Annotated in this window: 58 protein-coding genes and 1 pseudogene (2 of these 59 only partly in view); 27 read left to right on the forward strand and 32 right to left on the reverse strand. The window is 56.8% G+C overall.

Annotation, left to right across the window (positions count from 1 at the left end; translation table 11 throughout):
* On the forward strand, positions 1–234 hold the 3' end of the coding sequence (locus tag ACDO57_RS08620; protein ID WP_014883483.1) for a metal-dependent hydrolase. 357 nt of this gene lie to the left of the window's left edge; the window shows 234 of its 591 coding nt (coding positions 358–591); its start codon lies off the left edge, out of view; the stop codon is at positions 232–234.
* A gap of 127 nt (positions 235–361) precedes the next feature.
* On the forward strand, positions 362–1,753 hold the full coding sequence (locus tag ACDO57_RS08625) for an L-cystine transporter (RefSeq protein ID WP_024909437.1): 1,392 nt from the start codon (positions 362–364) through the stop codon (positions 1,751–1,753).
* A gap of 48 nt (positions 1,754–1,801) precedes the next feature.
* Here the strand turns inward: ACDO57_RS08625 and cedA are convergent, their stop codons facing one another.
* Positions 1,802–2,089, reverse strand: coding sequence for a cell division activator CedA (cedA, locus tag ACDO57_RS08630; RefSeq protein WP_370884122.1), 288 nt, complete (start codon positions 2,087–2,089; stop codon positions 1,802–1,804).
* A gap of 156 nt (positions 2,090–2,245) precedes the next feature.
* On the opposite strand from cedA, the gene katE reads away from it, so the two are divergent.
* Positions 2,246–4,495, forward strand: coding sequence for a catalase HPII (gene katE, locus ACDO57_RS08635; protein ID WP_370883845.1), 2,250 nt, complete (start codon positions 2,246–2,248; stop codon positions 4,493–4,495).
* Positions 4,496–4,583: 88 nt separating this feature from the next.
* Here the strand turns inward: katE and chbG are convergent, their stop codons facing one another.
* From chbG to osmE, 7 genes and pseudogenes are all read right to left on the reverse strand, one after another.
* Positions 4,584–5,333 (reverse strand): chitin disaccharide deacetylase, encoded by a 750-nt coding sequence (gene chbG, locus ACDO57_RS08640; protein WP_032650937.1) that lies wholly within the window; start codon positions 5,331–5,333, stop codon positions 4,584–4,586.
* An 11-nt stretch (positions 5,334–5,344) separates the two neighbouring features.
* Entirely contained in the window at positions 5,345–6,700 is a 1,356-nt protein-coding gene (locus ACDO57_RS08645) for a 6-phospho-beta-glucosidase (protein WP_024909441.1), read from the reverse strand.
* Between the two features lie 109 nt (positions 6,701–6,809).
* Positions 6,810–7,646, reverse strand: a pseudogene (gene chbR / locus ACDO57_RS08650) (transcriptional regulator ChbR); the annotation flags it as partial.
* Positions 7,647–7,657: 11 nt separating this feature from the next.
* Positions 7,658–8,005: a PTS N,N'-diacetylchitobiose transporter subunit IIA gene (gene chbA / locus ACDO57_RS08655; RefSeq protein ID WP_024909443.1), complete on the reverse strand. Its 348-nt coding sequence runs from the start codon at positions 8,003–8,005 to the stop codon at positions 7,658–7,660.
* A gap of 47 nt (positions 8,006–8,052) precedes the next feature.
* Entirely contained in the window at positions 8,053–9,411 is a 1,359-nt protein-coding gene (gene chbC / locus ACDO57_RS08660; RefSeq protein ID WP_028017210.1) for a PTS N,N'-diacetylchitobiose transporter subunit IIC, read from the reverse strand.
* A 79-nt stretch (positions 9,412–9,490) separates the two neighbouring features.
* Complete coding sequence (gene chbB, locus ACDO57_RS08665; RefSeq protein ID WP_008500676.1) at positions 9,491–9,808, reverse strand: PTS N,N'-diacetylchitobiose transporter subunit IIB; 318 nt, start codon at positions 9,806–9,808, stop codon at positions 9,491–9,493.
* 281 nt (positions 9,809–10,089) lie between these two features.
* Positions 10,090–10,434, reverse strand: coding sequence for an osmotically-inducible lipoprotein OsmE (osmE, locus tag ACDO57_RS08670; RefSeq protein WP_010430142.1), 345 nt, complete (start codon positions 10,432–10,434; stop codon positions 10,090–10,092).
* 232 nt (positions 10,435–10,666) lie between these two features.
* Between osmE and nadE the strand changes: the two genes are divergently transcribed.
* Together nadE and cho are read left to right on the forward strand one after the other, a co-directional pair.
* Positions 10,667–11,494, forward strand: a complete 828-nt coding sequence (nadE, locus tag ACDO57_RS08675; protein WP_023335358.1) for an ammonia-dependent NAD(+) synthetase — start codon at positions 10,667–10,669, stop codon at positions 11,492–11,494.
* 181 nt (positions 11,495–11,675) lie between these two features.
* Positions 11,676–12,554, forward strand: coding sequence for an excinuclease Cho (gene cho / locus ACDO57_RS08680; RefSeq protein ID WP_248164122.1), 879 nt, complete (start codon positions 11,676–11,678; stop codon positions 12,552–12,554).
* Here the strand turns inward: cho and ves are convergent.
* The 7 genes from ves to ACDO57_RS08715 form a co-directional block, all read right to left on the reverse strand.
* Positions 12,532–13,089 (reverse strand): environmental stress-induced protein Ves, encoded by a 558-nt coding sequence (gene ves, locus ACDO57_RS08685; RefSeq protein WP_021241069.1) that lies wholly within the window; start codon positions 13,087–13,089, stop codon positions 12,532–12,534. The two genes, cho and ves, sit on opposite strands and share 23 nt — an antisense overlap.
* A 297-nt stretch (positions 13,090–13,386) precedes the next feature.
* Entirely contained in the window at positions 13,387–13,881 is a 495-nt protein-coding gene (gene spy / locus ACDO57_RS08690) for an ATP-independent periplasmic protein-refolding chaperone Spy (RefSeq protein WP_024908549.1), read from the reverse strand.
* Positions 13,882–14,219: 338 nt separating this feature from the next.
* Positions 14,220–15,185, reverse strand: coding sequence for a succinylglutamate desuccinylase (astE, locus tag ACDO57_RS08695; protein WP_157188981.1), 966 nt, complete (start codon positions 15,183–15,185; stop codon positions 14,220–14,222).
* Between the two features lie 10 nt (positions 15,186–15,195).
* On the reverse strand, positions 15,196–16,521 hold the full coding sequence (gene astB / locus ACDO57_RS08700; protein WP_370883846.1) for an N-succinylarginine dihydrolase: 1,326 nt from the start codon (positions 16,519–16,521) through the stop codon (positions 15,196–15,198).
* Positions 16,508–17,995: a succinylglutamate-semialdehyde dehydrogenase gene (gene astD, locus ACDO57_RS08705; RefSeq protein WP_370883847.1), complete on the reverse strand. Its 1,488-nt coding sequence runs from the start codon at positions 17,993–17,995 to the stop codon at positions 16,508–16,510. Before astD ends, astB begins: the two co-directional genes overlap by 14 nt.
* Positions 17,992–19,026: an arginine N-succinyltransferase gene (astA, locus tag ACDO57_RS08710; RefSeq protein WP_370883848.1), complete on the reverse strand. Its 1,035-nt coding sequence runs from the start codon at positions 19,024–19,026 to the stop codon at positions 17,992–17,994. The genes astD and astA overlap by 4 nt, the downstream gene beginning before the upstream one ends.
* Positions 19,023–20,243: an aspartate aminotransferase family protein gene (locus ACDO57_RS08715; protein WP_048991592.1), complete on the reverse strand. Its 1,221-nt coding sequence runs from the start codon at positions 20,241–20,243 to the stop codon at positions 19,023–19,025. The genes astA and ACDO57_RS08715 overlap by 4 nt, the downstream gene beginning before the upstream one ends.
* 433 nt (positions 20,244–20,676) lie before the next feature.
* Here ACDO57_RS08715 and xthA point away from each other — a divergent pair, with 433 nt between their 5' ends.
* The 6 genes from xthA (at position 20,677) to ACDO57_RS08745 (ending at position 26,852) form a co-directional block, all read left to right on the forward strand.
* On the forward strand, positions 20,677–21,483 hold the full coding sequence (gene xthA / locus ACDO57_RS08720) for an exodeoxyribonuclease III (RefSeq protein ID WP_032645347.1): 807 nt from the start codon (positions 20,677–20,679) through the stop codon (positions 21,481–21,483).
* A gap of 6 nt (positions 21,484–21,489) precedes the next feature.
* Entirely contained in the window at positions 21,490–22,173 is a 684-nt protein-coding gene (locus ACDO57_RS08725) for a TVP38/TMEM64 family protein (protein WP_370883849.1), read from the forward strand.
* A gap of 15 nt (positions 22,174–22,188) precedes the next feature.
* Positions 22,189–23,349 carry an ABC transporter substrate-binding protein gene (locus ACDO57_RS08730; protein WP_370884123.1) on the forward strand — a complete coding sequence of 387 codons (1,161 nt, stop codon included), beginning with the start codon at positions 22,189–22,191 and terminating at the stop codon, positions 23,347–23,349.
* Entirely contained in the window at positions 23,322–24,851 is a 1,530-nt protein-coding gene (locus tag ACDO57_RS08735) for a thiamine ABC transporter permease (RefSeq protein ID WP_370883850.1), read from the forward strand. Before ACDO57_RS08730 ends, ACDO57_RS08735 begins: the two co-directional genes overlap by 28 nt.
* Complete coding sequence (locus ACDO57_RS08740; protein ID WP_032650925.1) at positions 24,851–25,471, forward strand: ATP-binding cassette domain-containing protein; 621 nt, start codon at positions 24,851–24,853, stop codon at positions 25,469–25,471. Before ACDO57_RS08735 ends, ACDO57_RS08740 begins: the two co-directional genes overlap by 1 nt.
* 73 nt (positions 25,472–25,544) lie before the next feature.
* Complete coding sequence (locus ACDO57_RS08745; protein ID WP_370883851.1) at positions 25,545–26,852, forward strand: sulfurtransferase; 1,308 nt, start codon at positions 25,545–25,547, stop codon at positions 26,850–26,852.
* On the opposite strand, the gene ACDO57_RS08750 is transcribed toward ACDO57_RS08745, so the two are convergent.
* On the reverse strand, positions 26,849–27,466 hold the full coding sequence (locus ACDO57_RS08750) for a CDP-alcohol phosphatidyltransferase family protein (protein ID WP_370883852.1): 618 nt from the start codon (positions 27,464–27,466) through the stop codon (positions 26,849–26,851). The two genes, ACDO57_RS08745 and ACDO57_RS08750, sit on opposite strands and share 4 nt — an antisense overlap.
* Complete coding sequence (locus ACDO57_RS08755) at positions 27,459–28,028, reverse strand: carboxymuconolactone decarboxylase family protein (protein WP_370883853.1); 570 nt, start codon at positions 28,026–28,028, stop codon at positions 27,459–27,461. Before ACDO57_RS08755 ends, ACDO57_RS08750 begins: the two co-directional genes overlap by 8 nt.
* Positions 28,029–28,103: 75 nt before the next feature.
* Between ACDO57_RS08755 and ACDO57_RS08760 the strand changes: the two genes are divergently transcribed.
* Positions 28,104–28,523, forward strand: coding sequence for a pyrimidine (deoxy)nucleoside triphosphate diphosphatase (locus ACDO57_RS08760; protein WP_024908563.1), 420 nt, complete (start codon positions 28,104–28,106; stop codon positions 28,521–28,523).
* Here ACDO57_RS08760 and ACDO57_RS08765 read toward each other — a convergent pair.
* Positions 28,480–28,758, reverse strand: coding sequence for a YnjH family protein (locus tag ACDO57_RS08765; protein WP_024908564.1), 279 nt, complete (start codon positions 28,756–28,758; stop codon positions 28,480–28,482). The two genes, ACDO57_RS08760 and ACDO57_RS08765, sit on opposite strands and share 44 nt — an antisense overlap.
* Before the next feature lie 228 nt (positions 28,759–28,986).
* Between ACDO57_RS08765 and gdhA the strand changes: the two genes are divergently transcribed.
* On the forward strand, positions 28,987–30,330 hold the full coding sequence (gene gdhA / locus ACDO57_RS08770; RefSeq protein WP_208763778.1) for an NADP-specific glutamate dehydrogenase: 1,344 nt from the start codon (positions 28,987–28,989) through the stop codon (positions 30,328–30,330).
* 71 nt (positions 30,331–30,401) lie between these two features.
* Here the strand turns inward: gdhA and ACDO57_RS08775 are convergent, their stop codons facing one another.
* From ACDO57_RS08775 to ACDO57_RS08785, 3 genes are all read right to left on the reverse strand, one after another.
* Positions 30,402–32,309, reverse strand: a complete 1,908-nt coding sequence (locus ACDO57_RS08775) for a DNA topoisomerase III (protein WP_024908566.1) — start codon at positions 32,307–32,309, stop codon at positions 30,402–30,404.
* 4 nt (positions 32,310–32,313) lie between these two features.
* Positions 32,314–33,357, reverse strand: coding sequence for a selenide, water dikinase SelD (selD, locus tag ACDO57_RS08780; RefSeq protein WP_370883854.1), 1,044 nt, complete (start codon positions 33,355–33,357; stop codon positions 32,314–32,316).
* Positions 33,358–33,473: 116 nt separating this feature from the next.
* The gene (locus ACDO57_RS08785) at positions 33,474–34,025 is read right to left on the reverse strand and encodes an NAD(P)H nitroreductase (protein ID WP_024908568.1); all 552 of its coding nucleotides are present in this window, start codon (positions 34,023–34,025) and stop codon (positions 33,474–33,476) included.
* Between the two features lie 167 nt (positions 34,026–34,192).
* Here ACDO57_RS08785 and sppA point away from each other — a divergent pair, with 167 nt between their 5' ends.
* The 4 genes from sppA (at position 34,193) to ACDO57_RS08805 (ending at position 39,254) form a co-directional block, all read left to right on the forward strand.
* The gene (gene sppA / locus ACDO57_RS08790) at positions 34,193–36,049 is read left to right on the forward strand and encodes a signal peptide peptidase SppA (protein WP_024908569.1); all 1,857 of its coding nucleotides are present in this window, start codon (positions 34,193–34,195) and stop codon (positions 36,047–36,049) included.
* Positions 36,050–36,111: 62 nt separating this feature from the next.
* Positions 36,112–37,128: an asparaginase gene (ansA, locus tag ACDO57_RS08795; RefSeq protein ID WP_008500705.1), complete on the forward strand. Its 1,017-nt coding sequence runs from the start codon at positions 36,112–36,114 to the stop codon at positions 37,126–37,128.
* A 9-nt stretch (positions 37,129–37,137) separates the two neighbouring features.
* Positions 37,138–37,779 (forward strand): bifunctional nicotinamidase/pyrazinamidase, encoded by a 642-nt coding sequence (pncA, locus tag ACDO57_RS08800; protein WP_148769061.1) that lies wholly within the window; start codon positions 37,138–37,140, stop codon positions 37,777–37,779.
* A gap of 218 nt (positions 37,780–37,997) precedes the next feature.
* On the forward strand, positions 37,998–39,254 hold the full coding sequence (locus ACDO57_RS08805; protein ID WP_370883855.1) for a glycoside hydrolase family 18 protein: 1,257 nt from the start codon (positions 37,998–38,000) through the stop codon (positions 39,252–39,254).
* 60 nt (positions 39,255–39,314) lie between these two features.
* Here ACDO57_RS08805 and ACDO57_RS08810 read toward each other — a convergent pair whose 3' ends face one another.
* Together ACDO57_RS08810 and msrB are read right to left on the reverse strand one after the other, a co-directional pair.
* Positions 39,315–39,578 (reverse strand): YeaC family protein, encoded by a 264-nt coding sequence (locus tag ACDO57_RS08810; protein ID WP_370884124.1) that lies wholly within the window; start codon positions 39,576–39,578, stop codon positions 39,315–39,317.
* A gap of 56 nt (positions 39,579–39,634) precedes the next feature.
* On the reverse strand, positions 39,635–40,048 hold the full coding sequence (gene msrB / locus ACDO57_RS08815; protein ID WP_024908573.1) for a peptide-methionine (R)-S-oxide reductase MsrB: 414 nt from the start codon (positions 40,046–40,048) through the stop codon (positions 39,635–39,637).
* Between the two features lie 340 nt (positions 40,049–40,388).
* On the opposite strand from msrB, the gene gapA reads away from it, so the two are divergent.
* Together gapA and ACDO57_RS08825 are read left to right on the forward strand one after the other, a co-directional pair.
* The gene (gene gapA, locus ACDO57_RS08820) at positions 40,389–41,384 is read left to right on the forward strand and encodes a glyceraldehyde-3-phosphate dehydrogenase (RefSeq protein ID WP_014831506.1); all 996 of its coding nucleotides are present in this window, start codon (positions 40,389–40,391) and stop codon (positions 41,382–41,384) included.
* Between the two features lie 72 nt (positions 41,385–41,456).
* Entirely contained in the window at positions 41,457–42,341 is an 885-nt protein-coding gene (locus ACDO57_RS08825; RefSeq protein ID WP_024908574.1) for a D-hexose-6-phosphate mutarotase, read from the forward strand.
* A 78-nt stretch (positions 42,342–42,419) separates the two neighbouring features.
* On the opposite strand, the gene ACDO57_RS08830 is transcribed toward ACDO57_RS08825, so the two are convergent.
* Positions 42,420–43,166, reverse strand: a complete 747-nt coding sequence (locus ACDO57_RS08830; protein ID WP_370883856.1) for a MipA/OmpV family protein — start codon at positions 43,164–43,166, stop codon at positions 42,420–42,422.
* Positions 43,167–43,596: 430 nt separating this feature from the next.
* Between ACDO57_RS08830 and yeaG the strand changes: the two genes are divergently transcribed.
* The 3 genes from yeaG to ACDO57_RS08845 all read left to right on the forward strand — a co-directional run bounded on the left by yeaG (position 43,597) and on the right by ACDO57_RS08845 (position 47,488).
* Positions 43,597–45,531 carry a protein kinase YeaG gene (gene yeaG, locus ACDO57_RS08835; RefSeq protein WP_008500713.1) on the forward strand — a complete coding sequence of 645 codons (1,935 nt, stop codon included), beginning with the start codon at positions 43,597–43,599 and terminating at the stop codon, positions 45,529–45,531.
* Between the two features lie 74 nt (positions 45,532–45,605).
* Positions 45,606–46,889: a YeaH/YhbH family protein gene (locus ACDO57_RS08840; protein WP_148769065.1), complete on the forward strand. Its 1,284-nt coding sequence runs from the start codon at positions 45,606–45,608 to the stop codon at positions 46,887–46,889.
* A 98-nt stretch (positions 46,890–46,987) separates the two neighbouring features.
* A complete protein-coding gene (locus ACDO57_RS08845) occupies positions 46,988–47,488 on the forward strand; it encodes a YbaK/prolyl-tRNA synthetase associated domain-containing protein (protein ID WP_047651996.1) in 501 nt (166 codons plus the stop codon).
* 20 nt (positions 47,489–47,508) lie between these two features.
* Here the strand turns inward: ACDO57_RS08845 and yoaI are convergent, their stop codons facing one another.
* Positions 47,509–47,613 carry a small membrane protein YoaI gene (yoaI, locus tag ACDO57_RS08850; protein WP_010430055.1) on the reverse strand — a complete coding sequence of 35 codons (105 nt, stop codon included), beginning with the start codon at positions 47,611–47,613 and terminating at the stop codon, positions 47,509–47,511.
* Positions 47,614–47,758: 145 nt separating this feature from the next.
* On the opposite strand from yoaI, the gene ACDO57_RS08855 reads away from it, so the two are divergent.
* Entirely contained in the window at positions 47,759–48,205 is a 447-nt protein-coding gene (locus ACDO57_RS08855) for a DUF441 domain-containing protein (RefSeq protein ID WP_024908579.1), read from the forward strand.
* On the opposite strand, the gene ACDO57_RS08860 is transcribed toward ACDO57_RS08855, so the two are convergent.
* Entirely contained in the window at positions 48,189–48,980 is a 792-nt protein-coding gene (locus tag ACDO57_RS08860; RefSeq protein WP_048990780.1) for a helix-turn-helix domain-containing protein, read from the reverse strand. The two genes, ACDO57_RS08855 and ACDO57_RS08860, sit on opposite strands and share 17 nt — an antisense overlap.
* A 99-nt stretch (positions 48,981–49,079) precedes the next feature.
* On the opposite strand from ACDO57_RS08860, the gene ACDO57_RS08865 reads away from it, so the two are divergent.
* Positions 49,080–50,267 (forward strand): CynX/NimT family MFS transporter, encoded by a 1,188-nt coding sequence (locus ACDO57_RS08865; RefSeq protein ID WP_024908581.1) that lies wholly within the window; start codon positions 49,080–49,082, stop codon positions 50,265–50,267.
* A gap of 31 nt (positions 50,268–50,298) precedes the next feature.
* Here ACDO57_RS08865 and ACDO57_RS08870 read toward each other — a convergent pair whose 3' ends face one another.
* Positions 50,299–51,006, reverse strand: a complete 708-nt coding sequence (locus ACDO57_RS08870; RefSeq protein WP_061715518.1) for a CTP synthase — start codon at positions 51,004–51,006, stop codon at positions 50,299–50,301.
* A 101-nt stretch (positions 51,007–51,107) separates the two neighbouring features.
* On the opposite strand from ACDO57_RS08870, the gene ACDO57_RS08875 reads away from it, so the two are divergent.
* On the forward strand, positions 51,108–51,452 hold the full coding sequence (locus ACDO57_RS08875; RefSeq protein ID WP_032650899.1) for a DUF488 domain-containing protein: 345 nt from the start codon (positions 51,108–51,110) through the stop codon (positions 51,450–51,452).
* Here the strand turns inward: ACDO57_RS08875 and ACDO57_RS08880 are convergent, their stop codons facing one another.
* Together ACDO57_RS08880 and ACDO57_RS08885 are read right to left on the reverse strand one after the other, a co-directional pair.
* Entirely contained in the window at positions 51,453–51,758 is a 306-nt protein-coding gene (locus ACDO57_RS08880) for a periplasmic protein (protein ID WP_032650897.1), read from the reverse strand.
* A gap of 80 nt (positions 51,759–51,838) precedes the next feature.
* Positions 51,839–52,093 carry a DUF333 domain-containing protein gene (locus tag ACDO57_RS08885; protein WP_024908585.1) on the reverse strand — a complete coding sequence of 85 codons (255 nt, stop codon included), beginning with the start codon at positions 52,091–52,093 and terminating at the stop codon, positions 51,839–51,841.
* Positions 52,094–52,402: 309 nt separating this feature from the next.
* Here ACDO57_RS08885 and ACDO57_RS08890 point away from each other — a divergent pair, with 309 nt between their 5' ends.
* Together ACDO57_RS08890 and ACDO57_RS08895 are read left to right on the forward strand one after the other, a co-directional pair.
* Entirely contained in the window at positions 52,403–53,431 is a 1,029-nt protein-coding gene (locus tag ACDO57_RS08890) for a sensor domain-containing diguanylate cyclase (RefSeq protein ID WP_370884125.1), read from the forward strand.
* 45 nt (positions 53,432–53,476) lie between these two features.
* The gene (locus ACDO57_RS08895; protein ID WP_014883431.1) at positions 53,477–53,575 is read left to right on the forward strand and encodes a YoaK family small membrane protein; all 99 of its coding nucleotides are present in this window, start codon (positions 53,477–53,479) and stop codon (positions 53,573–53,575) included.
* A gap of 129 nt (positions 53,576–53,704) precedes the next feature.
* Here the strand turns inward: ACDO57_RS08895 and ACDO57_RS08900 are convergent, their stop codons facing one another.
* The 3 genes from ACDO57_RS08900 to ACDO57_RS08910 all read right to left on the reverse strand — a co-directional run.
* Complete coding sequence (locus ACDO57_RS08900; RefSeq protein WP_008500746.1) at positions 53,705–53,953, reverse strand: GlsB/YeaQ/YmgE family stress response membrane protein; 249 nt, start codon at positions 53,951–53,953, stop codon at positions 53,705–53,707.
* Positions 53,954–54,066: 113 nt separating this feature from the next.
* Complete coding sequence (locus ACDO57_RS08905) at positions 54,067–55,551, reverse strand: diguanylate cyclase (RefSeq protein ID WP_370883857.1); 1,485 nt, start codon at positions 55,549–55,551, stop codon at positions 54,067–54,069.
* A 113-nt stretch (positions 55,552–55,664) separates the two neighbouring features.
* Positions 55,665–55,796 carry the end of an EAL domain-containing protein gene (locus ACDO57_RS08910; protein WP_081112049.1) on the reverse strand. 1,389 nt of this gene lie beyond the right edge of the window, so the window shows 132 of its 1,521 coding nt (coding positions 1,390–1,521); the start codon falls outside the window, past its right edge; the stop codon is at positions 55,665–55,667.

A 55,796-nucleotide genomic window follows, 5' to 3' on the forward strand; every position in this document is an offset into this window, starting at 1 on the left:
ACGCCTGCGGGCGTGCCGCTGCTATGGCCCTGCCGCTGGCGTTTCCGTTTTCCCATCCTCGCACCGCAGAAAGGTAACCAGCTTGAGCGGGTATTGTGCATGGCGCTGTTTGCTTACGCCGTCTGGATGCCGCAAACCTTGCCCGAAAACAGTGCAGTTCGCTGGTCATCCCAGATGATTAATTCGCTGCAATTTCAGTTTAATCGCTTTATTCATCACCAGATTGAACAGTAAACCGACAAAATTATCCCATTTGTCATAACCCATTCCATTTGGATATAAGCGCTACATCACACTTCTGCTAACCTTCCGCCAACAGGATTGGTAAAAACCGACCCAATAATAAATCAGGAGAACGGGGATGAATTTTCCACTCATCGCGAACGTCGTTGTGTTCGTTATATTGCTATTGCTTCTCGCACAGGCGCGCCACAAACAGTGGAGCCTGGCGAAAAAGGTGCTGGTTGGTCTGGCCATGGGTGTCGTATTTGGTCTGGCATTACAGGCAATTTATGGCTCCGATAATCCAGTTCTGAAAGATTCCATTCAGTGGTTCAACATTGTCGGTAACGGCTACGTCCAGCTGCTGCAGATGATCGTTATGCCGCTGGTGTTCGCCTCTATTCTGAGCGCCGTCGCCCGCCTGCATAACGCCACTCAGCTAGGAAAAATCAGTTTCCTGACCATTGGTACGCTGCTGTTCACCACGCTGATTGCCGCGCTGGTGGGTGTGCTGGTCACCAACCTGTTTGGCCTGACCGCAGAAGGTCTGGTTCAGGGTACCGCTGAAACGGCACGTCTTACCGCAATTCAGACCAACTATGTGGGTAAAGTAGCTGACCTGACCGTGCCGCAGATGGTGCTCTCCTTCATTCCGAAGAACCCGTTTGCTGACCTGACCGGTGCGAGCCCAACCTCGATCATCAGCGTGGTTATTTTCGCCGCGTTCCTGGGCGTCGCGGCGCTGAAGCTGCTGAAAGACGACGCGCCAAAAGGCGAACGCGTGCTGACCGCGATTGACACCCTGCAAAGCTGGGTGATGAAGCTGGTTCGTCTGGTTATGCAGCTCACCCCTTACGGCGTGCTGGCGCTGATGACCAAAGTGGTTGCCGGCTCTAACCTGCAGGACATCATTAAGCTGGGCAGCTTCGTTGTCGCCTCTTATCTGGGCCTGGGCATTATGTTCGTTGTGCACGGCATCCTGCTGGGCGTGAACGGCGTCAGCCCGCTGAAATACTTCCGTAAAGTCTGGCCGGTACTGACCTTTGCCTTCACCAGCCGTTCCAGCGCCGCGTCTATTCCGCTGAACGTTGAAGCGCAAACCCGTCGTCTGGGCGTGCCTGAATCCATCGCCAGCTTCTCTGCCTCCTTTGGTGCCACCATTGGTCAGAACGGCTGTGCGGGTCTGTACCCGGCGATGCTGGCCGTAATGGTCGCGCCGACAGTGGGTATCAACCCGCTGGATCCGGTATGGATCGCCACGCTGGTCGGGATTGTTACCGTAAGCTCCGCAGGCGTTGCGGGCGTTGGCGGTGGCGCAACCTTCGCCGCACTGATTGTGCTGCCTGCGCTGGGTCTGCCCGTAACGCTGGTCGCCCTGCTGATCTCCGTTGAGCCGCTGATCGACATGGGTCGTACCGCGCTGAACGTGAGCGGCTCCATGACCGCCGGTACGCTGACCAGCCAGTGGCTGAAGCAGACCGACAAAGCGATTCTGGAAAGTGAAGACGACGCCGAGCTGGCGCACCGTTAATCACGGTAGAAATAAAAAAACCGCCATCAGGCGGTTTTTTTATGGCTGTTATTCTTCAACCTCTTCATCCTGGCGGATCTGCATCGCCCACCGCTGTGCGGACTCCGGCACCGTAAACGTGGGAGAGCGACGGAAATGTTCGCCGATCAGCACAAAGGCCACGTATTTCCCCCGCAGCAGCCAGACATCACGAAAGCCCTCCACTTTCAGGGCATGGTCAGGCGGCGCGGGCTCAACGCGGGGCACATAGCTAATAACCTGGCGGTTTTGTTGACGAAGAGGTTTCATAAGCGACGGATTCACTAAAGCAAAATTCTTGAAGCAGGAAAATTCTATGATAGCCGATCCTGCTGCCTTCCGTCGCGCTCCGAGTGGGTGAGATGGCTCCTTTCGCTAATCACGGCATGTGAAAACTCTTAGTTCGCGAACCATGTCGCGACATTGTTCTATCCTTAATAGGGTTTTTAGCAATGGATAAAGGAGAAGCGTGCAATGTCGAACAAAGATAAAACACATCAATCACCGATTCATGGCACTGAAGAATCTCAACCGGGTATGGACTCTCTCGCCCCTGCAGACGGCTCTCACCGCCCCTCCCCTGGCCCCTCAGCACCGGGCGAACAGCCTACCGCACCGGGAAGCATGAAATCGCCGGACACGGGAAACGAGAAGCTGAAATCTCTTGAGCCACACCGTAAAGGCGGCGAGGGTTTTGCGCTCACCACCAATCAGGGCGTGCGTATTGCTGACGATCAGAACTCCCTTCGCGCAGGCGTGCGCGGCCCAACCCTGCTGGAAGACTTTATCCTGCGGGAAAAAATCACCCATTTTGACCACGAGCGGATACCAGAACGCATCGTCCACGCGCGCGGTTCCGCTGCGAACGGCTACTTTCAGCCCTACAAGAGCCTGAAAGCGATCACCAAAGCGGATTTCCTCTCCGACCCGGATAAAATTACCCCGGTGTTTGTGCGTTTCTCCACCGTGCAGGGCGGCGCGGGGTCGGCAGATACCGTCCGGGATATCCGCGGCTTTGCCACCAAGTTTTATACCGAAGAGGGTATTTTCGATCTGGTCGGCAATAACACCCCGGTGTTTTTCATTCAGGACGCGCATAAATTTCCTGACTTTGTCCATGCGGTAAAACCGGAGCCCCACTGGGCCATACCGCAGGGACAAAGTGCGCACGACACCTTCTGGGACTATGTTTCCCTGCAGCCTGAAACCTTACACAACGTGATGTGGGCGATGTCAGACCGCGGCATTCCGCGCAGCTATCGCACCATGGAGGGGTTTGGCATCCACACCTTCCGTCTGATCAACGCCGAGGGGAAAGCCACGTTTGTCCGCTTCCACTGGAAGCCTGTCGCGGGTAAAGCCTCGCTGGTGTGGGACGAGGCGCAGAAGCTGACCGGGCGCGATCCGGACTTCCATCGCCGCGAGCTGTGGGAATCCATTGAAGCGGGCGACTTCCCGGAATACGAACTGGGCCTGCAGCTCATACCGGAAGAGGACGAATTTAAGTTCGATTTCGACCTTCTGGACCCGACGAAGCTGATCCCGGAAGAGCTGGTGCCGGTGCAGCTGGTGGGTAAAATGGTGCTCAACCGCAACCCGGATAATTTCTTTGCCGAAAACGAGCAGGCCGCGTTCCACCCGGGGCATATCGTGCCGGGGCTGGACTTCACCAACGATCCGCTCCTGCAGGGACGCCTGTTCTCCTATACCGATACGCAGATTAGCCGACTCGGCGGGCCGAACTTCCACGAAATTCCGATTAACCGCCCAACCTGCCCGTATCACAACTTCCAGCGCGACGGGATGCACCGTCAGGATATTGATACCAACCCGGCAAACTATGAGCCGAACTCCATTAACGATAACTGGCCGCGTGAAACGCCTCCCGGACCGAAACGCGGTGGATTCGAATCGTATCAGGAGCGTATCGATGGCAATAAAATTCGCGAGCGCAGCCCCTCGTTCGGTGAGTATTACGCCCACCCTCGCCTGTTCTGGAACAGCCAGACGCCGATTGAGCAACAGCACATCATCGGCGGCTTCAGCTTTGAGCTGAGTAAAGTGGTGCGCACCTACATTCGCGAGCGAGTGGTCGATCAGCTGGCGCATATTGATATTCAGCTTGCCCAGAGCGTCGCGGATAACCTGGGCATTACGCTGACCGACGAGCAGCGCAACCTTGCTCCGCCGAAAGAGGTTAACGGCGTGAAGAAAGATCCGTCGCTGAGCCTGTATGCCGTGCCGGGCGGCTCGATTAAAGGCCGCGTGGTCGCCATTCTGCTGAACGACAAAACCCGCGCCAGCGACGTGCTGGGGATTATGCAGGCGCTGAAGACTCAGGGCGTGCATGCCAAACTGCTCTATTCCCGCATGGGTGAAGTGACGGCTGACGATGGCTCTGTGCTGCCGGTGGCCGCAACCTTTGCCGGGGCGCCATCGCTGACCGTCGATGCGGTGATCGTGCCGTGCGGGGATATTGCCAGCCTGCTGACCAACGGCGACGCCGTCTATTATCTGCTGGAAGCCTATAAGCACCTGAAGCCGATCGCGCTGTCCGGCGACGCGCGACAGTTCAAGGCGCAGCTGAAGGTGGCCGATCAGGGTGAGGACGGGATTGTCGAGGGAGATAACGTTGACGATGCCTTTATGACGAAGCTGTCTGATTTGCTCGCCGCGCACCGCGTCTGGTCGCGCAGCAGCAAGATCGATCAGATCCCGGCGTAAAAAAAGCCGGGTGGCGCTTGCGCTTACCCGGCCTACATTCGATTGGTTTTGTAGGCCCGGTAAGGCGAAGCTGCCACCGGGCTTTATCTCAAAGATCCCCAAACGTCCCCAACCGATACCCGCGCTCGGCAATCGCATACTTCAGCGACGCCGACGTCAGCACGTCCAGCTCCGCCAGGCGCGGCCAGCAGTAGGCGCTTTTCCGCACGGTGTTATCGACAAAAGCCGGATGCGCCATCACTTCTACCGACTTTTCCCCCCGCGCGGCGGAATCGTCCAGCACCTTCAGGAACAGCGCTTCGTCGATCTCGTCGCCGTAAAATGCGCTGCTGAACCCCTCAGTGGTTGTCACGTCGCAGTCGGGCACGCCGCGCGCCTCCCTATCCACGCGCATCGCCACGCCTTTGCGCTGGGCAAACCCGGCGACAATCGGGAAAATCGCCGGGATCATATGCACGTGGTGATGGCTGTCGATATGCGTCGGCGCCTGACCAAACACATCAACGAAGCGGTTGAACTGACAGTCCAGCTCGCGGGCAATCTCTTCGAGCGGCAGAGCATCCTGCTCCGCCAGTTCCCAAATCCACTTTCCAAGCTGGCCGTCGCGCGTCAGGCCCGGCATTGGCGAAAGCGGCATCCCGAGCGTCAGCACAAAATGCATGCCGACGCCCAGCGCCGGCACCTCGCGGCTCAGCTGCGCCGCGTGTTCAACCGCCTCACCATTCACCAGTGCCGTGGTAGAGGTCACAACCCCCCGGCGACAGGCTTCAATAATGCCGTAGTTCTGACCTTTCGAGAGACCAAAATCATCAGCATTAACGATCAGCAGGTTTTCCATTGTGCGTCCTCTTAGTGGTGTTTGAACTTCAGCTTCTCGATCGTGGCGGCAAAATTCGGCAACCATTTTTCATGCGCCAGGATCATCTCGCTGGCCAGCTGTTCCGCATCGCGGTCTGAATGCACCAGCGGGCTGAGGTTCAGCGCCAGCAGCACGTCATTGAGCTCGCCGCTCAGCGCCGCGTTGCTTGCCGCCACTTCAAAGCCCTTAATGGTGTGGATCAGGCCCATGACCTTGTCATCGAAGTGGGTGATGCGAGGATGCGGTTTAGCGCCCTCGCGCCCCAGGATGCAGGTCATCTCGACGGCCCAGTCCGCCGGGATATTGTCGATATGGCCGTGGTGCGGCACGTTGACATAGTGTTCCGCCTGCTTGTCGTTGTAGATGGCGTTGATCACTTCACACGCCGCATCGGAGTAGTAGGCCCCGCCGCGCTGCTCCAGCTCTTTCGGTTTGACGTTCAGGTTCGGGTCTTTATACAAATCGAACAGCTGCTTCTCGACCTTCTGAACGATCTGCGCGCGCGCGCCGCCCTTATAGTACTCGCCCATTTCGATGGCCAGCATCTCTTTCTGCTTGAAGTAGTAAAGCAGGTACGAGCACGGGAGCAGGTTCAGCGAGCGGATCAGCCCTTCGCTGAACGGCAGGTCAAAGATGTTTTTCACGGATGCCGCCGTCAGGCGACCGGAAGCCACGCCGTCGAGGAGCTCGGCAAAGCGCGATTTTCCGTTCACGATGACATCTTTAATAAACACCATGTGGTTCAGGCCGAACAGATCGATGGAGAGATCGTCGCTGTCGGTCAGCGCCAGCACGTCGCGGATAAACATCTTCATGCCGATCGGAATGTTACAGACGCCGATAAAACGTTTGAAGCCGGTATGACGATAGACCGCTTCAGTGACCATCCCGGCCGGGTTGGTGAAGTTAATCACCCACGCGTTCGGGCAGATCTCCTGCACGTCTTTGACGATGTCGAAAATGACCGGAATGGTACGCAGGCCTTTAAACAGGCCGCCCGCGCCGTTGGTCTCCTGCCCCAGATAGCCGTGGCTCAGCGGAATACGCTCGTCCAGCTCGCGCGCCTTCAGCTGGCCAACGCGCAGCTGGGTGGTCACGAAATCCGCATCTTTCAGCGCCAGACGACGGTCCAGAGTTTTATGCACGGTCAAAGGCACGCCCGCTTTTTCCACCATGCGCTTGCACAGGTCGAAAATAATATTCAGCTTCTCCTGACCTTCCTCAACGTCCACCAGCCATAATTCACTGACCGGTAATTCATGATAACGTTTCAGGAAACCTTCAAGTAATTCCGGGGTATAGCTGCTGCCGCCACCAATGGTTACGACTTTTAATTTCTTCTGCATAATATCTCCCTTAGCGTATCAGGTTAATCGCCTGCAAGGTATAGCGTACTCTTCCCGCTATTTGGGCAAGCCATTAAAGCAATATTTGTGGCGGATAATCCGCCGAAAGTTAATTCATTACCGTTAAATTCCTCCGGTAACTGTTCGGTGTGAATGACGTCAATTTTTTAAAGGTCTTAATAAACAGACTGGGACTGCTGTATCCTGACTCGTACGCAATATCGGTGACAGAATAGTTGGTAATTTCCAGCTGTTTTTTGGCAAAGTTAATGCGGATTTCATTAATAATTTGCACGGGCGTTTTACGATAATAGCGCTGCGTTGCACGGGTCAGATATTCTTGGGATTTACCCGACAGCGACACCATATTTTCCAGCGCATTTTCGCTGAACTGGCCTTTATCGTGCATCAGCTCAACGGTGCCGCGCAGCCATTGCGGAATATCATCCGTCACCTGCTGCTCTTCACGATGATGGCGCAGCCGGTTCATCACGTAGAAGGTCACCGTTTCAATAAACTCATCAAATTCATTGTCGCGGAAGTTAAGCGAAGCGATAACCGTCTCAATCCAGGTCATGAACTCGTTTTTAACCCGATAGACCTGGGAGGCAACGAAGCAGAACGGCACCAGCGGCAGATAGTGCTTCTCGAAGAAACGTCTGCTGACGCCCACGTTCAGAATGCGGGTGGCACCAAATTCGTAAAAGCTCTGGTGATAAGACCCCATCGGCAGGAAGACAAAATCCCCTCGCTCAAGCAGGACGCGCTTACCGTTGATCTCCTGGTAGTAGCGACCGGTCAGAACAATCGTGAACTCGTAGTAGTCATGCTGGTGCAGACCACTGGCGCTCTCCGTTTTGTTGTAGATAACCACATGAAAATTTTTGCCATTAAACAGCTGCTGTTCAAGTGCGGTTTTAATTTCCATCGTGCTGACCTCCTGCTGCTCAGTCTGACTTACTGCATCTTCTCGTGAAGCTCAATGAGCTCCGCCACCAGCTCACGCGCCAGCATCGAGGTCATCAGGTGATCCTGCGCGTGGACCAGCACCAGGCTGACCTTCATCTTCCCTTCGCCCTGATCGCTTTCAATCAGCTTTGTCTGCACCAGGTGCGCTTCATTCAGCGCCGTGCGGGACTGTTCCATCATGGTTTTCGCGGCGGCGAAATCCCCCTGCTTGGCCTGCTTCAGTGCGGCATAGGCCAGGCTGCGGGCCTGTCCGGAGTTGATGATAAGCCCCATCACCACTTCTTCAAGATCGTTCTCGGCGGCTTCGTCTGCGACAATACTATCCAAATCTAACATGTTTAAGCTCCTTGTGGCTGGCGCGGGCTTCCCCGCGCCGGTCAATCTTAGAATTTCAGTGAGAGGGCAATATCCTCTTCGCTCTCTTCTTCATCAATGATGGTGGCGGCTTTGTTGGCAATCGCCACGAACGGCATGTACAGCAGGGTGGCAATCCCGAGGTTGAATATCGCCAGCAGGAAGGCTGCGACGCTGCCGTTGGTGTTGAAGAAGGCGCCCAGACCTGCTGGCATGGTCCACGGTGCAATGTTGGTAATCGGTGGAATGATGCCCATGTAATACGCCGTCAGAGTGATAGCGGCCAGCAGCGGCTGAATCAGGATGAACGGAATGAACATTACCGGGTTCATGATGATTGGCAGACCGAACAGAATCGGTTCGTTAATCTGGAAGATGCCTGATGGCAGCGCCAGCTTCGCGACCTGACGGTAATCAGCACGACGAGAGACAATAAAGACCGCGATGATCAGACCCAAGGTCGCCCCGGTACCGCCCAGGAAGATATAGGAGTCAAGCATCGGCTTCGCCCACACATGGAAGGTTTTACCGGCTGCCAGCGCCGCGTCAACGGAGCCGTACTGCTGGTAAAGCGCAACGTTTTCCAGTGCCCAGGGGGTCATAATCCCGCTGTCCAGCGCGGCCAGTGCCAGTGAACCATGCACGCCAAAGAACCACAGCAGAGAGGTGAAAATCACATACGCCCAACCGACCACGCCCCCCATCGACGCCAGCGGCGTAGAGATAGAGTCCATGATGATCTGGTGGAAGTTTGTGCCCCAGTGGGAGAGCGCCCAGGCGATAATCCCCATGATAGAGAGAATAATGAAGCCCGGAATCAACGCGGAAAATGAACGGGAAACGGAAGCCGGTACGCTATCCGGCAGGCGGATAACCCAGTTGCGACGGATAATAAAGGTGAACATTTCTGCCACCACCAGGCCGATAACAATACCGGAGATAATGTTGGCCCCACCCAGCCAGTTGGCGCCGACGGCATAGGCTTCACCCACGCTGTATGGCGTCACGGTCATGAAAGCGGCGACGGATAATAACCCGGCGGCCAGCGGATCGACTTTACGCTCTTCTGCCAGTGCCATCCCAATAAAGAAAGGCGCCATCAGCGACATAATCCCCAACGTACCGTTATAGACGTTGCCGCCGATGGCTTTAAAACCATTAAGGGTTTCAATAGTGGAAGCGTCTAACCGAATTCCTAATGAATAAAAGAAGGAACCTTCACCAAAGCTCAGAAAAACGTTGTTAATTAAAACGAACATGGCCCCGGCCAGCGTCAGCGGCATTAATTTAATAAAGCCGTTTTTGATGGCATTAACGTGAGGCTGCTTTCCTATTTTAACAGCAAAAGGAAGGAGTACCTTTTCAAGTGAAGCGATGACTTTACTCATAGGAAAATACCCTTAAATGCCGTAACGCATGTTACGGCGTATTGTGTGTGAAATAACTCTTTGACGGGAAAAATAAAAATTAATTAGCAGCTTTTTTAATGGCTGCCACAGCAGCTTTAAGAACACCTAAACCATCAATCTTGCCGTACAGCCCCGAGTCGATCACTTCGACCGGTTTATTCGGTAACAGTCGTTGAATTTCGGGCAACATATAGGCAATTTGCGGCCCCAGTAAAACGACATCGGCTGTCTGGCCTTTTTCGCCCGCCAGCGTCTCTGGAAACGCTTCAATCACCACAGGGACTTCATACTTTTCAGCCTGCGCACGCATCTTTGACACCAGAAGCGAGGTTGACATGCCCGCTGAGCAGAACAGGTAGATATGTTTCTTTTCCATCGTGTTTTCCCTCTTTTATGACTACCTGCCATCGCGCTATCACTCGACTCGCTGTCCCGGCAGACAGGTAGCTTGCGTACTGTTGTTTATCGTTGGAGTGAGTATACGCAATGGTACAGACAGGGGATAATTCTGGATAGACTCAAATTGTCTCTCATTGACCTGGCTTGTTGACTCCCTTCACATTTCGGGCAAATAATTCGCGCAAAGAAATAAGATTTACGTATGCATAAAAAAACCGGCCCCTGGGCCGGTTTGTTAACATCCTCAGGCAAGGAGGGTTACTGCGCCTTAGGTGCCTGCGGATCGGTGTCGTATTCAGCACAGGTCTGATAGCCGGAGTTGATCACATGACCGGTATCATCCAGCGCGACAAAGTAGGTTTCTGCCTTACCATCACGTTGACCCAGGATATAGGTCTGGCAGGTCCCTTTCGCATGAATCATGGTCACTTCAGAAGAAGGTTTACCGGCAATCGCGGCCACCTGCGAACGGGTCATCCCTTTTTTAACGTCTTTTACTACGGGCTGCGTAAACTGATCCTTGGTGCGATCGTAAGCCGTACACCCTGCCAGCATAGTCAGTACCGCCGCTGCGCTAAGAATTCCTGCTACGTTCTTGTTCATATTCCGTCCTCTTGTTTATCAGCGTGTTATCTAAGCATGGGATAAAAAGTACTATTGTTCAACTTTGTGAGTTACGCCAGACGAATTTCGGAAAATTCTAATAAAACAACGATAACCTGCTAAATCGGCGCAAATTAGCGCACTCGAAACTGTGATCCTTGTCGTTTCTCGCCCAAAGGGTTAGTTTTAACAGCTAACACATTCTGTTTATGTACTGCATATGGAGGGCGTGATGGCTCTGCAACAAGAGATTATTCAGGCACTGGGCGCGAAGCCCACGGTAGATGCACATGAAGAGATCCGCCGCAGCGTGGATTTTTTAAAATCGTACTTAAAAAAGAACGCTTTCCTGAAATCCCTGGTGCTGGGCATTAGTGGCGGCCAGGACTCTACCCTGACCGGTAAACTCTGCCAGATGGCGATTTCAGAGCTTCGCGAAGAGACGGGCGATGAGACGCTGCAGTTTATCGCGGTGCGTCTTCCTTATGGCGTGCAGGCGGACGAGCAGGATTGCCAGGATGCCATTACCTTCATTCAGCCTGACCGCGTGCTCACTGTGAATATTAAGGGCTCGGTGCTGGCAAGCGAGCAGGCGCTTCGCGAAGCGGGCATTGAGCTGAGCGATTTTGTTCGCGGCAACGAAAAAGCCCGCGAGCGCATGAAAGCGCAGTACAGCATCGCCGGGATGACCAAAGGCGTCGTCGTCGGCACCGACCATGCGGCAGAAGCGATCACCGGTTTCTTCACCAAATACGGCGACGGCGGCACCGACATTAACCCTATCTTCCGTCTGAACAAGCGTCAGGGTAAGCAGCTGCTTGCCGCGCTGGGCTGTCCTGAGCATCTGTATAAGAAAGCGCCGACAGCGGACCTTGAAGACGATCGCCCTTCCCTGCCGGATGAAGCGGCCCTTGGGGTCACCTATGACAACATTGATGACTATCTGGAAGGCAAAAAGCTGGATGAAGGTACCGCGAAAATCATCGAAGGCTGGTATCTGAAAACCGAGCACAAGCGCCACACGCCAATTACGGTGTTTGACGACTTCTGGAAGAAATAAAAGCAAAACGGTAACCCCAGGTTACCGTTTTTAGTGTTTGCGCCCTCTCCCGTGGGAGAGGGTTGGGGTGAGGGCATCAGACCGCACGTCCTGGCCGGGTAAGGCGTCGCCGCCACCCGGCTCTTTTTTAACCACCACACTCCTGCTACACTGTATACCTGAACAGTATATGGAGCAGTATGTGAGCAGGCGTCAATCCGCCCCGCGTCTTGAGTTTGAAGCGGCGGCTATCTACGAATATCCCGAGCACCTTCGCCCCTGGCTTGAGGCACTGCCTAAACAGCCGGGCGTGTACATCTTTCACGGCGAAAGCGACACCCTGCCGCTCTACATCGGCAAGAGCGTTAACATTCGCAGTCGGGTATTATCCCATCTGCGTACGCCGGACGAAGCCGCCATGCTGCGCCAGTCGCGACGCATTACCTGGTTCCAGACGGCCGGAGAAATGGGCGCGCTGTTGCTGGAGGCGCGGTTGATAAAAGAACAACAGCCGCTGTTCAACAAGCGCCTGCGCCGCAACCGTCAGCTCTGCTCCCTGCAGATCAACGAGGGCAAGCCGCAGGTCGTCTACGCGCGCGACGTCGATTTTTCTCATGCCCCGAATCTCTACGGGCTGTTCGCCAATAAACGAGCCGCACTTCAGGCGCTGCAGACGCTCGCGGACGAGCTCCAGCTTTGCTACAGCCTTTTAGGTCTGGAGGCAACCACCCGCGGACGCGCCTGTTTTCGATCCGCGCTGAAGCGCTGCGCCGGTGCCTGCTGTGGGAAAGAGAGCGTTGAGGCGCACCACGCACGGCTCCTCTCCGGTCTGGGGGCCATCAGCGTGAAGTGCTGGCCCTGGGAAAGCGCCGTTGCGCTCAAAGAGGTGGGCGAGGCAATGACCCAGTATCACATCGTCAACAACTGGCTCTGGCTGGGCGCTGTCGACAACATCAACGACGCGGCAACCCTGCTGCGCACGCCCGCCGGATTTGACCACGATGGCTACAAAATTCTCTGTAAACCGGTCCTGGCCGGTAAGTTTGAGATCATTGAACTCAATGGCCTGGCAGCCATGTGATTTCGCTGAACAATAAGGTACCCTGAGCCTCCAGCAGACGCAGCGTATGGGTCCCCTCCTCCCAGCTGGCGCCCTGATCGGCCGTCAGCAATTTATCACCCAGTTGCCACGCCCCGCTTAACACAAACACCACGCCCCCGCGTGTGCCAAAGGTGGTAAAGGTACGGTCAGCCACGCGCACCTTCGCTCGGCAGCAGTCGCGACGGGTCATGATGTTGAAGTCCATCGCCATCCGCCCATCGGACAGCAGCGCTTTCACCGGCAGGTCGCCGGCAAAGCTATAGGGCTGATGGTGCTTCAGGGTATGGAAGAACGCCTGACCGGCATCCAGGGTCACCTCCCCGCCTTCCAGCAAGGTAATCACCCGATCGACGCCGGGAAACGAGGAGAATTCGCCGTTGCTGGCGATAGTCGCGATACTGGCACGCCAGTGAAAATCCCTCGTCGCGGGAGGGAAGCAGCAAATCTCACGCGTTTCGCCAGCACCATTGCGCCAGAGGCTGACCGGCATCTTACGGATATCAAAGAACTCCATCACCACTCCTGAATGGCACAACCCGTGCCAGGGCAAGGATATCGCTATCGTTGCTGTCTTGATTGTTATCGTTGGGTATTCACAGAAACAGTATCGGCAGCAGAGCGGGCAGGCCTTAGCGCAACGTTAATAAAAATGCTAACGCCATGACTCTACGAACATTCTCTGAAGCGACTACAGGAGGATACCGCGCTGGCGGCGGCAGGCAAGAGGGCAGGAAAGAAAAACCGCCGGTCCTGTCCACAGCGATTGCGCTTTTGTGGACAGGATCCCGGCGGTCTTAAGAGTGTGAACCGATTATTCGGTTGGTGCTGGCATTTTACCTTCCATCGCCGGACGTTCTGTCAGACGCTTCTCAAAATTCGCATTAAATTGTTTTTTCTGTTCCGGGGTCAGAATGTTGTAGATCTTGTTCTGAGTTTCCATGTGAGCCAGCATGCGGGCTTTGTGCTGCGCGGCCATTTTGTCAATCTGCGCTTCGGCTTTCGCCTTGTCGAAGCTGTCGCTGGCGATGATGTCATGCATCGCACGACGCTCTTCAAGCGGAGGACGTTTCATCTGGTCGCGTTCACCTTTTCTGATGTCGCGGATCTGCTGCTTCTGCGCATCCGTCAGGTTGAGATCCTTAAACATCATCATCTCGTTGTGCATACCCGGACCTTTATGATGCATCATCATTTTGCCTTCAGCAGGCGCGGCAGTGGTGGTGGTCGCAGTATCTGCGGCGAACGCCATGCTGGTAGCGCCCAGAGCCAGGGTAGAAGCAACAAACAGTGCAGTAAACTTACGCATAATTTATTTCCTTTCTTTCAGTTATTCTTCGGCGCTATGCCGTGTTGACGAGATTAACTTTACGGGGTTTATCGTCAATTAGTCAGAGCAACGGTAAAACAATGAAAGTGTAAAAAACAAATTTTCGCCAAATGTGGAGGAAATAAGGATAAAGCGTGGAGAGTTGCAACAAAAAATATTCAATGCGATGATTTTAAAGCGATTTAGCAGAATTATAACGGAGTGAAGGTGAATAATAAAGCAATTCACCAGGAATATTCTGCAAAACAAGCGCAAGCGCCTTAATCGTTAAGAAAAGTTTTTTACTTCCCCCTCCCGAATGATGAGAGGGGAAAGGTTCAGGATATTTTTTCCAGCATCAGCCCGGCCCGCAGGCCAAACGCGACGGTGGGGTTAGGGAATAAAACATACTCGGTGGTTTTCTGCACCTCGTAACGCTCCTCGCCATCCTCGGCCAGCAGCGCCCCTTTGCGAAACGGGGTGAAGTTCAGAGTATGCGCGGCCATATGCAGCAGGAAGGCATCGCTGCGGCGCGTGATCTGCTGTACGACCCGGTACCGCTCAACGGGTTGATGCGCGTGCTCGGGAGCCTTTCCTCCCAGCAGCGCCCGAAGGGCGAGATGCGTAGGCGCAAAGCGAGTGAGATCGTTCTGGCCAAACGGCAGCGCTTTCCCCAGCTCCAGCGTACAGGACAACGCACCAAAGTTCTCACAGGTGAAGTGCGTAAAGGTTCCGCCCGGCGACTGGTGAAAGACCAGCGCCTCCAGCCCGGCGTCTCCCAGCCAGCTCAGGAAATCTTCCTCCCACGGCTGATTGCGCTGCGGCAGAACGCCAAAGCGAACATGGTAAGACGCGCGGATGGCCGTATGCAGATCCAGATGCCAGCGCACGGGCCCCGCAGCGGCAAAAAACGCGGTCACCACGTTCTCCAGCCACGCTGCCCGCGCCGTTTCGTCGCCCTGCGGAAACTGCGACCAGCGCCCGCCGAACATGCGGTTAATGTCGCTGACCAGATACCGTTTGTTTTGCGCCAGCGCAGGGGGATTGCCCAGCACCACCAGCACGCGGCACGTCAGGGCAATTTCATTGCGATACAGCGCGCGCAGCAGCAGATCGACAATCTCAACGGGTGCCGTTTCATTCCCGTGAATGCCCGTTGAAAGCAGCAGCGAGAGATCGCTTTTTGCGGTCGGCGTCAGCTCAAGCACCCCGCGCCCCAGCCACCGCCAGCGAAATGAGGGGCCGTCCCCCTCTTTCTGTTCCGGCGTCTCATCGGCCAGGGTCAGCGCCAGTAAATTTTCCATATCCACTCCTTTAGCGCTGGAACGGGTAAACCGATCCCAGCTGCAGGATTGTCGATAACGCGTCCAGCGCCTCGCGTCCTTCACGCAGAAGCTGCGGGTCAACCAGATCCGCCTGCGTTAGCCGATCGCGATAGTAGCGATCGACCCAGTCATTCAGACGGGTAAAGAGCGTATCGTTCATCATGACCGCCGGATTAACCGCCTGCATTTCGTCCTGGGTCAAGACCACGCGCAGACGTAAACAGGCTGGGCCACCGCCGTTAGCCATGCTTTCGCGCAGATCAAACACGCGCAGTTCGTCAATCGGGTTATCGGCCTTCACCAGCTCGGTCAGGTAGCGCCACACGCCCTGATGATCCCGGGACTCCTGCGGCAGGACCAGCATCATGCTGCCGTCATCGCGGCTCAGCAGCTGGCTATTGAACAGATACGTTTCGACCGCATCCTGCACGCTCACCGCCTCCGTTGGCACCTGAATTGGCGTGAAGCCGCGCACGCGCTCATGCAGCGTGGCGAGCAGCTTCTCCTGATGGGCAAACGCCTGCTCGTGGCAGAACAGCACCTGGCGGTTGGAAACGGCAATCACGTCGTTGTGGAACACGCCCTGATCGATCACATGCGGGTTTTGCTGGGCAAAAATCACCTGGGAAGGATTGACCTGGTTCAGGCGGGCAACCGCCTGGCTGGCCGCCAGCGTCTGACGCGCAGGATAACGGGTTGGCGCATCGTGCCCCCCCTCTTCTCGTCCGTAGATAAACAGCTGCAGGCCCGGGTCGCCATAATCGCCCCCCAGGCGGTTATGGTTGGCCGCGCCTTCGTCGCCAAACATCGCCACCTGCGGCAGGGCCTGATGCACCTCAAAATGGGCGTCCTGGCTGAAAATGGCGCGCAGCACGCGCTCGGTGGTTTCCGCTTCGGTGGCGCGGTGGAATTTATTGTTCAGGTTCGCCACCGTCAGATGAACTTTGCCATCCAGCGTATCGGCTGACGGCGCGACGGTCGCGGCGTTGGCCACCCACATCGAAGAGGCCGAGCTTGCCGCCGAGAGGAGGTGTGGCGTCTGCGTACCCGCTTTTTCAACCACCTGCTCATCGGTGCCGCTAAAACCGAGCTGACGTAATACCGCCACGTTCGGACGCTCCTGCGGCGGGATCACCGCCTGCGGGAAACCGGCATCCGCCAGCGCCTTCATTTTTAGCAGCCCCTGCTTCGCCGCCAGCTTCGGGTTCGAGACCTGAAAGCGGTGCTTCGTCGAGGCTTCATTACCAAAAGAGAGACCGGCATAGTGGTGCGTCAGCCCCACCAGCCCGTCAAAGTTAACTTCACGCGCTTTCATGACGATCCCCTCCGGTAAAATCCAGCCCCGGATTAAGCGTCTCCGGCAGCGTCAACGCCGGGGTTTCCAGGCTCGCCATCGGCCACGCGCAGTAATCGGCGGCATACCACGCGCTGGCGCGATGGTTGCCCGACGCGCCCACACCGCCGAACGGCGCGGTGCTCGCGGCCCCGGTCAGCGGTTTATTCCAGTTCACAATCCCGGCGCGTGCTTCCAGCAGCAGTTGTTCAAACTTCTCGCGATGCGCCGAAATCAGCCCGCTCGACAGGCCGTAGCGGGTGTTATTGGCCATCGCAATGGCCGCATCAAAATCGTCGTAGCGCCAGACGCACAGCAGCGGGCCAAAGACCTCTTCATCCGGCACGTTGCTCGCGCCGCTCATCTCAACGATGCCCGGCGTCAGCAGCGAGGTACCCGGCTGAACCTGCTTCGGCTCGAGCAGGGTTTTCGCGCCGCGCGCAACGTGGTCCTGCCAGGCCCTCAGCACGTTCAGCGCGGCCTGTTCGGAAATCAGCCCGCCGATAAACGGCTGCGGATCGGCATTCCACGCGGCAGGCACCAGACGCGCGCTCACTTCTACCAGACGCTTCAGGAAGGCATCCCCCTGCGCGCCGCGCTTGACCAGCAGGCGGCGGGCGCAGGTGCAGCGCTGTCCGGCGGTAATAAAGGCGGACTGAATCGTCAGGTGAACCGCGGCGTCGATATCATCAGGATCTTCCACAATCAGCGGGTTGTTGCCGCCCATCTCCAGCGCCAGAATTTTTTCCGGCTGCCCCGCCAGCTGGCGGTGCAGCTGATAGCCCGTCCCGGCGCTGCCGGTAAACAGCAGGCCGTCGATATCGCTCAGCGCGCTCAGCGCCTGGCCGGTTTCACGTCCGCCCTGCACCAGGTTCAGCACGCCCGGCGGCAGGCCGGCCTGTTCCCACAGCTTAACCACCGCCTCGCCGGTTAATGGCGTGAGCTCGCTCGGTTTGAAAATAACGGTATTGCCCGCCAGCAGCGCGGGCACAATGTGGCCATTCGGCAGATGCCCCGGGAAGTTGTACGGACCAAACACCGCCAGCACGCCGTGCGGACGGTGGCGCAGCGTGGCCGCGCCGTCCGGCATGTCGGTATGCTGTTCGCCGGTACGGGTATGGTACGCCTTGACCGAAATGGCGATTTTATTGATCATCGCCGTCACTTCGGTTGTCGCTTCCCAGCGCGGTTTACTGGTTTCAGACGCGATGATGCGCGTCAGTTCAGCCTTGTTTGCCTCCAGCAGCCCGGCAAACTTTTCAACAATTGCCTGGCGCACGGCGAAAGGCTGTTTTGCCCACGCCGGAAACGCACGGCGAGCGGCATGGCAGGCCTGTTCTACCTGCGCGGCGCTGGCGTCATGCCCCTTCCAGAGCACCTCTTTTCCAACCGGATTGGTCTTTACGCGCTGTTCGCCTTCGCCCGTGACCCAGTCACCGTTAATCCATAATGTCATGCTGTTTTCTCCTCAGGGCAGAGACGCACCAGGCGAACCTTATCGCCGGCGTTACATTTCAGGGCATCGAGCTCAGCAGCCGTCAGCACCAGACGTTCACATTTCGGGTTGGTTCGCACCAGCATGGCGCGGAAGTTGGCGTAATTTTCGTTCGCCACCAGGCATGCGGGCCAGTCGCCCGGCGCGGGCTGGCCTTCAGAGACCTCAACCAGCCGGCTTTTACGGATTGCGCGCACGCGGTCGATATCGCACTCAAGCGTAGGCCCGCCGTCAAAGATGTCGACATAGTTCCGGTAACGGAAGCCCTCTTTCTCCAGCACCGCGCGGGCGGGGGCGGTTTGCGGATGCACTTCGCCGATCACCGCCTGCGCTTCCGGGCTGAGGAAATGGGTATAGATAGGATGCTTCGGCATCAGTTCGGCAATAAAAGCTTTCTGGCCGGTACCGCACAGGTAGTCCGCCCGGCTGAACTCCATCGAGAAGAAGCGCTCGCCCAGGCTCTCCCAGAACGGCGAGTAGCCGGTGTCGTCGATCACGCCGCGCATCTCTGCGACCACTTTTTCGTTAAAGCGATCGCGGAAGGCGGCCATAAACATAAAGCGCGATTTGGAGAGCAGATAGCCGTTGCCCTCTTTGCGCCACGCCGGATCGAGGAACAGCGTGCACAGCTCGCTGGCCCCCGTGTGGTCATTACAGAGAAACAGCGTGGGCAGCGCGTTATAGACGTTCAGCTCTTTCGAGGCGTGAACCATGGTGCCGACGCGGTAGTTGTACCACGGGTCGTTAAGCCCGACGGCCACTTCAATGGCGCAGATCCCGGCCACGGTTCCCGTGTCGGTGTCTTCCAGCACGAACACATACCCCTGCTCGCTTTTTGGCAACGTCCCCTGCCAGGTATGCAGGGCGCGCTCGATGCGCGCCGACAGCGTTTTTTCATCGGCAGGAAGCGAGGTCAGCCCGCCTCCCGTCTTACCGGCAAGCTGCATGAGCCCGGCGAGATCGCCGCGCTCAACGGGACGGATGACCATCATGATGACACCCCGGATTTCACTTTTTCACACGCCAGCGCAAAACGGTCCAGACCGGTTTGCACCTCTTCCTCGCTGACGATCAGCGCAGGCGCAAAACGCACCACGTTGGCACCGGCAATCAGCACCATTACGCCCACTTTTGCCGCTTCCTGTGAAATAAGTTTAGCTTTCCCGGCAAACTCAGCGGTGAGCTCGCAGCCGATTAACAGCCCCAGACCGCGAATTTCTTTAAACAGCCCCGTTTTGCTGTTGATGGCATTCAGACGCTCGACAAACCAGTCGTGACGCTGCTTAACGCCTTTCAGCACCTCAGGAGTGTTAATGATATCGAGAACCTGTCCGGCAACGGCGGTAGCCAGCGGGTTGCCGCCGTAGGTGGTGCCGTGGGTGCCCACGGTCATTACGCTGGCGAATTTATCGGTGGTCAGCATCGCCCCAATCGGGAAGCCGCCGCCCAGCGCTTTGGCGGTCGAAAGCACGTCCGGCGTCACGCCGTAGTGCATATAGGCATACAGCTCGCCGGTGCGGCCCACGCCGGTCTGCACTTCGTCGAAAATCAGGACCGCATCGTGACGATCGCACAGCTCGCGCAGCCCCTGCAGGAAGGCTTTTTGCGCCGGAAGCACGCCGCCTTCGCCCTGCATCGGCTCGACGATCACCGCGCAGGTGGTGTCGTTAATCAGCTCGCTGGCGGACTGCAGATCGTTATAGATGCCGTGACGAATATCCGGCGGCAGCGGTGCGAAATCCTGCGAGTAGGAAGGCTGACCGCCCGCGCTGACGGTAAAGAGCGTGCGCCCGTGGAAGGCATTTTTAAACGCCACGATGCCGCTCTTGTGGGTACCAAATTTATCGTGCGCATATTTGCGCGCCAGCTTCAGCGCCGCCTCGTTGGCTTCCGCCCCCGAGTTACAGAAAAAGACTTTTTCGGCGAACGTCGCGTCGATCAGTTTTTTGGCCAGGCGCAGCGCAGGCTCGTTGGTAAAGCCGTTGCCGGTATGCCAGAACTTCGCCGCCTGGTCGTTCAGCGCCTGACGCAGCGCCGGGTGCGCATGACCCAGCGCGTTGACCGCAATCCCACCTGCAAAGTCGATATACTCTTTACCCTGCTGATCCCACAGGCGCGAGCCTTCCCCACGAACCGGAATAAAAGCCGCCGGAGCGTAAACCGGCATCATCCATTCATCGAAATTTTCACGCGTAATTGACAGAGACATAGCGACCTCATCCGGTAAATAAAAGGTTATTTGAATGTTAAATAATTGAGTGTTTGCACTGTGAATGTAGATTGCAGCCTTCGTGCCAGCCAGCGATAAAAATGCATAAACGGGTTGAGGTAACAGAATATCAACAAGTTACGACATGGAGTTATTCACTGTTAGTGCATAAAAAGTGAATATTTTTACGACAAGCGGCGCTTTGCCGCATGAAAATCAGAAAGAGTATGCACAGGCCAAATATAATTCTGGAATTGTGATCGCTCACGAAATTTATCGGTCATTTACGCCCTGTTTGGGGGCGAAGCGCGTCAGAATGGTGCAAATATTGCACCACCGGCATTATCTGTCGCAGTTATTGGTCGAACCCGGTAACAGTTGACGCAAATTCTGCTACCATCCATGCACTATTCACCTTGCACTGGCAGCGACTATGAAATTTGTCTCTTTTAATATCAACGGCCTGCGTGCCCGCCCTCATCAGCTTGAAGCTATCGTTGAGCAACATCAGCCAGATGTGATCGGCCTGCAGGAGACAAAGGTTCACGACGACATGTTCCCCCTCGAAGAGGTGGCGAAACTCGGCTACAACGTCTTCTATCACGGTCAGAAAGGACACTATGGGGTCGCGCTGCTCACCAAAGCACCGCCGGTTTCCGTGCGTCGCGGCTTCCCTGGCGACGGTGAAGAAGCGCAGCGCCGCATCATCATGGCGGAAGTGCCTTCTGCGCTCGGGAATATCACGGTCATTAACGGGTATTTCCCGCAGGGTGAAAGCCGTGACCATGAAACCAAATTCCCGGCCAAAGCGAAGTTTTATCAGGATCTGCAGGACTTCCTGACAACTGAACTCAAAAAAGAGAATCCGGTGCTGATCATGGGCGACATGAACATTAGCCCGACGGATCTCGATATCGGTATTGGCGAAGAGAACCGCAAACGCTGGCTGCGTACCGGCAAATGCTCCTTCCTGCCGGAAGAGCGTGAGTGGATGGAGCGCCTGCTGGGCTGGGGCCTGGTGGATACCTTCCGCAATGCCAACCCGGAAACGCAGGATCGCTTCTCCTGGTTTGACTACCGCTCAAAAGGCTTTGACGACAACCGTGGCCTGCGTATAGACCTGCTGCTGGCCAGTTCGCCGCTGGCCGAGCGCTGCATCGAAACCGGGATCGACTACGATATCCGCAGCATGGAAAAACCGTCTGACCACGCGCCGGTATGGGCTAAATTCAAGCTGTAATGACGCGTGAACATTCGAAAAATCGCTTTCCTGTGCGCCCTTCTGGGCGCATTTATTCTGACGTTTGTCATGCTTCCCCCGGGCCCCCTCTCCCTGGAAGGGATTAAAACTCACCAGCAGGCGTTACTTTCCCATGTCGACCACGCGCCGCTGCGTTGCGCGCTGATCTTTTTTGCGATCTATGTGGCGGTCTCCGCCCTGTCGATACCCGGCGCGGCGATCCTCACCCTGCTGGGCGGGGCGTTATTTCCCCTGTGGGAAGGCACCGCGCTGGTCTCGTTTGCCTCCACGCTCGGGGCCACGCTGGCCATGCTCGCCAGTCGTTATCTGCTGCGCGACGGGGTCCAACGTCGGTTTGCTCAGCAGATGAAAACGGTGAACGCCGGTATGTCGCATGACGGCGCGGGCTATCTTTTTGCCCTGCGCCTGATGCCCCTGTTCCCATTTTTCCTGGTGAATTTGCTGATGGGGCTGACCCGGATTGGCGTATTTCGCTACTGGTGGGTCAGCCAGGTCGCCATGCTGCCCGCCACGATTATCTTTCTGAACGCCGGGCGCGAGCTGGGAAAAGTGACCTCGCTGCGCGATATTTTGTCGCCGGGCATGATATTCGCCTTTACACTACTGGGGTTATTACCGCTGGTCACCCGCCGGCTGTTTTCCCGTTATCTCCCGTCTGCTAAAAAGTGAGGCATTATGCGCCGTGTGCGTTTTTGCGCGTTCCTGATCGGTCTGCTGCTGGCAGCCCCCCTCTCTGCCGCCGAAAGCTGGCACGCTATCCAACAACAGGCCAAAGGCCAGACCGTCTGGTTTAACGCCTGGGGCGGCGATCCGGCTGTCAACCGCTACCTTGAGTGGGTCAGCGGTGAGATGCAAACGCACTATGCCATTACCCTCAAAATCGTCCCGCTGGCGGATGCCGCCGACGCGGTAAAACGTATTCAGACCGAAGCCGCCGCGGGGCGTAAGGCCAACGGCTCGGTTGACCTGCTGTGGGTTAACGGCGAAAACTTCCGCACGTTAAAAGAAGCGAACCTGCTGCAAACCGGATGGGCGCAGACGCTGCCAAACTGGCGCTATGTCGATACCCGCAAGCCCGTTACGGAGGATTTTGCGATTCCTACAGACGGCGCGGAATCCCCGTGGGGCGGTGCGCAGCTGACCTTTATCGCCCGCAAAGCCAGCATGCCGACGCCGCCGGAGGATCCTCAGGCGCTGCTGGCTTACGCGCAGCAGCACCCGGGCAAGGTCAGCTATCCTCGCCCGCCCGATTTTACCGGCACGGCATTTCTTGAGCAGCTGCTTCTGACGCTCACCGATCGCCCTGAGGCTTTACAAAAAGCACCCGATGAAACGTTTGACCACGTTACCGCGCCGCTCTGGGCCTACCTCGATAAGCTGCACCCGCTGCTGTGGCGCGAAGGCAAAGACTTCCCCCCTTCACCCGCGCGCATGGACACCCTGCTTGCCCGCGGCAGTCTGAACCTGTCGCTGACATTTAACCCGGCCCATGTGCAGCAGAAAGTGGCGAGCAGCGAACTGCCCGCCGACAGCTACAGCTTTGGTTTCCATAGCGGGATGCTCGGCAACGTCCATTTTGTGGCGATTCCGGCCAATGCCAGCGCGAGCGCGGGGGCGAAAGTGGTCGCTAATTTCCTGCTGTCACCGCGGGCGCAAATCCGCAAGGCCGACCCGGCCATATGGGGAGACCCAAGCGTACTGGATGTGAAAACGCTGCCCGAAGACGAAGCCAAACAGCTGCTCGCCCACATGCCGCAGGGGCTGCCGAAGGTGCTTGCAGAGCCGCAGTCAGCCTGGGTGAACGCGCTGGAGCAGGAATGGCTGCGTCGTTACGGCACCCGCTGAGCGGGCTTGTCTGGCTGGCGATGGCGGTGATTTATCTGCCGATCCTGCCCGCTGGCGTCATGCTGTTCGCACCGGCGTTTTCGGTGACAAACTGGCAGCGGCTGCTGAACGATCCGCAGCTACCTCAGGCGACCGTCGCCACGCTGGTCTCAACGCTCATCGCCACGCTGGGGGCGTTGCTGATTGCCCTTTTCCTCGTCAGCCTTCTGTGGCCTGGTAAGCGCTGGCGACGTCTCACGACCCGCCTGCCGTGGCTACTCGCGATCCCCCATGTGGCGTTCGCCACCGGCGCGTTACTGCTGTTTGCCGAGGGCGGTCTGTATTATCAGATCTGCACCGTCTGTTCTCCGCCGTTTGACCGCTACGGCGTCGGTCTGGGCCTGACGCTCGCGGTCAAAGAGAGTGCGTTTGTCCTGTGGGCCATTTACGCCGTCCTGCCGGAAAAACGGCTCGCACTGCAGAAGATCGTCCTGCAAACCTTTGGCTATGGATGTTTTCAGACGCTCAGCTGGCTGATCCTTCCGGCGATTGCGCCCGTTCTCGGCGCGGTGATGCTGGCGGTGCTGGCGTGGTCGCTGTCGGTCGTGGACGTGGCGATCGTGCTCGGGCCCGGCAACCCGCCTACCCTGGCCGTGCTGGCCTGGCAGTGGCTGAGCCAGGGCGACGCCCAGCAGCAGGCAAAAGGGACGCTGCTGTGCCTGCTTCTCCTCGTGCTGCTGGCCGCGCTTGCCGCACTTGGGTACGGTTTATGGAAGGCATGGCGCCGCAGGGTTCCGGACCTCAGCGGGACACGCCGCAGGTCTGAGTGCGTTCTGCCTGAACGTACACTCAGCGGCTTTCTGCCCGCGTGTGGCATCCTGTGCGCCGCGGTGCTGCTGATACTGGCACAGCGGGACGACGTGGGTCCCGTGGGGACCAGCCTTTCCTTCGGGCTGCTTTCGAGCCTGATCGCCCTGCTCATCAGCGTTCTCTGGCTGGAATGGGGCCCGCAGCGCGGCACACTGTGGGTATGGTCACCGCTCGCCCTTCCGGCGCTGCCGCTCGTCACCGGGCAATACTTTATTGCTTTGCATCTGGGACTCGACGGAAACTATGCCGCCGTGCTCTGGAGCCACCTCCTGTGGGTATTACCGTGGACGCTGCTGGTGCTGCAACCCGCCTGGCGGCGGATCGATCCCCGACTTGTTCTTACCGCCAGAACGCTCGGCTGGCAACGGGAAAAAATATTCTTGCTGCTGAAATGCACCCTGCTGGTGCGCCCTGCGCTGCTGGCCTTTGCCACCGGCTTTTCCGTCAGCATGGCACAATACATGCCGACGCTGTGGCTGGGCGCGGGGCGTTTCGCCACGCTGACCACCGAAACCGTCGCGCTCAGCAGCGGAGGCAGCATCCCGATTCTCGCTAACCGGGCGCTGGGATTACTGCTGGTCACGGGCACGGTGTTTGGTCTTGCCGCCCTGTTATCCCGGCTCGCGGGCCGCTACCGTCAAGGATTACGATAATGCTGAAGGTAAAAGATCTCACCATCGAACCGCTTTTCCGCGAGGTCAGTTTTTGCGTGCCCCGCGGGGAGATCGTCACCCTGATGGGGCCGTCCGGCAGCGGAAAATCGACCCTTTTTGCGTGGATGGTCGGCGCGCTGTCAGACGATTTCCAGGCACGGGGCGAACTGTGGCTCGACGCGCGTCGCTGCGACGGACTTCCCGTGGAGTCCCGCGGGCTGGGTATTCTCTTTCAGGACGCGCTGCTGTTCGACCCGTTCAGCGTCGGGCAAAATTTGCTGCTGGCACTGCCTGAACGACTCGCCGGGCGCGCGCGTCGGGAAGCGGTCGAACAGGCGCTGGATTCCGCCGGGCTGAGCGGTCATTACGCCAGCGATCCGGCCACCCTTTCCGGCGGGGAGCGCGCCCGGGTCAGCCTGCTGCGGGCCCTGCTCGCGGAGCCGCAGGCGCTGCTGCTGGATGAACCGTTCAGCCGCCTCGATAAAGCGTTGCGGGCCTCATTTCGGGCATGGGTGTTTGACGCCGTCCGCGCGCGCAATATTCCGGTGGTGCTGGTCACGCACGATGAAGACGATATTCCGCCCGGCGGCGAGCTGATTGAGATTTCTCGCTGGCAATAATGTGCTAACGCAATGTTTTCCGATTCGGGAGAGACGACAATGCCCCCCTCTTTTACTGACGTCAGGTTATTCGATGAAACGTGTTTCTCAACTGACCGCGCTGGCCCTGCTCTGCGGCCTCGCTTCTTTTTCCTCGCTGGCGGCTGATATGCCCAACGCCATCACGCTGTCTCAGCTTCAGGCGCAGCACGGCACGCCTGTCGACACCCGCGCCAGCGCGTTTTACAACGGCTGGCCGCAGACGCTCAGCGGCCCCTCCGGGCATGAACCCGCTGCACTCAACCTTGCTGCCGCCTGGCTCAGCGCCATGAGCGACGAGCAGATTGCGCTTTGGGCAAAACTGCATCAGCTTACCCCTGCAACGGTCATCGCCCTGTACGGCGACGAGAACGATAACCTGGCGGTGAAAGCCCGCCTGGAGAAAGCCGGATACCGCCACGTTTCGCTGCTCAGCGATGCACTGCAGACACCCGACCGCCTTCAGCGCCTGCCTCATTTTGAACAGCTGGTTTACCCGCAGTGGATCCACCGCCTCCAGCAGGGTAAACCCGTGACCGCCGCGCCGTCGGGTGACTGGAAAGTGATCGAAGCCGCCTGGGGCGCACCGAAGTTTTACCTGCTGAACCACATTCCCGGCGCGGGCTACATCGATACTAACGAAGTGGAAAGCGAGCCGCTGTGGAATAAAGTCTCCGACGACAAGCTGAAAGCGATGCTGGCGAAGCACGGGATCCGCCACGACACCACCGTCATCTTGTATGGTCGTGACGTTTACGCCGCCGCGCGCGTGGCGCAGATTATGCTGTATGCGGGCGTGAAGGATGTGCGTATTCTCGACGGCGGCTGGAAGGCGTGGTCAGATGCAGGCCTCCCGGTTGAGCGCGGCACGCCCGGCAAAGTGACGCCAGCCCCCGATTTCGGCGCGCCAATCCCCGGCCAGCCGCAGCTGATGGTCGATATGGAACAGGCGCGCGGGATGCTGCACCGTCAGGATGCCTCCCTGGTCAGCATTCGTTCGTGGCCGGAGTTCATCGGCGAAACCAGCGGCTACAGCTACATCAAGCCAAAAGGTGAAATAGCCGGTGCCCGCTGGGGTCATGCGGGCAGCGATGCTACCCACATGGAGGATTTCCATAACCCGGATGGCACCATGCGCAGTGCGGACGACATCGCCGCCCAGTGGAAGCGCTGGAATATTCTGCCGGAACAGCACGTCGCGTTTTACTGCGGCACCGGCTGGCGGGCGTCCGAAACCTTTATGTACGCCCGGGCGATGGGCTGGAAGAATATCGCCGTCTATGACGGCGGCTGGTACGAATGGAGCAGTCACCCGCAGAACCCGGTGACAACCGGTGAGCGCGGGCCAGAAAGCGCTCTCTAAGGGGTGAGTGACTTCAGCGTCACGTAGCCGCTCCAGACGCGCGTTGTGGTGGTCAGCCAGCACAGCGCGCCGAATATCCACGCGAATAGCGTAAAGTGCGCCGGGAAGAGGCAGCACAGCACAAACAGCGCGATGGTCTCCGTCCCTTCCGTTAACCCACCGATGTAATAAAACGACTTGTGCGCATAGCCGGGGTTGTCGATGTCGTGCTTCGCGGCCAGCGCCGCAAACGCCAGAAAACTGCTGCCGGTACCAATAAACGCAAACAGCAGCCAGGCGGCCGCCAGCGCATTCTCTGCGGGAGCAGCGAGCGCAAAGCCAAACGGCACCAGGGCGTAGAACAGAAAGTCGAGCGCGATATCGAGAAATCCTCCCGCATCGGTCAGCCCCCTGCGGCGCGCCAGCGCCCCGTCCAGACCGTCCAGCAGGCGGTTCAGCACGATGACGACCAGCGCCGCCGGATACCAGCCGAGGGCCAGAAACGGCAGCGCCAGCACGCCAATCGCAAACCCGGTCAGGGTTAATCCGTCGGGCGTAATGCCCGGCCTGTCCAGCACGGAAACCAGACGATTCAGAACGGGCTTTACCCGCGGGTGCAGGTGACGGTCAAGCATGAGGCGTCTCATTAAACGTGGCGCACAGCCCCTGAGCCGGAATATCCAGCGCGGCATTAAAGCGGGCGGAGAGATTCTGAAAGGCAATGAGCGCCGTCATCTCGGTGATGGCGTCATCCGTAAAGTGGCGCTTCAGCGCCGTTCTGATGGCCTCATCCGCCCGGGGTGGCGTTGCGGTCACCGCCTCGGCGTAGGCCAGCGCCGCGCGCTCCTGTTCGGAGAACAAAGTGGAATCCTGCCAGTCCCCCACGGCCTGAACCTTATCCAGCGCGCCGCAGCGCTCGGCCAGCCGCAGGCTGTTGGCATCAATACAGAAAGCACAGTGGCAGAGCTGGGACACCCGCGTCATGAGCAGCGAACGAAGCACGGGCGTCAGGCGCGCGCGACGACGCTCCAGAAAACCGACAAACAGCGCCACCAGCCAGAACAGACGCGGCATGCGCCCCCACCAGCGGGTGGGATTCAGCACCGCGCCAAAATGCTTTTTCTGCATGGCGGCAATCGGTTTAAGGCTGGCGGGAAGGGATTCGATAGGGGCAACCCAGGCGGTGGTCTCTTTCACCTGATTCTCCTGATTACTGGACTCTGAGAAAGGGCACGATAATATGTCTTTTTTCGCTATCAATTATTGACGACCATGCTGAAAACACTCGATGTCGTTGCCGCCATCATCGAAAAAGACGACAAAATTTTACTGGCGCAGCGCCCTGCCCACGCCGACCAGCCGGGCATGTGGGAATTTGCAGGCGGCAAAGTCGAGGCGGGTGAAACCCAGCCCGAGGCGCTTATCCGCGAGCTGCGCGAAGAGTTGGGTATTGAAGCGCTGCCTGCGCAATACGTGGCCAGCCACCAGCGCGAAGTCTCGCAGCGGTTAATCAACCTGCACGCCTGGCACGTTCCTGCGTTTAGCGGCGAGCTCACGGCGCACTACCACAGCGCGCTGGCGTGGTGTACGCCGGAAGAGGCGTTTGGCTACGCCCTGGCCCCCGCGGATATTCCGCTGCTGGAAGCGTTTATTGTTTTACGCGACGCCAGACCAGCGGGTTCGTGCCGATAACGCGCTCGTCGCGCTGGCACTGCAACAGCACGCCGTCCGCTTTCACCACGGCCCCTTCCGAGTAGTTCTGATTCTGATAGATACAGCACTGATTGCAGGGCTGCACCGTTTGATTCTGACCGCTGGAGCTAAACACTTCCGGCGGCACATTCACTTCCACATCCGGACGAATGCGGTCAGCCTGCGCGCCAGCAGTGAAGATCAGACATAACGCGGTGAGTAGATAACGGTTCATAGACACATCTTCCTGTTGTTCCTTGATAATGACTATAACGGTAAACCAGAGCGGAACCTTTAATTTATCTCTTCATCGCTTTTGGTTATGACACAGCACATGTCATTAATTTCCCTTTCGCCCTACATTTCTGCTTGCCACACAAAGCGGTACGGGTGGTATAGTCAAAAAAACAACACAAAACGTATAAGTCATATACAAACATTATTATAAGAGGTTCTTATATCTATGGATCAGACACGCTCTCTGGAAAGTTTCCTTGCCCATGTTCAGCAGCGCGACCCGCACCAAAGCGAGTTCGCGCAGGCCGTGCGTGAAGTGATGACCACCCTGTGGCCCTTCCTTGAACAAAACCCGCGCTATCGCCAGATGTCTCTGCTTGAACGCCTTGTCGAGCCAGAGCGCGTGATCCAGTTCCGCGTGACGTGGGTGGACGATCGCAATCAGGTGCAGGTCAACCGCGCGTGGCGCGTGCAGTTTAACTCGGCCATTGGCCCGTTTAAGGGCGGCATGCGCTTCCATCCTTCCGTGAACCTGTCGATCCTGAAATTCCTCGGCTTCGAGCAGACCTTTAAAAACGCCCTCACCACGCTGCCGATGGGCGGCGGGAAAGGCGGAAGCGATTTCGATCCGAAAGGCAAAAGCGAAGGCGAAGTGATGCGCTTCTGCCAGGCGCTGATGACCGAACTCTACCGTCACCTCGGCCCGGATACCGACGTTCCTGCCGGTGATATCGGCGTCGGCGGACGTGAAGTGGGCTTTATGGCCGGGATGATGAAAAAGCTCTCCAACAACAGCGCCTGCGTCTTTACCGGCAAGGGGCTGTCGTTTGGCGGGAGCCTGATTCGCCCGGAAGCGACCGGGTACGGCCTGGTTTACTTCACCGAGGCCATGCTCAAGCGCCACGGTTTAGGCTTTGAAGGCATGCGCGTCGCGGTGTCCGGCTCCGGTAACGTGGCGCAGTACGCGATTGAGAAAGCGATGCAGTTTGGCGCTCGCGTGGTAACCGCCTCTGACTCCAGCGGCACGGTGGTGGATGAAGCGGGCTTTACGGCAGAGAAGCTGGCGCGCCTGTGTGAAATCAAAGCCAGCCGCGATGGCCGCGTGGCGGATTATGCCCGGGAGTTTGGCCTGACCTACCTGGAAGGAAAACAGCCGTGGGGCGTGCCGGTGGATATCGCCCTGCCGTGCGCCACGCAGAACGAGCTGGACGTTGAAGCCGCACGCACGTTGATTAGCAACGGCGTAAAAGCGGTGGCCGAAGGGGCGAACATGCCGACCACCATCGACGCGACCAATCTGTTCCTGGACGCGGGCGTGCTGTTTGCACCGGGCAAGGCTGCCAACGCGGGCGGCGTGGCAACCTCCGGCCTCGAGATGGCGCAAAACGCCGCGCGTCTCGGCTGGAAGGCGGAAAAAGTGGACGCGCGCCTGCACCATATCATGCTGGATATTCACCACGCCTGCGTGGAGTACGGCGGTGAAGCGTCGCAAACCAACTACGTGCGCGGGGCGAATATCGCCGGGTTCGTGAAGGTGGCAGATGCCATGATTGGGCAGGGTGTGATTTAAGGTTTATATCGTGCGGCCGGGTGCCCTCACCCCAGCCCTCTCCCACAGGGAGAGGGAGAAAACCGGGCGTATCAGGCCGCGCTCTTCTTCTTTTTAAACGGTTTCTTCGCACCCGCGCCTGGTGCAACCATCCCTCTGAAGCGCTTCACCGGCGTGCTGCGCGCCTGATCGATCAGCTGGTAAAGCGTCCCCACCAGCGGCTGCATAAAGTCCTGATAGCGGCACTGCTTCTCGCTGATCTGCGTCAGCACCGATTCCCAGTGCGCGGTCATGTCCGGCCTGGCGGCCAGCTCAGGCAGGGAATGAATCAGCGCGCGGCCCGGCTCGGTCGAATGGATGTAGCGCCCCTTTTTCTCAAGAAAACCGCGCTTAAAGAGCAGCTCGATGATCCCCGCGCGGGTTGCTTCCGTACCCAGACCGTCGGTGGCGCGCAGGATCTTCTTCAGATCTTTATCCTGCACAAACCGGGCGATCCCGGTCATCGCCGACAGCAGCGTCGCATCGGTGAAATGGCGCGGGGGCTGAGTCTGACGTTCAACCACTTCGCCCTTCTCGCACAGCAGTTCGTCATCTTTAGCAACCACCGGCAGCGGCGTGCCGTCGTTCTCCTCGTCACGCTCTTTGTTCCCCAGCAGCGTGCGCCAGCCTGCTTCTGCAAGGAAACGGGCTTTAGCAATGAATTTCCCTTTCGCGATTTCCAGTTCGATTACGCATTTGCGGAACACCGCGTCCGGGCAGAACTGCATCAGGTACTGACGGGCGATCAGGTTATAGACCTTCGCTTCGTTGTCGGTCAGGTTGACGCTGCTGGCACGCGCCGTCGGGATAATCGCGTGGTGGGCGTCCACCTTTTTATCGTCCCAGCAGCGGTTATGGGTGTCCGGGTTCACCACCGGCTGCGGCAGGAGATCCGGCGCGTGCACGCTAATGGCGTTCATCACCGAATGGCGTCCGGCAAAGTGCTCTTCCGGCAGATAACGGCTATCCGAACGCGGATAGGTGATGAGCTTATGGGTTTCATAGAGCTTCTGGCAGATATCCAGCACGTTCTGCGCGCTGAGGCCAAAGCGCTTCGCGGCCTCAATCTGCAGGGCCGACAGCGAGAACGGCAGCGGCGCGGGTTCTGATTCCCGTTTATCGTTATAGCTGGTGACGATAGCGGGCTGCCCGGTAATGCGGTTAACCACATGATCGGCCAGCGGACGATGGAGCAGGCGCCCCTCTTCATCCTGATAGGATTCGCAGGCATCGCTCGGCTGCCAGACGGCGGTAAAGCGTTCGTCTTTAGGCGTGACGATATGCGCTTTCACTTCAAAAAAATCTTTGGCGACGAAGTTCTCAATCTCTTCGTCACGACGCACGACCAGCCCCAGCACCGGCGTCTGCACGCGGCCCACGGAGAGCACGCCCTGATAGCCCGCATTACGCCCAAGAATGGTGTAGGCGCGGGTCATGTTGATGCCGTACAGCCAGTCGGCGCGGGCGCGGGCTAAAGCCGAGACGCACAGCGGAATAAACTCGCTGTTGGCGCGCAGGCGCGAAATGGCTCGCTCCACCGCCTGCGGGTTAAGGTCGTTGATCAGGCAGCGCTGCACCTGCTGGCGCTTTTCCGGCGCCAGCTCCAGATAGTCCAGCACCTCATCCACCAGCAGCTGCCCTTCCCTGTCCGGGTCACCCGCGTGCACGATTTCAGCCGCTTCATGCAGGAAGCGCTTGATCACGTTCAGCTGTTTGGTGACCGAAGGCCGGGGCTGCAGGCGCCATTTTTCCGGCACGATGGGCAGATCGTTTAAATTCCAGCGGGCGTAGCGGCTGTCATAGACATCCGGCTGTGCCTGCTCAAGCAGGTGACCGATACACCAGGTAACCACCTGCCCGTTACCGCATTCGATAAAGCCGTCGCCTTTGCGATGCGGCTTAGGCAGCACGTCGGCGATGGCACGGGCCAGGCTCGGCTTTTCGGCAATAAACAACCGCATCGAATTAACGGATCTCAATCATCGGTCGGCCACCGCGCGCGGTCACCAGCTCGCCGATCGCCGTCAGGGTGATGCCGAACTCGGCGGCGGTCGCCTGAACGTCAGCTTCTGACTCCGGCGTCACCGCCAGCAGCAGGCCGCCGGAGGTTTGCGGATCGCACAGCAGGTTGCGCCACTCCTCAGGCATTTCGCCCATCAGGTGACCGTAGCTGGCGAAGTTGCGCTGGGTACCGCCCGGGACCGCGCCCTGAGCAATATAATCCTCCACGCCCGGCAGCTTCGGCACGTCCTGATACCAGATCTGCGCCTGCACGCCCGCGCCCTGACAGACCTCAGAGAGGTGTCCCAGCAGACCAAAACCGGTGACGTCGGTCATCGCCTTCACGCCGTCGATATTGGCGAATGCCGCACCGGCGAGGTTCATCTGGCACATCACTTCCGTAGCCAGACCTTTGTGCTCGGGCTTCAGCAGGGACTTTTTCTCGGCGGTGGTCAGCACGCCAATGCCCAGCGGCTTGGTGAGGAACAGCTTGCAGCCCGCCTGCGCGGTGCTGTTGCGCTTCACGCGTTCGGTCGGCACCACGCCGGTGACGGCCAGGCCGAAGATCGGTTCAGGTGCATCAATAGAGTGACCGCCGGCCAGCGCAATTCCCGCCTGCTGGCAGGCAAAACGGCCGCCATCAATCACTTCACGAGCCACTTCCGGCGGGATGGTGTTGATCGGCCAGCCCAGAATGGCAATCGCCATGATCGGCTTCCCCCCCATGGCGAAGATATCGCTGATGGCATTGGTGGCCGCAATGCGACCGAAGTCGAACGGGTTGTCGACAATCGGCATAAAGAAGTCGGTGGTGCTGATAATACTGGTGCCGTTACCTAAGTCATAAACTGCAGCATCGTCACGCGTTTCGTTGCCGACAAGCAGGTTCGGGTCGACAAACTTCGCCTGTTCACTGTGCAGGATGGTCTCCAGCACTTTCGGGGAAATTTTACAACCGCAACCGGCTCCGTGGCTGTACTGCGTTAAACGAATGGTTTGCTCGCTCATGGACGTCTCCTGTCATCTCAATCGCGCTATGGTAGCGCTCATTCCATAAAGAGGTAAGTATGACTGTCTGAATTCTGCGGCAGATGCTCAGAATCCAGACAGTTTAGCGTGCGTTATCAGAAACGGCTGACGAAAGGCGTGGTGTCCGGCACGCTGATGGTGCTGGAGGCTTTAAGCTGCGGGGTGCCGAGGTAGAGGAAGCCGACAATTTTGTCATGCTCACCGCAGCCAAAACCGTCCCGGACCGCCGGGCTTTCGGTCAGCGGGCCGGTGCGCCAGATACCGTTGAAGCCTTGTGCGACAGCGGCCATTTGCATCGCCATCACCGCACAGCCTGCGGACATTTCCTGCTCCCAAACCGGCACCTTATGGTCGGCCTGGCATTTTGCCACGACGGTGACGATCATCGGCGCGCGGAACGGAGCATTGCGCGCCTTGTCGATCCCTTTCTCATCCTGCCCGGCGGCCACCGCCCCCTGCTCCAGCAGTTGACTGAAACGATCGCGGCCTTCGCCTTCAATTACAAAGAAGTGCCATGGCTGCAGTGTGCCATGATCGGGGGCACGCATGCCGGCACGCAGAATGTTCTCCAGCTGCTCGCCTGCCGGGGCAGGTTCGGCCAGACGGGAAGCGCTACGGCGGTTAACAAGCAGTTCGAGTGCGTCCATTGGTTAACTCCTTTCTTGAAATTTACTCACAAAATTAACACGGCGGCAGATTTTGTTACAGCCTGGCAGGCGATTCCTGCTGACAAGTGGCGGTTGGGTCATTACGATAACCCAACATTACCGTCCAGTGGCGACGGAAACAGTCATTTTCTGGTTAGGGAGAATACATGCGAACCCTTTGGCGAATCATTGCCGGTTTCTTTAAATGGACGTGGAGACTGCTCAACTTCGTCCGCAACCTGGTGATGAACATCTTCTTCATCTTCCTGGTTCTGGTTTGCGCGGGCATCTGGATGCATATCAGTAACGCGAATCAGGCGCAGCATTCAACGCGCGGCGCGCTATTACTTGATATCACCGGCGTTATCGTTGATAAGCCGTCCACCAGCAGTCGCCTGAGCGTGATTGGTCGCCAGCTGTTTGGCGCAACCTCAGATCGTCTGCAGGAAAACTCCCTGTTTGATATCGTCGATACCATCCGTCAGGCCAAAAACGACCGTAACATCACCGGGATCGTGCTGGATCTGAAAGATTTTGCCGGAGGCGATCAGCCTTCAATGCAGTACATCGGTAAAGCGCTGCGCGAATTCCGCGACAGCGGCAAGCCGGTGATTGCCGTGGGCGACAGCTACAGCCAGGGGCAATATTATCTGGCGAGCTTCGCCAATAAGATCTGGCTCTCCCCACAGGGTACGGTCGATCTGCACGGCTTTGCCACCAACGGCCTGTACTACAAATCGCTGCTCGATAAGCTGAAGGTCACCACCCACGTCTTCCGCGTCGGTACGTACAAATCTGCCGTGGAGCCGTTTATCCGCGACGATATGTCCCCTGCCGCCCGCGAAGCGGACAGCCGCTGGATTGGTGAGCTGTGGCAGAACTATCTGGGCACCGTTGCCGCGAACCGTCAGATTACGCCTGAGCAGGCGTTCCCTGGCGCGCAGGGCGTGCTGGAAGGCCTGCGTAAGGTTGACGGCGATACCGCGAAATATGCGCTGGATAACAAACTGGTTGATGCCCTGGGCACCAGCGCCGAGATTGAAAAATCCCTGAGCAAGCAGTTTGGCTGGAGCAAAGAGGATAAAAACTACAGCGCCATCAGCATGTATGATTACTCGACGAAAAAGCCGGATGACAGCGGTGACAGCGTCGCGGTGGTCTTTGCCAACGGTGCGATCATGGACGGTCAGGAGACCCCGGGGAACGTGGGCGGCGATACTACCGCGTCACAAATCCGCGATGCGCGCCTCGATCCAAAAGTGAAGGCAATTGTCCTGCGGGTCAACAGCCCTGGCGGCAGCGTGAGCGCCTCCGAGGTGATCCGCGCTGAACTGGCTGCGGCGCGCGCCGCCGGTAAGCCGGTCGTCGTCTCAATGGGCGGAATGGCCGCCTCCGGAGGTTACTGGATCTCAACGCCAGCCAACTACATCGTGGCTAACCCAAGCACGCTGACCGGTTCGATTGGCATCTTCGGGGTGATCAACACCGTGGAGAACAGCCTGGATTCTCTGGGCGTGCATACCGATGGCGTAGCGACCTCTCCGCTGGCGGATGTGTCGGTGACCAAATCCCTCCCGCCGGAAGTCTCTGAGATGATGCAGCTCAGCATTGAGAACGGCTATAAACGCTTTATCACCCTGGTCGCAGACTCGCGTAAAAAAACGCCTGAGCAGATCGATCAGATTGCGCAGGGCCACGTCTGGACCGGTCAGGATGCGAAGAGCAACGGACTGGTGGACAGCCTGGGTGACTTCGATGACGCGGTGAAGAAAGCCGCCGAACTGGCGAAGCTGAAGCAGTGGCATATCGAGTATTACCAGGACGAACCGTCGTTCTTCGATATGGTCATGGACAGCATGTCCGGCTCGGTACGCGCCATGCTGCCGGAGGCGCTGCAGGCTTACCTGCCTGCGCCAGTCGCCACGGCGGCAAAAGCGATGAAGGCAGAAAGCGATAAGCTTGCGGCCTTTAACGATCCACAGAGTCGTTACGCGTTTTGCCTGACCTGCGCTAACGTCCGTTAAAAACCGTCCCCTCTTCCCGCGAAGAGGGGATTTTTTCTTTTGAAGAACAAGAACTCACTACCATGCAGAAGAAATCGATTTATGTAGCCTACACTGGCGGTACCATCGGTATGCAGCGCTCCGAAAACGGCTATATCCCCGTCTCCGGCCACCTTCAGCGTCAGCTTGCGCTGATGCCAGAATTCCACCGTCCGGAAATGCCTGACTTTACTATCCACGAATACGAGCCGCTGATGGACTCCTCCGACATGACGCCGGAAGACTGGCAGCACATCGCGGATGACATTAAAGCCCATTACGACCAGTACGACGGCTTCGTGATCCTGCACGGCACCGACACCATGGCGTTTACCGCCTCGGCGCTCTCCTTCATGCTGGAGAACCTGAGCAAGCCGGTTATCGTCACCGGGTCGCAAATCCCGCTGGCGGAGCTGCGCTCCGACGGGCAGATCAACCTGCTGAACTCCCTGTACGTGGCGGCGAATTACCCGATCAACGAAGTGTCGCTGTTCTTTAATAACCGTCTGTATCGCGGCAACCGCACCACCAAAGCCCACGCAGACGGCTTTGACGCCTTTGCCTCCCCTAACCTGCAGCCGCTGCTGGAGGCCGGTATTCATATCCGTCGTCTGGGAACCCCTCCGGCGCCGAACACCGCCGGCGAGCTGATTGTGCATCCGATTACTCCGCAACCGATTGGCGTGGTCACCATCTATCCGGGTATCTCTGCGGACGTGGTGCGTAACTTCCTGCGCCAGCCGGTGAAGGCGCTGATCCTGCGCTCCTACGGCGTGGGCAATGCGCCGCAGAACGGTGAATTCCTGAAAGAGCTCCAGGAAGCCAGCGAGCGCGGAATTGTGGTGGTGAACCTGACCCAGTGCATGTCCGGTAAAGTGAATATGGGCGGCTATGCCACCGGCAACGCGCTGGCGCATGCGGGGGTCATCAGCGGCTTCGATATGACCGTTGAGGCAACGCTGACTAAACTTCACTATTTACTGAGTCAGGATCTGGACATTCAGTCCATTCGCAGCGCGATGATGCAAAACCTGCGCGGCGAGCTGACCCCGGACGAATAAGGAGTGCTCATGAAGCAACGCGCCCTGCTACTGGTCGATTTGCAAAATGATTTCTGCGCGGGCGGTGCGCTGGCCGTCGCTGAAGGTGACAGCACCGTTGACGTGGCCAACACGCTGATAGACTGGTGCAAAGCCCGCGGCGAAGCGGTTGTCGCAAGCCAGGACTGGCACCCGGCGAACCACGGCAGCTTTGCCAGCCAGCATAACGTCGAGCCTTTCACTCAGGGAGAGCTCGACGGGCTGGCGCAAACCTTCTGGCCGGATCACTGCGTACAGCAGACGGAAGGCGCGGCGCTGCATCCGCTCCTGAATCAGAGAGCCATCGACGCGGTGTTCCATAAAGGTGAAAACCCTGCTATCGACAGCTATAGCGCGTTTTTTGATAACGGGCATCGCCAGAAAACGGCGCTGGACGCGTGGTTACGTCATCACGAAATCACGGAGCTGATTGTGCTGGGACTGGCGACGGACTACTGCGTGAAGTTCACCGTGCTGGATGCGCTCCAGCTAGGTTATACCGTCAGCGTCATCACCGACGGCTGCCGCGGGGTGAACATTCACCCGCAGGACAGCGCTCAGGCGTTTATGGATATGGCTGCGGAAGGCGCGACGCTGTATACGCTCGAAGACTGGCTGGAGACGCAGGCGTAAGCCTTTTAAGCCGGGTGGCGCTGACGCTTACCCGGCCTACCTTTCCCCGTAGGCCGGGTAAGCGTCAGCGCCACCCGGCAAAACTCCCCCTCCGATCCCTCATAAAGTGAACTCCCTCGCATCCTCAGCGAAGCGGCAATGCTATTCTCTTTAGGCTGTTTTTTCGCCACGCCTTTTCCGTGGCGTGGTTAATTTTATTAAGTCAAAGAGGAACTTGTATGAAACGTTTGCCCTTGCTGGCAGCATTACCCTTGCTTTGCGCGTCAGTTGCCTCCGCCAGTTCCATGATGTCCGTGGGCTACTTTAACGGGGGTGGCGATGTCACCGCCGGACCGGGTGGCGATATCAACAAACTGGACGTTCGCCAGATCACCCACCTGAACTACTCGTTTGGTCTGGTCTATAACGACGAAAAAGACGAAACCAACGCCGCGCTGAAAGATCCGGCTAAGCTGCATCAAATCTGGCTATCGCCAAAAGTGGCGTCCGATCTGGCCTTAATCCCCACTCTGCGTAAGCAAAACCCGAACCTCAAAGTGCTGCTTTCCGTCGGCGGCTGGGGGGCGCGCGGCTTCTCTGGCGCAGCGGCAACCCAAGAGAGTCGCGCGGTGTTCATCCGCTCCGCGCAGGAGATTGTCGAAAAATATGGTCTGGACGGGATCGACCTCGACTGGGAGTATCCGGTCAACGGCGCCTGGGGGCTGGTGGCAAGCCAGCCTGCCGACCGGGGTAACTTTACCGCCCTGCTGAAGGAGATACGCGACGCGTTCGGGCATAAAAAGCTGGTCACCATTGCGGTAGGCGCGAATGCGGAAAGTCCGAAAAGCTGGGTGGATGTTAAAGCCATTGCGCCCCTGCTCGACTACATCAACCTGATGACCTACGACATGGCGTACGGTACGCAGTATTTTAACGCCAACCTGTATGATTCCAGCACCTGGCCGACGGTGGCCGCCGCGGACAAATACAGCGTGGACTTTGTGGTGAACAACTATCTGGCCGCCGGACTGAAGCCGCAGCAGATGAATCTCGGGATTGGTTTCTATGGCCGCGTGCCGAAACGCGCCGTAGAGCCGGGGATCGACTGGACCAAACCGGATGCGCAAAAAAATCCGGTTACCCAGCCCTACTTCGGGCCGCAGGAGATCGGGTTGTTCAAGTCACTCGGCTATGACCTGACCAAAGATACCTACGTGAAGTACAACGATATCGTGAAAAAGCTGTTGAACGATCCGCAGAAGCGCTTTACCGAGCACTGGGACGACCAGGCAAAAGTGCCGTGGCTGTCGGTGAAGGGTGCCGATGGCAACGCGCTGTTTGCGATTTCCTATGAGAACCCACGTTCCGTTGCGATCAAAGCGGACTACATCAAAGAGAAAGGTCTCGCCGGGGCGATGTTCTGGGAGTACGGGGCTGATGACAACAATCAGTTAGCGAAACAGCTGGCGGCGTCGCTCGGGATCCCGCATAAGTAGTAAGACAATCAAGCCCTCTCCCCGTGGGAGAGGGTTGGGTGAGGGCATCAACCCGCACCGTTATTGCATTTTCATCGTCGCAATCGGCTTCGGCGTGATGCCGAAGTCTTCTTTCAGCTCACGCTTGCTCTTCATCACCATCTGGCCCTGGGTGTCGATCGTCATGTGCTGCGCGTCGGTGTTATTGCGCGCCTGCCACAGCATCACCAGCTGCAGGCTGTTCTCTTTTTGCTCCGGGGTCAGCGCGATGCCATCGGGCCATTTTCCCAGCTCTACGGCGGTCACCAGACGCTGATAAATCTCCGGCGTCATACCGCTAATCATGTCATCAATATTCACAATCCCGCCCTTTCAAAGGAATAATTTGCTGAATCGTTTTTTCAACCCTTCACCTGGTCGCCGTTTTCGTCGTCAGTGAAGCTCATTGAGGCTGAATTCACGCAGAAACGCTCGCCCGTGGGCTGAGGGCCATCCGGGAAGACGTGCCCAAGGTGCGCATCGCAGTTGCCGCAGCGAATTTCCGTGCGCACCATGCCGTGTGACGAGTCGGTCAGGTAGCGTATGGCCTCATCGCTCACCGGCTCGTAAAAGCTCGGCCAGCCGCAGCCAGAATCAAATTTCGTTTGGGAATTAAACAGCGGCGCATCACAGACCAGGCAGTGGTAGACGCCGTCCCGCTTGTTGTGCAGTAAACGCCCGGTGAACGGCGGTTCCGTCCCGTGATTCTGCGTCACGTAAAACTGCATTTCTGTGAGGTTTTTTTTCAAATCTTCAGGGTTACGTTGGTTCGACATATGCTTACATCTCGCTGTAGAAACAGACATCTTTTAACCCGGATTCTAACAAAACATTAACACCCTTGCGTGCACTTTTGATCTAAACTTATGTGTCGCGAAAAGGCGGTCAGGCAATTGTGATCATGCTCACATTTTTATCCTGCGAGGCCTTTAAAATCCCGGCGCAGCCCCCATATGGGTGCAAGCTCAAAGGGAAAGTGAGGCGAGTCAGTCGCACAAACGTTAGTCACAGGATTGATTTGTCGCAATGATTGACACGATTCCGCTTGACGCTGCGTAAGGTTTTTGTAATTTTACAGGCAACCTTTTATTCACTAACAAATAGCTGGTGGAATATATGACTATCAAAGTAGGTATCAACGGTTTTGGCCGTATCGGCCGTATTGTTTTCCGTGCTGCTCAGAAACGTTCTGACATCGAAATCGTTGGTATCAACGATCTCCTGGACGCTGAATACATGGCGTACATGCTGAAGTACGACTCAACTCACGGTCGTTTCGACGGCACCGTTGAAGTGAAAGACGGCCACCTGGTTGTTAATGGCAAAACCATCCGCGTTACTGCTGAAAAAGACCCAGCTAACCTGAAATGGAACGAAATCGGTGTTGACGTTGTTGCTGAAGCAACCGGTATCTTCCTGACCGACGAAACTGCACGTAAACACATCACTGCGGGTGCGAAGAAAGTTGTTCTGACTGGTCCTTCCAAAGACAACACCCCAATGTTCGTTCGTGGTGCAAACTTCGAAACTTACGCTGGCCAGGATATCGTGTCTAACGCATCCTGCACCACCAACTGCCTGGCACCGCTGGCTAAAGTTATCAACGACAACTTCGGTATCATCGAAGGTCTGATGACTACCGTTCACGCAACCACCGCTACTCAGAAAACCGTTGATGGCCCGTCTCACAAAGACTGGCGCGGCGGCCGTGGCGCGGCTCAGAACATCATCCCATCCTCTACCGGTGCTGCTAAAGCTGTAGGTAAAGTACTGCCAGAACTGAATGGCAAACTGACTGGTATGGCGTTCCGCGTTCCAACTCCTAACGTATCCGTTGTTGACCTGACCGTTCGTCTGGAAAAAGCTGCTTCTTATGAAGAAATTAAGAAAGCAATCAAAGCTGCTTCCGAAGGCGCAATGAAAGGCGTTCTGGGCTACACCGAAGACGACGTTGTATCTACCGATTTCAACGGCGAAGTGTGCACTTCCGTGTTCGATGCTAAAGCGGGTATCGCACTGAACGACAACTTCGTTAAACTGGTATCCTGGTACGACAACGAAACTGGCTACTCTAACAAAGTACTGGACCTGATCGCTCACATCTCCAAATAAGTTGAGATGAGTGCTTGATCCAAAAAGGCGACTTCGGTCGCCTTTTTTATTTATAAGACAGAGGATTGCTTAATGATTAATAAAATTTTTGCACTTCCGGTAGTCGAACAACTTACCCCTGTGCTTTCCCGCCGTCAGATTGACGGTGCCGACGTTATCGTCGTTGACCATCCACGCGTTAAAGCCTCCGTGGCGCTGAACGGCGCCCACCTGCTCTCCTGGAAACCGGAAGGTGAAGCCGAAGGCTTATGGCTGAGCGATGCGACCTCCTTCAAAAAAGGGGCGGCTATTCGCGGTGGCGTACCGATCTGCTGGCCGTGGTTCGGCCCGTCCGCCCAGCAGGGTTTGCCTTCTCACGGTTTTGCCCGTAACCAGCAGTGGACGCTGAAAGCGCACAACGAAGATGACAACGGCGCCGTGCTGACCTTTGAGCTGCAGGCTAATGATGAAACCCGCGCCCTCTGGCCGCATGATTTCACCCTGTATGCCCGCTTTAAGCTGGGTAAAACCTGTGAAATCGAACTGGAAGCCCACGGTGAGTTTGAAACCACCGCAGCCCTGCACACCTACTTCAACGTAGGTGATATCGGCGCAGTGAAGGTGAGCGGTCTTGGCGATACCTTTATCGACAAAGTGGATAACGCCAAAGAAGGTAAACTGAGCGACGGTATACAGACATTCCCTGACCGTACCGACCGCGTCTACCTGCACCCGGAAGCGTGCAGCGTGATCCACGACGGCGCGCTGAACCGCGGAATTGAAGTGGTCCATCATCATCACAGCGACGTGGTGGGCTGGAACCCGGGCCCGGCGCTGTCCGTCAGCATGGCCGACATGACGGATGAAGGGTATAAAACGTTTGTCTGCGTGGAAACCGCCTGCGTGAGCACCCCGCAAAAAGCGAGCGACGAAAAACCGTCTCGTTTAGGGCAGACGATCCGCATTGTTAAGCGATAATCTTACTGCACCACATCAAAGCAAACGGGGCGCGCGCGCCCCGTTTTAATGCATCAATTGCACGATATTAGTGCGCAATCAGAACTTGTAGCTCACGCCGACAGAGAAAATACCTGCCCAGGACTTGTCGACCATCGGGCTATCCTTCACTTCGTCGCTCAGACGCTCATAGCGGCCGGTACCGTACACGCTCCAGTCGCCGAGGAAGTTATAGCTCGCGGTCAGCTCCAGGTACGGATCCCAGCCGTCATCCGCGCTGTAGCTCTTCAGACCACTGCGGCGGGACTCGTTTTTAGACACGCCATAGTAGTAGTCGTTGTAGTTCTCGCTGTTGTACTGCACACCAATACCCGGCGTCAGGGTCAGACCACCGTTGGTATAGCGGTACAGCCACGCCAGATCCCAGATAAAGCCGTTGCTGTTATCCAGCGTATCGCCTGCCAGGGCCGTACGCAGGAAGCCATACTGGGTGTTATGCACGTATGAGAGCCCGGCCATCATCGAGCTTTTGCGCTTGTCGAGCTGGCGAAGCGCGTGGCTGTCGCTGTCACCCGGCTTGAAGTGCGTTGGATCGTAGTAGGCCATGATGGAGAGCTTATCGGCCGTATCGTTCCAGAGATAGTAGCCACCGCCGAGCCCGCGGAACCAGAAGTTATCGCCCTCATAGGTGATAACGGGAACAGGATAAACGTCACGGTCATACTGTTTGTACGGGCTGTTAATGACGCCAACACCCGCGCCAACCGTCCACTGACTTTCCGCCTGTGCGGTGTTCACTGCGGTCGCGGCAAGGATGCCTAATGCCAGAAGTTTGAGTTTGGTCACAATCCATTCTTTCCTGTAGTCAAATAATCAGCGGATGAAGTGTAACCGCCATTCCCGTACATCCCAAAATTTTTTGCCTGCTAATCAGTCTGATTAACCCATTATTTTTAACTTATCAGATGACAGCCTGCTTTCATTTATATGACCGCTGAATGAAAAACGTGCATTTGTCTTATAACGACAGTGGAAATTTTTGGATGAGTTATTGATATGTCATTGAAAGTAGATTTTCTGGGCATGCAAGTTTTGCAAATGCCATCTACGCTTTAATTTAAGAAGAGTTTTCCTGAACACCTGCGGTTCTTAGCGTCTGACCTGGCACACAGGTTGCTGCTCTGGCAGTGAGGTGCGAGAGATTCTCTTCCGGGAGCCTCCACTACTCATACGAACGGCTCTTATCCTGTGCTAAAAAACGAAAGGACGGCATGCCATGAATATATTCGATCACTATCGCCAGCGCTATGAAGCTGCCAAGGACGAAGAGTTCACACTGCAGGAGTTTCTTACCATCTGTCGGCAAGATCGCAGTGCCTATGCCAATGCGGCAGAACGGCTATTGATGGCTATTGGTGAGCCAAACATGGTTGACACTGCCCTGGAGCCTCGGCTTTCCCGTCTCTTTTCGAATCGGGTGGTCGCCCGATATCCGGCGTTTGAAGAGTTCTATGGCATGGAAGATGCCATAGAACAGATTGTCTCCTATCTGAAGCATGCCGCTCAGGGTCTGGAAGAGAAGAAACAGATCCTCTATTTACTCGGCCCGGTGGGCGGCGGTAAATCCTCGCTGGCGGAACGCCTGAAGTCGCTGATGCAGCGCGTGCCTATCTATGTGCTGAGCGCCAACGGTGAACGCAGCCCGGTGAACGACCATCCGCTGTGCCTGTTCAATCCGCAGGAAGATGCGCAGATTCTGGACAAAGAGTATGGCATCCCGCGTCGCTATCTCGGCACCATCATGTCGCCGTGGGCGGCAAAACGCCTGCACGAGTTTGGTGGCGATATCACCAAATTCCGCGTGGTGAAAGTCTGGCCGTCTATCCTTGAACAGATCGCCATCGCCAAAACGGAACCTGGCGATGAGAACAACCAGGACATATCGGCGCTGGTGGGTAAAGTCGACATCCGTAAGCTGGAAAACTTCGCGCAAAACGATCCGGATGCCTACGGTTACTCGGGCGCGCTGTGCCGCGCGAACCAGGGGATTATGGAGTTCGTCGAGATGTTTAAAGCGCCAATCAAGGTGCTGCATCCGCTGCTGACGGCGACTCAGGAAGGCAACTACAACGGGACGGAAGGTATCTCCGCCCTGCCGTTTAACGGGATTATTCTCGCCCACTCGAACGAATCTGAATGGGTGACCTTCCGTAATAACAAAAACAATGAGGCCTTCCTTGACCGCGTGTACATCGTCAAGGTCCCTTATTGCCTGCGGATCTCCGAAGAGATCAAAATTTACGAGAAACTGCTTAACCACAGTGAGCTGGTGCATGCCCCCTGCGCGCCCGGCACGCTGGAAACGCTGTCACGCTTCTCCATCCTTTCGCGTCTGAAAGAGCCGGAAAACTCCAGCATCTATTCTAAAATGCGCGTCTATGACGGTGAAAGCCTGAAAGATACCGACCCGAAAGCGAAGTCGTATCAGGAATACCGCGACTATGCCGGGGTTGATGAGGGGATGAACGGTCTGTCCACGCGTTTCGCGTTTAAGATCCTCTCCCGCGTCTTTAACTTCGACCATGCGGAAGTGGCGGCCAACCCGGTTCATCTGTTCTACGTGCTGGAACAGCAAATCGAGCGCGAGCAGTTCCCGCAGGAGCAGGCTGAACGCTACCTTGAGTTCCTCAAAGGTTACCTGATCCCGAAATACGCCGAGTTCATTGGCAAAGAGATCCAGACGGCCTACCTGGAATCCTATTCAGAGTACGGGCAGAACATTTTCGACCGTTATGTCACCTACGCTGACTTCTGGATCCAGGATCAGGAGTACCGCGACCCGGATACCGGCCAGCTGTTTGACCGTGAATCCCTGAACGCGGAGCTGGAAAAAATCGAGAAGCCTGCCGGGATCAGCAACCCGAAAGACTTCCGTAACGAGATTGTGAACTTCGTCCTGCGCGCCAGAGCGCATAACAACGGGCGCAATCCGAACTGGACCAGCTACGAGAAACTGCGCACGGTCATTGAGAAGAAAATGTTCTCCAATACCGAAGAGCTGCTGCCGGTGATCTCGTTTAACGCCAAAACCTCAACCGATGAACAGAAAAAACACGACGATTTTGTCGACCGTATGATGGAAAAAGGCTACACCCGCAAACAGGTCCGCCTGCTCTGCGAATGGTACCTGCGCGTGCGTAAATCGTCTTAAAACAAGTGCCCGGCAGCGTTTAGCGCCTGCCGGGCCTACAAAATGCAAGTTGGCAAATGCAGTACGGGGGGTATATGACCTGGTTTATTGACCGGCGTCTTAACGGCAAAAACAAGAGCACGGTGAACCGCCAGCGCTTCTTGCGTCGTTATAAAGCGCAAATTAAACAGTCTATCTCCGAGGCCATCAACAAACGCTCGGTGACCGACGTCGACAGCGGCGAGTCTGTCTCCATCCCCACCGATGACATCAGCGAACCGATGTTTCATCAGGGGCGAGGTGGCCTGCGCCATCGCGTACACCCAGGTAATGACCACTTCGTTCAGAACGACAGAATTGAGCGCCCTCAGGGCGGCGGAGGTGGTTCAGGAAGCGGTCAGGGACAGGCCAGCCAGGACGGTGAAGGCCAGGACGAATTTGTCTTCCAGATTTCGAAAGATGAATATCTCGACCTGCTGTTTGAAGACCTGGCGCTGCCGAATCTGAAAAAGAATCAGCATCGTCAGCTTAATGAATATAAAACCCATCGCGCGGGCTATACCGCCAACGGCGTGCCCGCCAACATCAGCGTCGTGCGTTCGTTGCAGAACTCGCTGGCGCGACGCACGGCCATGACGGCAGGCAAACGTCGCGAACTGCGCGAGCTCGAGAGCAACCTGAAGGTCGTGGAAAACACGGAACCGGCGCAACTGCTGGAAGAGGAGCGCCTGCGTAAAGAGATTGCAGAGCTGAGGGCGAAGATCGAACGGGTACCGTTTATCGACACCTTCGACCTGCGCTACAAGAACTACGAAAAACGCCCTGAGCCCTCCAGCCAGGCGGTGATGTTCTGTCTGATGGACGTGTCCGGCTCGATGGATCAGGCAACCAAGGATATGGCGAAGCGTTTTTATATTCTGCTCTATCTGTTCCTGAGCAGAACCTATAAGAACGTGGAGGTGGTCTATATCCGCCACCACACTCAGGCGAAAGAGGTGGATGAGCATGAGTTCTTCTACTCGCAGGAGACCGGGGGCACCATCGTCTCAAGCGCCCTGAAGCTGATGGATGAAGTGGTGAAAGAGCGTTACGACCCGTCGCAGTGGAATATTTATGCCGCGCAGGCGTCGGACGGCGATAACTGGGCCGACGACTCACCGCTGTGTCACGAGATCCTGGCGAAGAAAATTCTGCCGGTGGTGCGTTACTACAGCTATATCGAAATCACCCGCCGCGCGCACCAGACCCTGTGGCGGGAGTATGAACATCTGCAATCGATGTTCGATAATTTTGCCATGCAGCATATCCGTGACCAGGATGATATTTATCCGGTGTTCAGGGAGCTGTTCCACAAGCAATCTTCTACCAGCAACGCATAATCAAACAGCCAGCGAAAGCGCTGGCTGTTTTCTTTCGCCCCCGCTCATCCCGTGCTAATGTAAAACGCTGCATACTGGATTATCACCGGGAAATCGTTATGACTGACGACGTTATTGGAGCAGGAACCCACCAGCAACTGATTACCTTACTCACCGAGCAGGGCGCGCGGTTTCGCGTCATGGAGCACGAGGCGGTCGGGAAATGTGAAGCGGTAAGTGAAATTCGCGGAACCGATCTGCGGCAAGGCGCCAAAGCCCTGGTCTGCAAGGTGAAGGGAAACGGCGTAAAAAAACACGTTCTGGCGATCCTCGCCGCCGATCTGCAGGCTGACCTGAGCCAGCTTGCCAGTCATTTTGGCGGGCTAAAGGCCTCCCTCGCCAGCCCGGCCGAGGTCGATACCCTGACCGCCTGCGTTTTCGGCGCTATCCCGCCCTTTAGCTTCCATCCTGATTTGGCGCTGGTTGCCGACCCGCTGCTGTTCGAGCGTTTTGACGAAATCGCGTTTAACGCTGGCCTGCTGGAGAAATCCGTGATTATGGATACCCAGGATTACCTGCGCATCGCCCGTCCTGAGCTGGTAACTTTCCATAAAGCGTAACTACAATGGCTGACGCCCTGTCAGCCTTTTCGTTCCAGAAACAGCACGGAGGCAACGAGAATAACGGCAATAGCGAAAAACGATGAGGAGATAATCAGCGTTTCCACAAACATGTGATCGTTCATGATGGCGACCCCTTTTGCGATATCTGCCTCCGTTTTAATCCGCGTAAATGACAAGGTTATGACAACAATAAAATCTTTTTAAAACTGTCCTGCGTCGCGTTTGCGCGTACAGTAAGCAGGTTAATTATTCTGGCAAGGATTCCCTATGTTTGACCCTACTCTGCTCATTCTTCTGGCACTCGCCGCGCTCGGCTTTGTCAGCCATAACACCACGGTCGCCATCTCGATTCTGGTGCTTATTATTGTACGCGTGACCCCGCTAAATACCTTTTTCCCGTGGATAGAAAAACAAGGCCTCACCATCGGGATAATCATTTTAACCATCGGGGTAATGGCGCCCATCGCCAGCGGTACGCTTCCTGCATCAACCCTGCTGCACTCGTTCGTAAACTGGAAATCGCTGGTGGCGATCGCGGTGGGGATTTTTGTGTCGTGGCTGGGCGGACGCGGCGTCACGCTAATGAGCAGCCAGCCCTCGCTGGTGGCGGGTCTGCTGGTGGGCACCGTGCTGGGCGTGGCGCTCTTCCGCGGCGTGCCGGTCGGCCCGCTGATTGCGGCAGGCCTTGTCTCGCTGTTTATCGGGAAGTCGTAGTCAGGCTGGCCATATAACGCGCCGGCGTCTGGCCCAGCCCCTTCCTGAACATGGTGATAAACGCGGTGGTCGAGTCATAGCCCAGTGACTGGGCCACCTGCTGTACCGATTTCCCACTAATCAAATGCTGTAACGCCACGATCAGCTGCAGCTGGTGACGCCAGCGGCGAAAGCTTAAACCGGTCTCTTTCACCACCAGCCGCGCCAGGCTGCGTTCGCTCATGGCAAAATGGCTCGCCCACTGCGCCAGCGTCTGCCAGGCGGCGGGCTCTTCCGCCATCTTCTCGCTCATCAGTCGAATTTTAGGATGGGGCGAGACGGGCAGCTGCAGGTGCTCCTGTCGCTGGAGCGGCAGCTCGTCAAACAGGACGTCCACCAGGCGCGACGTGGTCGCAAGAGGAAGCTGCTCACGCGATTTTTCCGCCAGGGATAAAATCAGCTCCCGCACCAGAGGAGAGATTTTCAGGGTACAGCAGCGCTCGGGCAAGCTTGCCGCCCCCGGCTCAATAAACAAAAAGCAGAGCTGCGCGCCCGGCGTGGCCCTGTTGCTGTGCGGCATCTGGCCGGGGATCCAGACGGCATACTGAGGCGGAACCATCAGCATCGCATTTTCCACTTCGCAGGTAATTGCGCCGCCGAGGGCCAGAATCAGCTGCCCCTTACGGTGATGATGCCGGGGAATATATTGTTCCTCCGCCACCACCTGAATGCGAAATGCGACGGCCGCATCGTACTGGCTATCAGGATCGTAGCCCTCCAGTCCCAGACCAATCATCAGTTTGTCCGATATTAGCGATAAACTGTCATTTTAGCCTGATTTCAACCGCTGAGAAAATCGGTATTGTGTGCCCTCGCTTGAACGTATGAGAACATAATGACTACTGCTATTCGCACCTCAGGAAAACACGGCGCGCTGTTGATTGCAGGCATCCTGATGATTGCCACTACGCTTCGCGTCACCTTTACCGGCGCAGCGCCGCTGCTCGACACTATTCGTCTTGATTATGGCTTAAGCACGGCGCAAACCGGTCTGCTGACCACCTTGCCCCTGCTGGCTTTCGCCCTCGTCTCGCCGCTCGCCGCAGGCGTTGCCCGACGTATCGGCATGGAGCGCAGCCTGTTTATCGCCCTGCTGCTGATTTGCGCCGGGATTGCGGTTCGCTCTCTGCCTTCCGCCGCGCTGCTGTTTATCGGTACGGCGGTCATTGGCTGCGGTATTGCGCTCGGAAATGTGCTGTTACCCGGATTAATTAAGCGTGACTTTCCGGGGCAGGTGGCGAAGCTCACCGGTGCTTATTCCCTGACGATGGGCGTCTCGGCGGCGTTTGGATCAGCGATGATTGTTCCCCTGGCGCAGGGGAACGCGGGCTGGCATGGCGCCCTGCTGATGCTGATGGCGTTTCCGCTGGTCGCGCTGCTGCTCTGGTTACCCCAGTGGCGTCAGAAACACGTTGCAGCGGTGACGGGCGCTGGCGCGCTGCATAATCGCGCCATCTGGCGCTCGGCGCTCGCCTGGCAGGTGACGCTCTTTTTAGGGATTAACTCGCTGATTTACTACGTCATCATCGGCTGGCTGCCGGCGATACTGCTGAGCCACGGCTACAGCGAAGCGCAGGCCGGCTCGGTGCACGGTCTGCTGCAGCTGGCCACGGCCGTGCCGGGACTCGCCGTTCCGCTGATCCTCCACCGTCTGAAAGATCAGCGGGCCATTGCAGGCGCAGTGGCGCTGCTGTGCGCGATAAGCGCGGCGGGATTATGGTTTATGCCAGGCATGGCGGTGATGTGGACGCTGGTGTTTGGCTTTGGCACAGGAGCAACGATGATCCTCGGCCTGACGTTCATCGGTCTGCGCGCCAGCTCCGCGCACCAGGCTGCGGCGCTGTCCGGCATGGCGCAGTCGATTGGCTATCTGCTCGCCGCCTGCGGCCCTCCGCTGATGGGGAAAATTCACGATAGCGCAGGAGACTGGCGGATCCCGCTTCTGGGCTGCGCCCTGGCCGCGGTGATAATGGCCCTCTGCGGCATCTTAGCCGGGCGAGACCGGGAGATCGCGCCCCGTTAAACAGTGTGGCAGACCCTCGGGTCTGCCTTTTTTAACCGCGGGCCGCGCGCAGCATCGCCTGCACCAGCACGACCGGACGTCCTTCCAGCGCACCACGCTCGTGCTGGAATAAGGTGATCACGAAGAACGGGTGCGTGACCAGTTCTGCGGCGCGAATTTCTCCCTGGTCGTCCCAGCCCGTAACATGCATATCACCGCTTTCCAGCGCCTGCGCAAACGCCGGCGACACGCCATAGTTACAGTGATATCCCTCTTCAATTTCCGGCTTGCCGTACGCTTTGGCGATCAGCGTATTTTTGCGCAGTTCAATCGCATCGGTTTTTTCCACCAGCGAGCAGGTCAGCGGCGCAATCACCATGGTGCCTTCGGTATCCGTCTCAGCGTGTGCCGCATCAGCCCAGCCCAGCACGTTTCGGGCATACTCAATCAGCGCATGCTGGAACCCGCCGCAGGTGCCCAGGAACGGGATGCTGTTTTCACGGGCATAGCGCGCGGCGATAAAAGCGGCCTCGGTGTTTTTATAGGGGCTGGCGGGTACCAGCCAGATGGCATCGTAGCCCACCAGATCTTCAGGGCTTGTCAGCTCCGTGGTGGCAAGCCAGTCGTAATCGGCGGTGAGGTCAAGCACTGCGGCGGCGTCGTCGATGGCCAGCGGGATCGCCTGATGCGCAATTACACTGGGATTGTAATCGCCAACCAGCGCAATGCGCAGCGTCGTTTTAACCGGGAGGTGTTCCATGAAAGGTTCCTTATGCCAGAGTATTATCAGATAACATAAGGAACCTCAGACTACCGATCTTTTGCAATTATCACAATACCTTAAATTGGGAGGGTGGAATCATGATTCAATGCAAACGCGTGTACGAACAGGCAGGCCCTGACGACGGCTATCGGGTACTGGTGGACAGGCTGTGGCCGCGCGGTGTTAAGAAAACGGACCTCGCGTATGACGAATGGTGTAAAGCGCTCACGCCCTCAACTGAACTACGCAAGGCCTTTCATAGCGAAACCATTGATTTCGCCGCCTTCAGTCAGGCCTATCGGGAAGAGCTGGCGCAGCATGCTGACGAGGGCGTGCGTCTGGCAACGCTGGCGCACAGGCAGACCGTCACCCTGCTCTTTGCTGCCAAAAACACGGAGCAAAATCACGCCCTGGTCTTAGCCGACTGGCTGCGCCACCTGTGATCAGCCGATCGCCAGCTCATCGAGGATTTGCGGCGCTTCATCGGGGGTGAGCGGCATCAGATGTTCGGCGCGGACAAACGCAAAGCCGTGCTGATTGTCAAAGGCGTAGACATCCCCCGTCACCAGCCAGAGCGCACGATCTGCGGTGGTCGGTAATTGCGTCATCACGCCGTTGACCGGGTTAACGAAGCGCAGGCCAGGCTGGCACAGGCCAAACAGCTCAACAGATTTACCAATATTTCGACGGCCTGACGCCGTGCGGGCACCCACGATCATCGCCATGCTGCCCGGTTTTAGCTGAAACATACTTCTCTCGCGGAAACGAACGCCAGAAACTGGCTAAGATTAATCCTAAAGAGAAGTGTATCGCAGGCGGTATCCGTCTGTCACCTGGTGGGTTGTGGATGATCGCGACGATAGAGCGTCCATTCATCGATCACTTCGCCGCCCGGTAATTTGCACTCGGTGCGAACGCCCTGCGGACTTTGAACCGGGATCTGTTCCCCGCCTTTCTCCAGGCAGTAGACGGAGGCCGGGTTCGCCATACCGATAACGTGCGGCGGTTTCGGTGCATCGGGTGGCGTGGTTTTTGCGGTGCAGGCGGCTAGGGGAAGCGCCAGCGCCAGAAGCAGAAATCTCATCTCATTGATCCTTGTGACATCATGACAGTCTAAGGGTAACGGGTCATCGCCGCGTTCTCCATGATTTCTCCATTTTAACTGCACTTTTCAGCACTATAGTGTGGCATGTTCTCGATATGACCAGAGAACATCATTCCGTAATCAAGATGTCTTTGCCCCGGTCTCAACAACGGGGCTTTTTTTCTATCCTGCTGCCCGCTCCCTGCATATATTAAATTTTCTGTATTCATGTTTTACTATGCCAGAAGCCTAAAAACTCAGCATAACATGCAGATGCAGACGTCTTCTGCCTGGGAGTCATTCTACGTCATGTCGGATCTTATCCTCGCTCGCGTTTCAGAAACCCTTGCCACCGAGCAATCCCTTGAAAGCCTCGTTCGCCAGCTGCTGGAGATGCTGGAGATTGTCACCGACATGGAGTCGACCTACCTGACGAAGGTGGATATCGAGGCGCGGCTGCAGCACATCCTCTATGCCCGCAACAGCAAACAGATGACGATCCCGGAGGGGTTGAGCGTCCCATGGGATGAGACGCTGTGCAAACGCGCGCTGGACAGTGACACGCTGTTCAGCAACGACGTGCCCGAACGCTGGCCCGAGTGTGAAGCTGCAAAAGCGCTTGGCATTACCACCTACATGAGTATTCCAGTCCATCTTGCGGATGGTTCACTTTACGGAACGCTCTGCGCCACCAGCACGGCCAGAAAGCCGCTGAGCGAGCGCGGTGAACAGGTTCTGAAGCTCTTCGCCGGGCTGATTGCCCAGTCGATTCAGAAAGAATCGCTGGTGACCCAGCTTCGCGAAGCCAATGCGGCCCTCATCGCGCACTCCTATACGGATGCCCTTACCGGTTTACCCAACCGTCGCGCCATTTTTGAAGATCTGACCACCCTCTTTTCTCTGGCCCGACACCTGAAGCGTAACGCCATCATCGCATTTATCGATCTGGATGATTTCAAGCTGATTAACGATCGTTACGGCCACGAGGCTGGCGACCAGTTCCTGATAGAAGTGGGCAAGCGTTTGACCGAAGAGAAACAGCAGGACGATATTATCGGTCGTCTGGGCGGGGATGAATTTCTGGTCGCGTCGCTGAGCCAGCCCCACCAGGACGGGGATAACGCGCAGCTTACGTTGCTCAAAACGCGCCTCAGCGCCTGCATCGCCGGCGAATACTGGCTGGGCAGCGTTCATATTATTTATCCGGGCGCCAGCTTCGGCGTTATCGAAGTGGACCCTGCCGCAACCGATCCTGACAGCGCGTTACGCGCCGCGGATGTGGCGATGTATCAGGATAAGAAAGGAAAAAGCAAAACACGCTTTCTCACTATGGATTAACCCCGTACACTCTACGGCGTTATTGAAACCGAAACAGGTGATGGTATGAGAATAGGGATCCTCTTCCCGGTCGTTATATTTATAACGGCGGTGGTTTTTTTAGCGTGGTTTTTTGTCGGCGGCTACGCGGCTCCGGGGGCATAAATGCGGAAGACAACCGTCATTATGCTGATCGTTGCCATTGCGGCGTTTGCCGGCGCGCAGCTTGGCTGGTGGTAAACCCGATACGTAAAAAGGCCGCCATCCGGCAGCCTTTTTCATCGCTTTCAGAACTTAGCTTTTGATCTTTCTGTAGATAAACAGAACAACCAGCGCACCGATCACCGCGACGGCGAAACTGCCGAAGTTAAAGCCATCGACCTTGCCAAAACCGAACAGCGTACTGATCCAGCCGCCGACTACCGCGCCGACAATACCCAGTATTACGGTGACGATAAACCCACCGCCATCTTTGCCCGGCATGATCCACTTCGCCAGAATACCCGCAATAAGCCCAAAGATAATCCAGGATAAAATTCCCATAACTTTCCTCTCTGTATGGTTTTTGTCATTAAATCAACGACACAAAAAAGAATAGCACAGGATCTGAGAAAGGAAATTTGTGATAAGCATCACTCTATGTGGTTTTTCTCCTGTCATACCCCAACAAACGCGTACCGGTTACGTCCCGCGCGTTTTGCCTGATAGAGCGCCTGGTCAGCGGCGATAATGATATTCTGCTGGCTGCCCGCGATGTCGACGGCACGTGCGGTAGAAATTCCGACGCTGACCGTTACCCGCCCAAAGGGGCTAAAGGCATGGGCGATTTGCAGCGAGAACACGTTGCGAATAATCGTCTGGGCCAGACGAAGCGCTTCCTGGATGTCCGTATCAGGTAATATCAGCGCAAACTCCTCTCCGCCGTAGCGCGCCACGATCTGATTACCACGAGTAAGACTCTCCCTGAGACTGTTTCCCAGCAGCGCCAGACAGCGGTCCCCTTCCGGATGGCCGTAGTTATCGTTGTATTTTTTGAAGAAGTCCACGTCCACAATCAGTATCGAAATCGGTGCATCATGCGCGGCACAAAGCGCGATTTCCGAGAGGATTTTTTCATCAAAAATGCGACGGTTGTAAAGCCCGGTCAGCGCATCCTCAGAGGCGATAATCTTCAGCGCCTTGTTATCTCTGGTTTTTCTGGATAAGTCGGAATACAGAAAGTATGACGCGACGATGAGTATCGCCGTGAACACGAAAATGAGTACCGCCAGCTGAATCGCCTGCTTGCGCCAGGGCGCAAGGGCCTCATCAATGCTGACGGCCACGGTGGTGACCAGCCCGTAGCGTCTGTTTTTCTCATAGGCATAAATGCGTTCGATTTTATCAAACCGCGAAATGGAACTGGCTATCCCGGTATTTTGTACCTTGAGGTATTTCCTGAAGAGCGGTGAATCGGAAACAATCGTGCCAATATAGGTATTTTTAAAAGGATAACGGACCAGCAGCACGCCTGACTCTGTTGTCAGGCCAATGACGCCCGCGTGACCAATATTAATCTGCCCGTAGAGCGCGAGAAAATTTTCGATACCCAGGGTCACCACCACGACACCGTTAAATGCCCCGGTGTGGGTTTCAAGGCGCCGACTAATGGTGATGACCCATTTACCATTGGTTCTGCTGACTACGGGCTCGCCAATAAAAATCTGCTGATTTTTATTTTCCTTGTGATAGATAAAAAATGACCTGTCCGATCCTTTGCGTGGGCCCGTAAAAGTTTCGTGCAACGCGGTAAAGATATCGCCCTGAGCATCGTAAACAACCACATTATTTATCTGGGTAAGGAGATTATCCTGATTATTTATCATCCGCTGAATATGGGTCGCCTGCTGCGGGGTCATGCCATAAATTTCGATTATGTCGGAAACGGTAGTAATTAACATTTCACTCTGGCGCATGATCCCCTCGGTGTAGACATCAAGGGTATGGCTCAGGTTAGCGACGCTGGTATTAATTTGCTGGATTGACTGCTGTCTGGACGTGGCAATTTGGACGGCAAGCGACAGCGAGATGATCAATGAGACAATGATGACGGTAATGGTTGTTGTGTAAAAAGTATTTTTCACATGCACGAGCTTTTCCACCTTATCACGCCTGACATCCCTGGCTGACAACTCTTGTCACTGTAACAAAGCTCAGGATAAGAGGAAAATGAATTGCACTTAAGCATGCAACAGAAGCTCGTCTTAATTTCGTTTCACAAACTTACCGTCTCCCGGGGCTTAGATAAAATGACTTTAATAAAATCGATATAGGAGACGGGCTTACCAAAATAATAACCCTGCAACAGCGTAATCTCATTACGGTTGAGATACTCCAGCTGCGCTTT

Origin of the sequence: Enterobacter cloacae complex sp. 2015409 (assembly GCF_041365315.1) — a bacterium.
GTDB classification, from domain to species: Bacteria; Pseudomonadota; Gammaproteobacteria; order Enterobacterales; family Enterobacteriaceae; genus Enterobacter; species Enterobacter pseudoroggenkampii.

Bases quoted from the DNA above. Each gene is read 5' to 3' on its own strand.
- gdhA (WP_208763778.1), top strand. From the start codon at position 28,987: ATGGATCAGACACGCTCTCTGGAAAGTTTCCTTGCCCATGTTCAGCAG.
- ACDO57_RS08760 (WP_024908563.1), top strand. From the start codon at position 28,104: ATGCTGAAAACACTCGATGTCGTTGCCGCCATCATCGAAAAAGACGAC.
- yeaG (WP_008500713.1), top strand. From the start codon at position 43,597: ATGAATATATTCGATCACTATCGCCAGCGCTATGAAGCTGCCAAGGAC.
- pncA (WP_148769061.1), top strand. From the start codon at position 37,138: ATGAAGCAACGCGCCCTGCTACTGGTCGATTTGCAAAATGATTTCTGC.
- ACDO57_RS08735 (WP_370883850.1), top strand. From the start codon at position 23,322: ATGGCTGCGTCGTTACGGCACCCGCTGAGCGGGCTTGTCTGGCTGGCG.
- ACDO57_RS08750 (WP_370883852.1), bottom strand. From the start codon at position 27,466: ATGCTTGACCGTCACCTGCACCCGCGGGTAAAGCCCGTTCTGAATCGT.
- gapA (WP_014831506.1), top strand. From the start codon at position 40,389: ATGACTATCAAAGTAGGTATCAACGGTTTTGGCCGTATCGGCCGTATT.
- xthA (WP_032645347.1), top strand. From the start codon at position 20,677: ATGAAATTTGTCTCTTTTAATATCAACGGCCTGCGTGCCCGCCCTCAT.
- ACDO57_RS08745 (WP_370883851.1), top strand. From the start codon at position 25,545: ATGAAACGTGTTTCTCAACTGACCGCGCTGGCCCTGCTCTGCGGCCTC.
- ACDO57_RS08875 (WP_032650899.1), top strand. From the start codon at position 51,108: ATGATTCAATGCAAACGCGTGTACGAACAGGCAGGCCCTGACGACGGC.
- ACDO57_RS08825 (WP_024908574.1), top strand. From the start codon at position 41,457: ATGATTAATAAAATTTTTGCACTTCCGGTAGTCGAACAACTTACCCCT.
- ACDO57_RS08765 (WP_024908564.1), bottom strand. From the start codon at position 28,758: ATGAACCGTTATCTACTCACCGCGTTATGTCTGATCTTCACTGCTGGC.
- ACDO57_RS08775 (WP_024908566.1), bottom strand. From the start codon at position 32,309: ATGCGGTTGTTTATTGCCGAAAAGCCGAGCCTGGCCCGTGCCATCGCC.
- ACDO57_RS08645 (WP_024909441.1), bottom strand. From the start codon at position 6,700: ATGCAGAAGAAATTAAAAGTCGTAACCATTGGTGGCGGCAGCAGCTAT.
- ves (WP_021241069.1), bottom strand. From the start codon at position 13,089: ATGGAGTTCTTTGATATCCGTAAGATGCCGGTCAGCCTCTGGCGCAAT.
- ACDO57_RS08805 (WP_370883855.1), top strand. From the start codon at position 37,998: ATGAAACGTTTGCCCTTGCTGGCAGCATTACCCTTGCTTTGCGCGTCA.
- astE (WP_157188981.1), bottom strand. From the start codon at position 15,185: ATGGAAAATTTACTGGCGCTGACCCTGGCCGATGAGACGCCGGAACAG.
- ACDO57_RS08840 (WP_148769065.1), top strand. From the start codon at position 45,606: ATGACCTGGTTTATTGACCGGCGTCTTAACGGCAAAAACAAGAGCACG.
- sppA (WP_024908569.1), top strand. From the start codon at position 34,193: ATGCGAACCCTTTGGCGAATCATTGCCGGTTTCTTTAAATGGACGTGG.
- chbG (WP_032650937.1), bottom strand. From the start codon at position 5,333: ATGGAAAACCTGCTGATCGTTAATGCTGATGATTTTGGTCTCTCGAAA.
- ACDO57_RS08890 (WP_370884125.1), top strand. From the start codon at position 52,403: ATGTCGGATCTTATCCTCGCTCGCGTTTCAGAAACCCTTGCCACCGAG.
- nadE (WP_023335358.1), top strand. From the start codon at position 10,667: ATGGCTCTGCAACAAGAGATTATTCAGGCACTGGGCGCGAAGCCCACG.
- ACDO57_RS08865 (WP_024908581.1), top strand. From the start codon at position 49,080: ATGACTACTGCTATTCGCACCTCAGGAAAACACGGCGCGCTGTTGATT.
- ansA (WP_008500705.1), top strand. From the start codon at position 36,112: ATGCAGAAGAAATCGATTTATGTAGCCTACACTGGCGGTACCATCGGT.
- chbC (WP_028017210.1), bottom strand. From the start codon at position 9,411: ATGAGTAAAGTCATCGCTTCACTTGAAAAGGTACTCCTTCCTTTTGCT.
- osmE (WP_010430142.1), bottom strand. From the start codon at position 10,434: ATGAACAAGAACGTAGCAGGAATTCTTAGCGCAGCGGCGGTACTGACT.
- msrB (WP_024908573.1), bottom strand. From the start codon at position 40,048: ATGTCGAACCAACGTAACCCTGAAGATTTGAAAAAAAACCTCACAGAA.
- ACDO57_RS08625 (WP_024909437.1), top strand. From the start codon at position 362: ATGAATTTTCCACTCATCGCGAACGTCGTTGTGTTCGTTATATTGCTA.
- ACDO57_RS08880 (WP_032650897.1), bottom strand. From the start codon at position 51,758: ATGTTTCAGCTAAAACCGGGCAGCATGGCGATGATCGTGGGTGCCCGC.
- astA (WP_370883848.1), bottom strand. From the start codon at position 19,026: ATGATGGTCATCCGTCCCGTTGAGCGCGGCGATCTCGCCGGGCTCATG.
- ACDO57_RS08870 (WP_061715518.1), bottom strand. From the start codon at position 51,006: ATGGAACACCTCCCGGTTAAAACGACGCTGCGCATTGCGCTGGTTGGC.
- ACDO57_RS08785 (WP_024908568.1), bottom strand. From the start codon at position 34,025: ATGGACGCACTCGAACTGCTTGTTAACCGCCGTAGCGCTTCCCGTCTG.
- ACDO57_RS08900 (WP_008500746.1), bottom strand. From the start codon at position 53,953: ATGGGAATTTTATCCTGGATTATCTTTGGGCTTATTGCGGGTATTCTG.
- ACDO57_RS08860 (WP_048990780.1), bottom strand. From the start codon at position 48,980: ATGATTGGTCTGGGACTGGAGGGCTACGATCCTGATAGCCAGTACGAT.
- ACDO57_RS08810 (WP_370884124.1), bottom strand. From the start codon at position 39,578: ATGATTAGCGGTATGACGCCGGAGATTTATCAGCGTCTGGTGACCGCC.
- chbB (WP_008500676.1), bottom strand. From the start codon at position 9,808: ATGGAAAAGAAACATATCTACCTGTTCTGCTCAGCGGGCATGTCAACC.
- ACDO57_RS08855 (WP_024908579.1), top strand. From the start codon at position 47,759: ATGTTTGACCCTACTCTGCTCATTCTTCTGGCACTCGCCGCGCTCGGC.
- ACDO57_RS08885 (WP_024908585.1), bottom strand. From the start codon at position 52,093: ATGAGATTTCTGCTTCTGGCGCTGGCGCTTCCCCTAGCCGCCTGCACC.
- astB (WP_370883846.1), bottom strand. From the start codon at position 16,521: ATGAAAGCGCGTGAAGTTAACTTTGACGGGCTGGTGGGGCTGACGCAC.
- ACDO57_RS08895 (WP_014883431.1), top strand. From the start codon at position 53,477: ATGAGAATAGGGATCCTCTTCCCGGTCGTTATATTTATAACGGCGGTG.
- astD (WP_370883847.1), bottom strand. From the start codon at position 17,995: ATGACATTATGGATTAACGGTGACTGGGTCACGGGCGAAGGCGAACAG.
- katE (WP_370883845.1), top strand. From the start codon at position 2,246: ATGTCGAACAAAGATAAAACACATCAATCACCGATTCATGGCACTGAA.
- chbA (WP_024909443.1), bottom strand. From the start codon at position 8,005: ATGTTAGATTTGGATAGTATTGTCGCAGACGAAGCCGCCGAGAACGAT.
- selD (WP_370883854.1), bottom strand. From the start codon at position 33,357: ATGAGCGAGCAAACCATTCGTTTAACGCAGTACAGCCACGGAGCCGGT.
- ACDO57_RS08715 (WP_048991592.1), bottom strand. From the start codon at position 20,243: ATGTCTCTGTCAATTACGCGTGAAAATTTCGATGAATGGATGATGCCG.
- ACDO57_RS08845 (WP_047651996.1), top strand. From the start codon at position 46,988: ATGACTGACGACGTTATTGGAGCAGGAACCCACCAGCAACTGATTACC.
- yoaI (WP_010430055.1), bottom strand. From the start codon at position 47,613: ATGAACGATCACATGTTTGTGGAAACGCTGATTATCTCCTCATCGTTT.
- spy (WP_024908549.1), bottom strand. From the start codon at position 13,881: ATGCGTAAGTTTACTGCACTGTTTGTTGCTTCTACCCTGGCTCTGGGC.
- ACDO57_RS08740 (WP_032650925.1), top strand. From the start codon at position 24,851: ATGCTGAAGGTAAAAGATCTCACCATCGAACCGCTTTTCCGCGAGGTC.